The sequence below is a fragment of the Poriferisphaera corsica genome (assembly GCF_007747445.1).
GTDB classification, from domain to species: domain Bacteria; phylum Planctomycetota; class Phycisphaerae; order Phycisphaerales; family Phycisphaeraceae; genus Poriferisphaera; species Poriferisphaera corsica.
In genome coordinates, this window is the sequence record NZ_CP036425.1 from 865,072 (window position 1) to 922,742 (window position 57,671).

At 49.1% G+C, this 57,671-nt stretch carries 48 protein-coding genes (2 of these 48 only partly in view); 26 read left to right on the plus strand and 22 right to left on the minus strand.

Annotation, left to right across the window (positions count from 1 at the left end):
- The 12 genes from KS4_RS03415 to KS4_RS03470 all read left to right on the plus strand — a co-directional run.
- On the plus strand, positions 1-716 hold the 3' portion of the coding sequence (locus KS4_RS03415) for a flagellar hook-basal body protein (RefSeq protein ID WP_145074639.1). 58 nt of this gene lie to the left of the window's left edge; only the last 716 of its 774 coding nucleotides appear in the window; the start codon falls outside the window, past its left edge; it ends in the stop codon at positions 714-716.
- Between the two features lie 68 nt (positions 717-784).
- Positions 785-1,591, plus strand: coding sequence for a flagellar basal-body rod protein FlgG (gene flgG, locus KS4_RS03420; RefSeq protein WP_145074641.1), 807 nt, complete (start codon positions 785-787; stop codon positions 1,589-1,591).
- 238 nt (positions 1,592-1,829) lie between these two features.
- Positions 1,830-2,909, plus strand: a complete 1,080-nt coding sequence (flgA, locus tag KS4_RS03425) for a flagellar basal body P-ring formation chaperone FlgA (protein ID WP_200761528.1) — start codon at positions 1,830-1,832, stop codon at positions 2,907-2,909.
- Complete coding sequence (locus KS4_RS03430; protein WP_145074645.1) at positions 2,906-3,628, plus strand: flagellar basal body L-ring protein FlgH; 723 nt, start codon at positions 2,906-2,908, stop codon at positions 3,626-3,628. Before flgA ends, KS4_RS03430 begins: the two co-directional genes overlap by 4 nt.
- A 16-nt stretch (positions 3,629-3,644) precedes the next feature.
- Positions 3,645-4,754 (plus strand): flagellar basal body P-ring protein FlgI, encoded by a 1,110-nt coding sequence (locus tag KS4_RS03435; RefSeq protein WP_145074647.1) that lies wholly within the window; start codon positions 3,645-3,647, stop codon positions 4,752-4,754.
- A gap of 4 nt (positions 4,755-4,758) precedes the next feature.
- Positions 4,759-5,175, plus strand: a complete 417-nt coding sequence (locus KS4_RS03440) for a hypothetical protein (protein ID WP_145074650.1) — start codon at positions 4,759-4,761, stop codon at positions 5,173-5,175.
- Positions 5,168-5,683, plus strand: coding sequence for a flagellar protein FlgN (locus tag KS4_RS03445; RefSeq protein ID WP_145074653.1), 516 nt, complete (start codon positions 5,168-5,170; stop codon positions 5,681-5,683). The genes KS4_RS03440 and KS4_RS03445 overlap by 8 nt, the downstream gene beginning before the upstream one ends.
- Before the next feature lie 24 nt (positions 5,684-5,707).
- Positions 5,708-7,411, plus strand: coding sequence for a flagellar hook-associated protein FlgK (flgK, locus tag KS4_RS03450; protein ID WP_145074656.1), 1,704 nt, complete (start codon positions 5,708-5,710; stop codon positions 7,409-7,411).
- Positions 7,412-7,448: 37 nt separating this feature from the next.
- Positions 7,449-9,401, plus strand: coding sequence for a flagellin N-terminal helical domain-containing protein (locus tag KS4_RS03455; RefSeq protein WP_145074659.1), 1,953 nt, complete (start codon positions 7,449-7,451; stop codon positions 9,399-9,401).
- 139 nt (positions 9,402-9,540) lie between these two features.
- Positions 9,541-9,987, plus strand: coding sequence for a flagellar assembly protein FliW (gene fliW / locus KS4_RS03460; protein ID WP_200761529.1), 447 nt, complete (start codon positions 9,541-9,543; stop codon positions 9,985-9,987).
- Positions 9,988-10,288: 301 nt separating this feature from the next.
- The gene (gene csrA / locus KS4_RS03465; RefSeq protein ID WP_145074665.1) at positions 10,289-10,558 is read left to right on the plus strand and encodes a carbon storage regulator CsrA; all 270 of its coding nucleotides are present in this window, start codon (positions 10,289-10,291) and stop codon (positions 10,556-10,558) included.
- Positions 10,559-10,716: 158 nt separating this feature from the next.
- Positions 10,717-12,378: a flagellin N-terminal helical domain-containing protein gene (locus KS4_RS03470; protein WP_145074668.1), complete on the plus strand. Its 1,662-nt coding sequence runs from the start codon at positions 10,717-10,719 to the stop codon at positions 12,376-12,378.
- A 147-nt stretch (positions 12,379-12,525) separates the two neighbouring features.
- Here KS4_RS03470 and KS4_RS03475 read toward each other — a convergent pair whose 3' ends face one another.
- The gene (locus tag KS4_RS03475; protein ID WP_145074671.1) at positions 12,526-13,131 is read right to left on the minus strand and encodes an anthranilate synthase component II; all 606 of its coding nucleotides are present in this window, start codon (positions 13,129-13,131) and stop codon (positions 12,526-12,528) included.
- 698 nt (positions 13,132-13,829) lie between these two features.
- Between KS4_RS03475 and KS4_RS18065 the strand changes: the two genes are divergently transcribed.
- The 3 genes from KS4_RS18065 (at position 13,830) to KS4_RS03490 (ending at position 17,740) form a co-directional block, all read left to right on the plus strand.
- On the plus strand, positions 13,830-15,413 hold the full coding sequence (locus KS4_RS18065) for a DUF4955 domain-containing protein (RefSeq protein WP_315851388.1): 1,584 nt from the start codon (positions 13,830-13,832) through the stop codon (positions 15,411-15,413).
- A gap of 460 nt (positions 15,414-15,873) precedes the next feature.
- Positions 15,874-16,587, plus strand: coding sequence for a PEP-CTERM sorting domain-containing protein (locus KS4_RS03485; RefSeq protein ID WP_145074677.1), 714 nt, complete (start codon positions 15,874-15,876; stop codon positions 16,585-16,587).
- Positions 16,588-16,828: 241 nt separating this feature from the next.
- On the plus strand, positions 16,829-17,740 hold the full coding sequence (locus KS4_RS03490; protein WP_145074680.1) for a DUF4886 domain-containing protein: 912 nt from the start codon (positions 16,829-16,831) through the stop codon (positions 17,738-17,740).
- Between the two features lie 9 nt (positions 17,741-17,749).
- Here KS4_RS03490 and KS4_RS03495 read toward each other — a convergent pair whose 3' ends face one another.
- The 8 genes from KS4_RS03495 to KS4_RS03530 form a co-directional block, all read right to left on the minus strand.
- A complete protein-coding gene (locus tag KS4_RS03495; protein WP_145074683.1) occupies positions 17,750-18,562 on the minus strand; it encodes a hypothetical protein in 813 nt (270 codons plus the stop codon).
- Between the two features lie 216 nt (positions 18,563-18,778).
- Entirely contained in the window at positions 18,779-19,537 is a 759-nt protein-coding gene (locus KS4_RS03500; RefSeq protein WP_145074686.1) for a hypothetical protein, read from the minus strand.
- 466 nt (positions 19,538-20,003) lie between these two features.
- Positions 20,004-20,810, minus strand: a complete 807-nt coding sequence (locus KS4_RS03505; RefSeq protein WP_145074689.1) for a helix-turn-helix transcriptional regulator — start codon at positions 20,808-20,810, stop codon at positions 20,004-20,006.
- 30 nt (positions 20,811-20,840) lie between these two features.
- A complete protein-coding gene (locus KS4_RS03510) occupies positions 20,841-21,650 on the minus strand; it encodes a helix-turn-helix transcriptional regulator (RefSeq protein ID WP_145074692.1) in 810 nt (269 codons plus the stop codon).
- Between the two features lie 54 nt (positions 21,651-21,704).
- Positions 21,705-22,271, minus strand: coding sequence for a beta-class carbonic anhydrase (locus KS4_RS03515; protein ID WP_145074695.1), 567 nt, complete (start codon positions 22,269-22,271; stop codon positions 21,705-21,707).
- A gap of 279 nt (positions 22,272-22,550) precedes the next feature.
- Positions 22,551-25,385: a leucine--tRNA ligase gene (leuS, locus tag KS4_RS03520; RefSeq protein WP_145074698.1), complete on the minus strand. Its 2,835-nt coding sequence runs from the start codon at positions 25,383-25,385 to the stop codon at positions 22,551-22,553.
- 162 nt (positions 25,386-25,547) lie between these two features.
- Complete coding sequence (locus KS4_RS03525; protein ID WP_145074701.1) at positions 25,548-26,522, minus strand: FkbM family methyltransferase; 975 nt, start codon at positions 26,520-26,522, stop codon at positions 25,548-25,550.
- A 173-nt stretch (positions 26,523-26,695) separates the two neighbouring features.
- Positions 26,696-27,355 carry an acyloxyacyl hydrolase gene (locus KS4_RS03530; protein WP_145074704.1) on the minus strand — a complete coding sequence of 220 codons (660 nt, stop codon included), beginning with the start codon at positions 27,353-27,355 and terminating at the stop codon, positions 26,696-26,698.
- 474 nt (positions 27,356-27,829) lie between these two features.
- Between KS4_RS03530 and KS4_RS03535 the strand changes: the two genes are divergently transcribed.
- From KS4_RS03535 to KS4_RS03545, 3 genes are all read left to right on the plus strand, one after another.
- Positions 27,830-29,383, plus strand: coding sequence for an oxaloacetate decarboxylase subunit alpha (locus KS4_RS03535; RefSeq protein ID WP_145074707.1), 1,554 nt, complete (start codon positions 27,830-27,832; stop codon positions 29,381-29,383).
- Positions 29,384-29,713: 330 nt separating this feature from the next.
- A complete protein-coding gene (locus KS4_RS03540) occupies positions 29,714-31,213 on the plus strand; it encodes a beta strand repeat-containing protein (protein WP_200761530.1) in 1,500 nt (499 codons plus the stop codon).
- 9 nt (positions 31,214-31,222) lie between these two features.
- Positions 31,223-33,358, plus strand: coding sequence for an autotransporter family protein (locus tag KS4_RS03545; RefSeq protein ID WP_145074713.1), 2,136 nt, complete (start codon positions 31,223-31,225; stop codon positions 33,356-33,358).
- A 59-nt stretch (positions 33,359-33,417) separates the two neighbouring features.
- Here KS4_RS03545 and KS4_RS03550 read toward each other — a convergent pair whose 3' ends face one another.
- From KS4_RS03550 to KS4_RS03565, 4 genes are all read right to left on the minus strand, one after another.
- Positions 33,418-33,912 (minus strand): DinB family protein, encoded by a 495-nt coding sequence (locus KS4_RS03550; RefSeq protein WP_145074716.1) that lies wholly within the window; start codon positions 33,910-33,912, stop codon positions 33,418-33,420.
- A gap of 67 nt (positions 33,913-33,979) precedes the next feature.
- Complete coding sequence (locus tag KS4_RS03555) at positions 33,980-34,423, minus strand: DinB family protein (protein ID WP_200761531.1); 444 nt, start codon at positions 34,421-34,423, stop codon at positions 33,980-33,982.
- 96 nt (positions 34,424-34,519) lie between these two features.
- A complete protein-coding gene (locus KS4_RS03560; protein ID WP_200761532.1) occupies positions 34,520-35,011 on the minus strand; it encodes a DinB family protein in 492 nt (163 codons plus the stop codon).
- Between the two features lie 109 nt (positions 35,012-35,120).
- Positions 35,121-36,545 carry a hypothetical protein gene (locus tag KS4_RS03565; protein WP_145074724.1) on the minus strand — a complete coding sequence of 475 codons (1,425 nt, stop codon included), beginning with the start codon at positions 36,543-36,545 and terminating at the stop codon, positions 35,121-35,123.
- Between the two features lie 467 nt (positions 36,546-37,012).
- Here KS4_RS03565 and KS4_RS03570 point away from each other — a divergent pair, with 467 nt between their 5' ends.
- Complete coding sequence (locus tag KS4_RS03570; RefSeq protein WP_145074727.1) at positions 37,013-38,170, plus strand: carbohydrate kinase family protein; 1,158 nt, start codon at positions 37,013-37,015, stop codon at positions 38,168-38,170.
- 177 nt (positions 38,171-38,347) lie between these two features.
- Here the strand turns inward: KS4_RS03570 and KS4_RS03575 are convergent, their stop codons facing one another.
- Entirely contained in the window at positions 38,348-39,052 is a 705-nt protein-coding gene (locus tag KS4_RS03575) for a DUF4386 domain-containing protein (RefSeq protein WP_145074730.1), read from the minus strand.
- Between the two features lie 997 nt (positions 39,053-40,049).
- On the opposite strand from KS4_RS03575, the gene KS4_RS03580 reads away from it, so the two are divergent.
- Both KS4_RS03580 and dnaB read left to right on the plus strand, forming a co-directional pair.
- On the plus strand, positions 40,050-40,691 hold the full coding sequence (locus KS4_RS03580) for a hypothetical protein (protein ID WP_145074733.1): 642 nt from the start codon (positions 40,050-40,052) through the stop codon (positions 40,689-40,691).
- A gap of 193 nt (positions 40,692-40,884) precedes the next feature.
- Entirely contained in the window at positions 40,885-42,291 is a 1,407-nt protein-coding gene (gene dnaB / locus KS4_RS03585) for a replicative DNA helicase (protein ID WP_200761533.1), read from the plus strand.
- Between the two features lie 410 nt (positions 42,292-42,701).
- Here dnaB and KS4_RS03590 read toward each other — a convergent pair whose 3' ends face one another.
- The 5 genes from KS4_RS03590 to KS4_RS03610 form a co-directional block, all read right to left on the minus strand.
- The gene (locus KS4_RS03590; protein ID WP_145074736.1) at positions 42,702-43,484 is read right to left on the minus strand and encodes a class I SAM-dependent methyltransferase; all 783 of its coding nucleotides are present in this window, start codon (positions 43,482-43,484) and stop codon (positions 42,702-42,704) included.
- Between the two features lie 70 nt (positions 43,485-43,554).
- Positions 43,555-44,607, minus strand: a complete 1,053-nt coding sequence (locus KS4_RS03595) for a metallophosphoesterase family protein (RefSeq protein WP_145074743.1) — start codon at positions 44,605-44,607, stop codon at positions 43,555-43,557.
- Positions 44,608-45,111: 504 nt separating this feature from the next.
- Positions 45,112-46,116: a DUF6607 family protein gene (locus tag KS4_RS03600; protein ID WP_145074746.1), complete on the minus strand. Its 1,005-nt coding sequence runs from the start codon at positions 46,114-46,116 to the stop codon at positions 45,112-45,114.
- A 251-nt stretch (positions 46,117-46,367) separates the two neighbouring features.
- A complete protein-coding gene (locus tag KS4_RS03605) occupies positions 46,368-47,570 on the minus strand; it encodes a radical SAM/SPASM domain-containing protein (protein ID WP_145074749.1) in 1,203 nt (400 codons plus the stop codon).
- Positions 47,571-47,706: 136 nt separating this feature from the next.
- Positions 47,707-49,068, minus strand: a complete 1,362-nt coding sequence (locus KS4_RS03610; protein ID WP_145074752.1) for a TIGR04053 family radical SAM/SPASM domain-containing protein — start codon at positions 49,066-49,068, stop codon at positions 47,707-47,709.
- Between the two features lie 152 nt (positions 49,069-49,220).
- Here KS4_RS03610 and KS4_RS03615 point away from each other — a divergent pair, with 152 nt between their 5' ends.
- Together KS4_RS03615 and KS4_RS03620 are read left to right on the plus strand one after the other, a co-directional pair.
- Complete coding sequence (locus KS4_RS03615; RefSeq protein WP_200761534.1) at positions 49,221-50,342, plus strand: 3'(2'),5'-bisphosphate nucleotidase; 1,122 nt, start codon at positions 49,221-49,223, stop codon at positions 50,340-50,342.
- 102 nt (positions 50,343-50,444) lie between these two features.
- Positions 50,445-51,458, plus strand: coding sequence for a damage-control phosphatase ARMT1 family protein (locus KS4_RS03620; RefSeq protein ID WP_145074755.1), 1,014 nt, complete (start codon positions 50,445-50,447; stop codon positions 51,456-51,458).
- A gap of 173 nt (positions 51,459-51,631) precedes the next feature.
- Here the strand turns inward: KS4_RS03620 and KS4_RS03625 are convergent, their stop codons facing one another.
- Both KS4_RS03625 and KS4_RS03630 read right to left on the minus strand, forming a co-directional pair.
- The gene (locus KS4_RS03625; protein WP_145074758.1) at positions 51,632-52,783 is read right to left on the minus strand and encodes an acyltransferase family protein; all 1,152 of its coding nucleotides are present in this window, start codon (positions 52,781-52,783) and stop codon (positions 51,632-51,634) included.
- A gap of 352 nt (positions 52,784-53,135) precedes the next feature.
- Complete coding sequence (locus tag KS4_RS03630) at positions 53,136-53,351, minus strand: YjfB family protein (RefSeq protein WP_145074760.1); 216 nt, start codon at positions 53,349-53,351, stop codon at positions 53,136-53,138.
- Between the two features lie 197 nt (positions 53,352-53,548).
- On the opposite strand from KS4_RS03630, the gene KS4_RS03635 reads away from it, so the two are divergent.
- From KS4_RS03635 to KS4_RS03645, 3 genes are all read left to right on the plus strand, one after another.
- Entirely contained in the window at positions 53,549-54,676 is a 1,128-nt protein-coding gene (locus KS4_RS03635) for an alpha/beta fold hydrolase (RefSeq protein WP_145074763.1), read from the plus strand.
- A 19-nt stretch (positions 54,677-54,695) separates the two neighbouring features.
- On the plus strand, positions 54,696-55,502 hold the full coding sequence (locus KS4_RS03640) for a MerR family transcriptional regulator (RefSeq protein ID WP_145074766.1): 807 nt from the start codon (positions 54,696-54,698) through the stop codon (positions 55,500-55,502).
- A 158-nt stretch (positions 55,503-55,660) separates the two neighbouring features.
- A complete protein-coding gene (locus KS4_RS03645) occupies positions 55,661-56,743 on the plus strand; it encodes a hypothetical protein (RefSeq protein WP_145074769.1) in 1,083 nt (360 codons plus the stop codon).
- A 66-nt stretch (positions 56,744-56,809) separates the two neighbouring features.
- Here the strand turns inward: KS4_RS03645 and KS4_RS03650 are convergent, their stop codons facing one another.
- Positions 56,810-57,671 carry the 3' portion of a segregation and condensation protein A gene (locus KS4_RS03650; protein ID WP_145074772.1) on the minus strand. The gene runs 566 nt beyond the window's last position, so the window shows 862 of its 1,428 coding nt (coding positions 567-1,428); the start codon falls outside the window, past its right edge; its stop codon occupies positions 56,810-56,812.

The window sequence follows — 57,671 nt, forward strand, 5'->3', positions numbered from 1 at the left end:
ACGTTTATGCCAACAATTTGGCGAACATGAAGACGACAGGCTTCAAGGCTGATCTCGCAGCTTTGATGCAACGTGATCCCGAGTCGGTGGAAGACCAGCTTGGGATGGACGTGTCGAATGATCTTTTAGACAAGCTTGGTGGCGGTGTGCTGGCCGCTCCGATGCAGATTGCATTTAATCAAGGCAAGCTTGAGACAACTGGGCAACGTACAGATGTTGCTTTGCTAGAAGCAGATCAGTTTTTTGCTGTGCAACAACAAAATCGGGATGGTTCCTCGACAATCAGACTTTCGCGCGATGGCAACTTAACGCTCAATAGCGAAGGATATCTGGTTCAGTCGAATGGCCAGAAAATTCTCGATGATGGCGATACGCCAATCTTGCTGCAGCCAGGTTTATTCGAAATTACCAGCACGGGTCTTGTCAGGCAGAACGATGAGACTGTCGCACAGCTCCAAGTTACAACGTTCAAAGATTTAGAGCAGCTCTATAAAGTCGGCCAAAACATGCTTGGTTTTAAGCATGATTTGCGAGAAATGATCGACAATCCATCAGTTAGCCCGGGCCAATTGGAATCTTCATCGGTTGATCCGATTAAAGCCATGATGGACGTGATGGCAGCAAGCAAAGCAGTTACTGGGAATGCAAGAATGATTCAGTATCACGACACATTAATGAATCACGCGGTCAATCGTTTAGGAAAAATATCAGCCTAATCGAGCATTAGGCTTACCAGTCATTGTGTAGATGATTGAGCCTTCGTAAGAGGAAACAGGAGTTTAGGATGGCAATCTCGGCCTTACATTCAGCAGCATCTGGCCTATCTTCGCTATCGACGTCGCTTGATGTGATCTCTAACAACTTGGCGAATATGAATACCGTCGGGTTTAAAGCGTCACGCGTTAATTTCGAAGATTTGCTATACGAGCAAAAAGCTCAGCCGGGTGTTCAGAATGAAGAATCTGGCTTTCGTCCTCACGGGATTCAGGTTGGCCTAGGGACACGGGTAAGTGGTACGAGCATTGAGTTCACTCAAGGTGACCGCATCGAAGACCCCAACCCATACTCAATGGCTATTAATGGTGAAGGCTTCTTCCGTGTTCAGATCCTTAGCGGACTGTCAGAAGATGGCTTTGGCTATACCCGGGCAGGAAATTTTTCTACTAATGCCGACGGCGAACTTGTACTTGGAACCACCAGCGGTCCAAGGTTGGATCCACCAATTAATATTCCAGACGGCACCACTACAACACGCATCAGTGAAACCGGTGGGGTCTATGCGGTGAGCGGCGATGGGACTGAGCAACAGATTGGACAAGTTGAGCTATACAACTTTGCTAACCCATCGGGTCTAACGCAGATTGGTGGGAATATTTATGTTGAGGGTGTCGCTTCGGGACCCAATATTCCCGGAAATCCAGGTGATATTTCATTTGGTCGTATTCAGCATAAGTTCCTTGAATCATCCAACGTGACGCCCACGACTGAGTTAGTAACGCTGATTACAACACAACGTGCTTTTGAAATGAACAGCCAAACAATCAAGGCTGCTGACGAAACACTCAAGGTGATTAGTAACCTTAAGCAATAAATAAAAACAGTTAGTGATGCAGGATGACGCTAACTGAAGCATGAAGCGAATGAGTTCGGCACGGATGCCGAAGAGGATGGATAAAAATCGGCAGCGGAGCTGTCGCCGGAATCCAAGGAAGAGGAGGAGGGGATGAAAGTCGGGGGATCATGGAGGGGGTATCGTGAGTCGTTGACCCACACTGGCAGGATGCACTGCCGGGGAAAAGGATGTCCCCGGCCGATGAAGGATCAGGATGATGAATAGCAAAACATGGATGTTGTTTGCTACGCTCACAGTACTGTTGACAGTCTGCATGCGAACGGATGCGAATACGATCCGTTTACACGATCAGATCACGGTTAATGGGCCAACTGTTGAGTTGCAAGAAATCGCAGAAATTGATGGTGAATACGCCAGCCAATTTGCGGAGTTAACCGTTGGCTCTTTTTCCAATGTGACGCAGTTAAAGATCAGCATGAAAAATGTGCGTGAGTTGCTGACGAGTGAAAAAGCCAACTGGGGCTTGTTATCACTAGTCGGTTTCCAGCAATCAGTCGTTTCTTTGATAGAACCTCTTCCTGAGGTGATCGAAACTCAATCAACCGAACCAATCATTAGTAATTCGGTTGCACGCATGACGATTGATCAACCCATTTCACTAAAATCATTTGTTGTGAAAAAGATTGCAGAGCGTCTGAAACTAGATTCGAATGATCTTAAAATTGAGTTCAAAAGTAGAGATTCCGAGTATCTGTCGCAAAGTGTGTTAGGCAAAACATACGAAGTTTCTTTTAAAGGTCGAAATACACTTGGCCGCGTAACGCTTGCAATAAGACGTTACGAACTATCCCGGGTTATTGAAGAATACTATATCTATCCAAGTATTAGCCGGAAAATTGCAGGTTTAAAAGCTAACCATTCGTTTCGTACGGGTGACATTATTAAGCCTGGATCCGTCCAAATAATTGATAAATGGATTGATAAACAAGAAGGTGAACCTATCCAAAGTATTGATCTCGCAATCGGCCACGCGGTAAAGCGTCCGATTCGTGAGGGATCTTTTATTTATCCAAGAGATATCAAATTACCCGCACTAATTAAACGTAATCAGTTTGTTAGTGTTCGTGCTATTTCTGGCAGGCTTGTTGTCAGAACAACTGCCAAAGCGCTAGAGGATGGTGGACTAAATGACATCATTAATGTTAAGCACATCAAAACCAATGAAACGTACAACATTCTCGTAACAGGTCGCGGTCAAGGCACAGTAATTAAATCTATACCAGCCGTGGAATTGTCAGATCATGTGATGACAACCATTGAGGATACACAGTCATGAATAAAATGATCCTTCTTATCCTACTAAGTGCTTGTGTTTCACTTGATAGAGTCGCAGCCCAGACATCTTCCCTTTATGTCACAGAAGAAGCAGCGTCAAGCATCCGTGTGCCATATCAACGTAATGGGTCGAGCCTTGACCGACGTCTTGCAGTGTCAGTTTCACAAGCAAGCTTTACAGCGGTTCGTTTGCCTGAACTTCGTCAATTCGCAAAACATGATCTGATTCAGATCATTATTCAAGAATCCACATCAAGTGACTTTAAGTCATCAATGGATACCGGTAAGGAAACGACGATTGAAGGTAATGTGACGAATCTACCTAAGTTTCAACTTGCAGACTTACTTGAGCTTCGCATTGATCCCAACGGCGTGACTAATCCGCTGAAAATCGGCGCTGATTATAAGCAAGAGTTTAAGGGTGACGGGGATATCAAAAAGACAGAAACGATTACGGGCAGGATTCAAGCGCGTGTCATCGATGTTAAACCAAACGGAACCCTCGTACTTGAAGCACGCAAATACAATCAGGTAGACGATGAAGTTGTCGAGATCGTCCTGACAGGCACATGTCGTGCTGAAGACGTTTCCTCCATGAACACCATCACCTCAAGTCAGCTTTATGACTTGCATTTGGTTAAGAAGCACTCCGGAGAACTCCGCAAAGCGACTAAGAAGGGCATTCTTACTCGCATAGCAGAGACTATTTTCAACTTTTAAACACTGGGTAATCAATATGAAAAAGATTCATCAACAATTCATTTGTTTCGCAGTGTTTAGCCTCTTTATATTGGCGACACTTCAGCAAGTCAGTGCTGTGCAGATTATGGATATCGCTAGGCCCAAAGGTGCTGAAACCAGTTCCCTAACCGCTTACGGCTTGGTTGTTGGTTTGAATGGAACTGGAGATGGCGGAAAGTTTGATGCGACTAATCGTGCATTAGCACAAACAATCGCCCATCTAACAGATGAAACAGTGACCGCCTCTGAAATGTCATCGTCAAAGAACGTTGCGCTGGTCGCAATCTCAGCTGAAATACCTGCCTCCGGTGTTCGAGAAGGTGATCGTATCGAAGTCAAGGTGAGCGCCGTCGGATCAGCAAAAAGTCTCGAAGGTGGCCGCTTATTCCTCTCGCCAATGATCGGCCCATACCCTAATGCACCAATTTTTGCGATGGCAGAAGGTGCTGTTCAGATTAATGCAAACACGCCAACCAGCGGAGTGATTTATAGAGGGGCACAGCTGACTCGTGATGTGACTACACGCTTCCTCGATGAGTACGGCAACATTACTCTCGTACTTGATGAGCAGCACGCACAACTCAATATTGCTGTGTTGCTCGCTGATCAAATCAATGCAGAACACAATCCAGATGATTTTTCTGGCGACCCAAGAAGAACAAGTCAAATTGCATGGGCTCAGGATGCAAAAAACGTCAAAGTCAACGTCCCACTCGAATACCGTCAGCATGTCGCACAGTTTTTAGCCAAGATCATGTCGACCTATATCCCCAAAGATTTTATGCGTGGACAGGCCGTTGTGTATATCAACATGAAAGAAGAAACAATCGCGGTTGATGGTGCTGTTGAGATATCACCGGTTGGTATTTCAAACAGTGGTTTGGAAATTTCAACGATCACACCAGCCCCAGTCGCCTCACCAATAAATCCAATTGTTGAAAGAAATCGATTCGTTGCAATGAATGCAAAGGAAGATGATAGCCCACAGCTGAATGATCTCATTGATACCTTTAACCAATTAAAGACGCCGATGAAAGATCGAATCAGCATTATCAAAGCCATGCATAAAAGTGGCAATATCCACGCAAAACTCATTATCGAATAAAACCATGAATATCGAATCAATACAAAACTCGAATCTATCTTTGCCACCATCCATGATGGACACGCAAAGAGTATCTCATGAAAAATTTGATTCACTTGCCGCAGAAGCACGTGAAGCTTTGAATAAAAAGCCAAGTGAACTTGAAGCAAAAATTCGCGATGCTTCCGAGCAGCTTGTTTCCAGTTCATTTGTTTTGCCAATCCTGCAACAGATGCAAAATGATCCGTTCCGTAGCGAGCTTTTTCATGGTGGTCAGGCCGAAGATATTTTCTCACAGCAATGGAATACCAAGATCGCTGACGACATGGTTAAACGTGCGAATTTCCCAATGGTCGAAGCGGTATACAACAAGATCATGAATCACGCCAGCAATCAAACCGGTGCAAATACTCAATCGAAAGCGTTAGATATCAATGGATAAATCAATCGATAATCAAATCAACACGCTTGATCTAATCTTGCAAAAACAATTGCAATTACACACCTCATTACTCGATTTGCTCAAGCAAAAACGTAATGCGATCGGTAGCAGTGACCCCTCGCAAATGACAAATATCTGTGAGCTTGAGCAGGAAAAAATACATCTAATCAAGCAGCTGGAAAATAAACGCCAACAGATTGTTATTAACGTAACGAAGCATCTGAATCCACAAGCAACTCTGCCGCTAACAATGCAGGATATCGCGCAGTATATCGGCGGCACCGAAGGTGATCGGCTGCTCATACGACGAAACCAATTACGCCAAAAGATGGAAGATGTACGCCAGCAAGCGTCAATCGCGAAACGCGCAACCGAGTCACTCATGCGTCACATGCAAAGTATTGTGCAAACAATCACAGCCGCCTCATCAGGGACTGCTTCATATGGCGATAGCGGCGTCATGAATAACCGAGGCATGAACATGAGTTCATTGAACTTAACTGCCTAACTCGATATTTACCGGATCGTTATCATGGGTTTAAATACCGCATTACAAATCGGCCGATCAGGATTACTCACCGCTCAAACTGCTTTGGAGTTGACCGGTAATAATCTTGCGAATGCCGCAACGCCCGGCTACCACCGCAATAATGTTGTGCTTTCCGCGGTTGCTTCTCAAAGATTAGGCCCCAACGTTTATCTTGGCCAAGGTGTTCAGCTAGATAGTATCGTTCGTCAGACTGACGAAGCGCTTGAAGCCCGGATTCGTGGTTCAATCTCAGATGGTTCGTATTCTCAGACACGTACTGATTTGCTCAAACAAATCGAATCAATCGAAGGTGAATTTACCACCGTTAATGTCTCCAGTAAGCTAGGCAAATTCTTTGATTCATGGAGTGGTCTTGCGTCCAAACCACAGGATGATGCAAAGCGCACAATCGTTATTTCCGAATCTGAAACGCTAGCTCGCCACATTCAACAGATTGATAGCGAAATCAAGGACCTGCGAGGGCAAACCGATAGCGCCATCAAGCAAAGTGTCGTTTCCGTCAATGATACGCTTGAGCAAATCGGTCAGCTCAATCAACAGATCGCACTCAGTGAACAGGGGACAGGCAATGCTTCTTCTCTCCGTGATCAACGTGACCAATTACTCGCTGAGCTTTCGAAGTACATGGATGTTTCAACCGTCGAAATGCCCAGTGGTAGTGTCGATGTTTATGTTGGCTCAATTCCGATTGTGATGAACGGGCAACCACAGCGCATTGAAGTTGCGTACGACACAATCAATGGTGTTTCAACACCTGTCATCAAAGCTGGCAAAGATAAAGATCCACTCGTGATGAATGGTGGCCAGCTCGGAGCTCTCATTGATTACCGCACCATTGATCTCGAAAAAACAATCGATTCTCTCGATTCACTTGCAAAACAGCTGATTTTTGAGGTCAACAAGCAACACTCCCAATCGCAAGGCCTTTCAGGCTTCACAGATATCACCGGCACTTACACAGTACAGGATTCCTCTGCCGCTCTTAATTCAGTCGCAGCAGGCATGGAATTCACGCCAGAACATGGCAGCTTCAAAATCCATGTCAAGGATAAAAGCACAGGTCAGATGACAACCTCCGTTATCAATATCGATCTTGATGGTATTGGTGGCGACGATACCTCACTTGATTCACTCGTTGCTCAGATCAACAGCGTAGCCGGCATATCCGCTTCAATCTCACCTTCTGGCCAGATCAAACTCAACGCTGATGGCTCAAATCTTGAAATGTCATTCAGTGAGGATTCGAGTGGTGTACTTGCTGCACTCGGGGTGAATACATTCTTCGATGGCTACAACGCCACAACAATCGCTGTAAACGATGTAATCAAAAGTGATTCTTCAAAAATCGCTTCAGGTCGCGGTCATCTTGCTGGTGATAATACAGCCGCTCTGGCGATTGACGCTTTACGCGACGAGCCTATTGATGGTTTTAATGGTACGTCAATCACAGATTTTTGGAACAAGCATGTCCAAGATCTCGCGGTCAATATTTCACAGTCAAACAGTCAAGCGACAGCTGACCAAACCGTTAAAAACAGTCTAGAAGCACAACAGCAATCTATCTCCGGTGTCAATGTTGATGAAGAAACCATCAACCTGATGAAATACCAACAAGCATACCAGGCTTCTGCCCGTTACCTCAGTACCGTTCAGCAGCTTATGGAAACACTGCTCTCACTTGCCTAAGCATGAGTTAGTGAGATTAGAACTTAGGAATACAATCATGAGTGGATACGGCTCAATCGTCGGACGCACAACCATGAATCTCAACTCAAATGCACTGCGATACAATCTCAATCGTACGCAGCTTGAGATGTTCAAAGTCCAGCAGCAACTTCAGACCAACCAAAAATATGCTGCGCCTTCCGATGGTGCAAGCGCAACCTCCGCTATCTTGCAGCTCACACAACAGCTGCAAGCTCGTGAGCAATGGAACCTTAACCTGAACGAAGCCAAAAGCTCGCTTGATACAATCGATAGCTCGCTGAGCGAGATCACAAAAACACTTCTTGAATCCATCAGCATTGGCTCCAGCCAAATCGGTACCGGTTCAACCGAAGATACACGTAAAGATCAGGCCAAAGTGATTGATGAGCAACTCAAGTCAATCCTCACACTTGTTAATCAGCAATATAGCGGCCTTTCACTTTTCGGTGGAAACAATGGCGCCAGCAACGGCGGCAAGGTCTTTGAAGATTTTATGGGTGGCATCCGCTATGTTGGCGGCTCAGATAATCTCCAAACAAACTTCGGTGGCATTAACAAACAAGATTTCACTTCGAATGGGCTTGATGCTTTCGGGGCTCTCTCCTCACGCATTGAATCAAATGTCGACCTCCAGATTAAAGCAACACCTGAGACCCGCCTCGAAGATATTGAAGGCGCTGATCAGCTTGGTATCCGAGACGGCGGCATCCGCGTAAACGTCAACGGTTCCGAAATCTACGTTAATCTTTCTTCTGCCGAAACCATGGGCGATGTCGTCACGCGTGTTAATGATGCGATCAACCTATCTGCTCCTGGTGCGGGTTCACTCGCTGTCACAGACGAAGGTTTCTCACTTTCCGCCACAGCGGGCAACAACATTACCATTTCCGAATCCGGCGGCGGTGCGACCGCTTCGGATCTCGGCATCAAACTGACCGCCACGCCAGGCACCACCGTCAACGGCCCATCCGTAAACCCAAAACTAACTCCTCAAACAGAACTGTCTTCGTTTGGCTCATCCGTCGACTTTGCCAGCGGACTGAAAGTTACGCAAGGCGGTGTCACAAAAACAATCGATTTTAGCAGTGCGCAAACTGTCGAAGATATGATGAATATCGTTGACCAGGCTGAGCTTGGCATCAAGCTTCAAATCAACGAAGCAGGCACGGGCTTCAATCTCATATCTGAGGTCAGCGGCATCCGTCTAACGGTTGGCGAAAACGGCGGCACAACCGCTCATGATCTCGGCATCTCATCGCTAGGCGATCAAACCCGCCTCGACTCCTTCCGTGAAGGGCTTGGCGTTGAGTCAGTCCATGATAAAACAGATTTCCGCGTGACAACTCACGACGGCACGACATTCGAAGTCGATGTTACCGGTGCAAACACCGTCAAAGACGTGATTGATCGCATTAATGATGCCGCCACCACTGCTGGTCTAACGGTTGGTACTGATTTCTCTGTTGGTTATGCCTCAGACGGCACTGGCATCACTTTTTCCGATAACACAACTGGCACGAGTGATTTTCAGATCGAAAATATCAACGAATCACAAGCCGCGGAACATTTGGGGATCGCTAAAAACGCAGGCGCTACAAACAGCTTTACAAGCGACGATAACGCGAAGGTTGTCGTGCAGAATATTTTTACGAATTTAATGGATTTATCTGCAGCTTTGTACAAAAACGATGTCTCTGGCATCACTTTTGCTACAGATAAATTAGAGGATAGAAATAAAGAAGTGATTCTGGCTCGCGCAGCATCAAGCGTGGACGCGAACAGAGTCGCTTTGCAGCTCGAACGGTCGCTTGAACTTGAAACATCGGAAAAATCAATGCTTTCCCTTATTCAAGAGGTCGACACAACTGAGGCAATCACTCAGTTCCAGATGCTGCAAGTACAACTGCAGGCCTCCTTACAACTAGGAGCGCAAAACATGCAGAATAGCCTAATGAATTTCTTGCGCTAGAAGGCGCACATAATGCGCAGCGTTGTGTATCGTACGGCCCGATACCAAACGCAGCAGAAGGCAGGATGCCTTCGACCTCGTTGGAGTAACGAGTGACTATTTCCAGGATGGATGGCCGCTATGAAGGTTAATGATCATGATGATCAATACCTCGCGTTTCGGTGAAATGGAAGTCGATGATTCTCGGGTCATCTCTTTCGAAAAAGGTTTGCTTGGCTTCCCCAAATACAGGCATTACGTCCTGATCGAAGCCGGGCAAGATTCCTACTTCTGGTGGCTTCAGTCCATCGAATTGCCTGAATTGGCTTTCGTCGTCACGGACCCAAGTCTCTTTGTTCCTACTTATCGCGTTCCTCTTCGTGAAGAACAGATGAAGGACATGGGCATGGATTCCGTCGAAGACGCACAAGTCTTTGTGATCGTAAACAAACGCGACAACGTTCTGACCGGTAATCTGCAAGGACCACTCGTTATCAATGTAGGTAGCCGCAATGGTGAGCAACTCGTCCTCAGTGACAGACGCTTCACCACTCGTGTGCCACTCATTGAGATCGGCAATAACCTGCAGAAAGCAGCTTCTGCGTAATCCGACTTGCTGAGCAACTTGCGTGATGAACGATCAAATGCGAATTGTAGCTTCAAGCAAACAATACGCTGAAAATCCTTCACCACACACGATCGACCCACAGGTCAACACGTGTGTAATAACGCAAAACACTCTAAAAACTGTCGTAGCGATTGATGTTGTTTGTTGTAACGAGTAACTCACATTACTCAGGCATTCAAACCGAATAGCCTCAACTTCATCTGTCGCAAATGTGTTAACGGGACCCCGCGCACGGATACGCGCAGGGTAAACAATCGGCCCAAGGAAGGAGCCCGACACCATGCTGGTGCTTTCCCGTCAACGCGACGAAACGATCATGATCGGTGATGAAATCGAAATCACCGTCGTCGATATTCGAGGGGATAAAGTCAGACTCGGTATTAACGCGCCAAGACAAGTTCAAGTACACCGTAAAGAAGTGTATGAGGCAATCAAACGCGAAAACGCCGAAGCCGCACGAGTCCAAGTCGAAGATCTTAACGTCGCTGACAAAAATCTGCGTGGACGAATTAACAAACTCGCCATGCATCGTCATAACAGGAACGGTTAACTTCATACGGAATAGGGTTTAAACCAACCCGCCTTGATCTAAGCATTTGATAGATTTTCATACGTTTCATGGAAGAAGCAGCTCAGATCTTGGAATCCAAAACAGCTTAACGCTGATATCAGGCAGGAGCCTGATCAGACAATCAAGGAGGATTGTCAATGTCCAGAATTAACACAAACGTTTCATCATTAATTGCTCGAAACAATCTCGCTAAAACCAACGGTGAACTCTCGACCAGTTTGCAACGCCTCTCTACAGGCCTCCGCATCAATCGCGGTGCAGACGACCCCGCTGGGCTCATCGTTTCCGAAAGACTCCGCGCTGAAATGTCCGGCGTCACGCAATCGATCGACAACATCGAGCGTGCCTCCAACGTCATCGCCACCGCTGAGTCCTCACTTCAAGAGATCAACACACTTGTTCTCTCGATGAAGAGCCTCGTCCTTGAAGCCGCCAACACGGGTGCCTTCTCCAAAGAGGAAATCGAAGCGAACCAGTTGCAGATCGACTCCGCAATCGAGTCCGTCACACGTATCGCGAACACCACTACTTTTGCAGGTCTTAAACTGCTCAACGGCTCGCTCGACTACATCACCAAAGGTGTTAAAGCAGCCGAGATCACAGACCTCACCGTCCAAGGTGTCAACTTCGGTACAAACAACTCTTTGCCCGTGACCGTCGAAGTACTTCAGTCTGCTCAGCAGGCCAGCATGTACATGACCGTTACCGACTTCGATCATGCAACACCCCCCACCGACCCAACACTCAAAGACGACGTGTCTTTCGAGATTATGGGCAACAACGGCGTCGAAGTCTTCGAATTCGCAGGTGGCACTGCTATCTCCGCGATGGTCTTCGCCATTAATACCAGCAAAGATGCAACAGGCATCACTGCTGAAGCCGGTGTCTCAGGTATTACACTCAATTCAGGTCAGTTCGGCACAGACGCTTTCGTCTCCGTCAGACGGCTTGATGGTGATGCGAACACAACTTTCCAAACACGCACCGCAGCAGACGTTGCAACCGCAGTTCCTACAACCGGCACACTCGTCGGTGGGTTCGACGCAGCAAAAATCGGTACATCCGAAAGAACAAGTAACCCAGATGGTACGGTGACCGTCAGACGCTTCTTTGATGGTGGAACCAACCCCGGCACCGACATGGACTACATCGACACCATCGTCAACGCTGGTGAGCCCATCGAACGTGATGAAGGTGCAGACGTGCTCGCACTCGTCAACGGCAACCTCGCCGTCGGTGATGGCCTCGACGTCTCACTACGCACGCAAGCACTTAACCTTGAGATGTCCCTCGATAAGGATGCAGCTCAGGTGATTGGTAGCCCATACACCTTCGAAATCCTCGGTGGTGGAGCAACCTATCAGATCGGGCCAGACGTTAACTCGCAGCAGCAGGTCGGTTTCGGAATCCAATCCGTTGCCGCATCAAATCTTGGCAACACCAATGTTGGTTTCCTCTCACAGATGAAATCGGGTGGACCCGCTTCGCTCGTCACGGGTTCCGATCCAGTTGACCAGGCACGTAATGCTGATGCGATTCTTGATGCAGCGATCAATGAGATTTCCTCACTTCGCGGCCGCATCGGGGCGTTTGAGAAGAATACGCTCAATGCAACGCTTGCATCGCAACAGGTTGCCCTTGAGAACCTTACAGCATCTGAGTCGCAGATTCGCGATGCAGACTTTGCGGAAGAAACCGCGAAGATGACTCGTGCTCAGGTTCTTCAGCAGGCAGGTCAACAGACTCTGTCGATTGCTAACTCCTCTGCTCAATCTGTTCTTTCACTCTTACAGAGTTAAGTCAGGTAGAAGCAAAGAATTAGAACTAAATTCGTTCATAGACATCCCGCAATCGGATGAAATAAAAGACCCGAAGCTTTAAGCTTCGGGTCTTTTACATTTTGATCTATGGGTGGTTGAATGAGGCTGCGTAGTATTTGTAATCGTTTATTTTGCAGTAGGTTGCGGGTAGCCGAGGAAGTTGGCGATCATGGATGGGCCTTCCTCGGTGAGGAAGGATTCGGGATGGAATTGGACACCTTCGAGAGGGGCAGGGCCGAAGATGCCGGGTTTGGCGCGGAGGCCCATGATTTCGCCTTCATCAGTCCAGGCTGAGATGTCGAATCGCTCTTCATCGAAAGAATCGCGGTTGATGACGAGTGAGTGGTAACGCGTTGCAGTTGAAGGGTTTGCGAGGTTGGCGAAGATGCCTTTATTGTCGTGATGGATGGGAGAGGTTTTGCCATGCATGATGCGGGTGTTGCGTTCGACGATCATGCCGTAGGCCTGGCCGATAGATTGATGGCCTAAACATATGCCCAATAAGGGCTTGCGACCTGCAAAGGTTTTGATGATATCGATCGAGACACCGGCTTCGGTGGGGGTGCACGGGCCAGGCGAGATGATGACGTGATCGGGGTTGAGTTCTAAAGCCTGCTCAGGTGTGATCTTATCGTTGCGATAAACCTGCAGGTCGATGCTTGGATCGAGCTCGCCAATGCGTTGCACGATGTTGTAGGTGAAGCTGTCGTAATTATCGATCATCAGAATCATGGTGTTAGTTTACGTTGAAAATGAGAGTCGTTCTAGGCGGCGCGGCGGGTTTGTGCGCATAAAGGCGCAGTGTGATGCAGTTTTGTGCGCATGAATTCTCGAAACTGATGATTTTCCCTAATCTAAAATGACCAGAAATGGCTAAGAAAACCGAAGATTTCATCAGTTTTGATGCGTTTTAAGTCAATTTTCGAAAGTTAGAATTCAAAGAATAAGGACTTGCAAACGCTCACTCATTTTTGTGCACGCGGAAAGATTTTTTACCGCAAGTTGAGTATGTGAATGGAGAGGTGAGGTGGTGCCAATCAATAGTTCGTGGAGTACGCGATTTGGTTGAGAGATTTTTTTTTGGGGGGGGTGTACAAGTGGTATTGGCATGGTGCGTGTTGATGTGTTGTTGGCTGAGAATGCAGCTCACTGCATTTCGGTGTTGTGTATTGTGATATGGGGTATGAATCATGGAAGACGATCGTTAATATCAATGAGAGTGGAGGCTTGGTGTGTGCTGGTAAGCAAATGGATGATATGTTGAAGAGGTCATCAATTGCAGGGGTTGCGTATTAACCGGATTTGAAATTCGACTTGTGTGTACTTGAGTAGAAGTTGAGGATGGGGATGTGCAGGCTTGCTGTTTATGTCTATTCAAGTGTTATATGTGAGTAGATGGTTGAAGAGTTTGTAAAGAGATGGAGCTGAGTATGTTGCGGATCAATCGATTGTTAATAGTTTGTGCGGTGTTATGTGTTGGGGTGCTTTGCGTTGTTCATGAGTGTCATGGGCAGGGTGCGAGGGGGTGTGAGACTTGGCGGAGGTTTGTGCATGAAATGGAGAGCGGTGAGGAGCCGACGATTCATGATTTTTCGTATGCGGGGTATCGTTATGGCGAAGTTGATTTGCCGCGGGTTGAGGGACCGGTGTTTGATGTACGGGATTATGGGGCGAAGGGTGATGGGAAACATGATGATCGTGAGGCGATTGAGTTAGCTACGAAAGCGGCGAATGAAGCGGGTGGTGGTGTGGTGTATTTGTCGGCGGGGATGTATGCGATCAGTGAGCGGGGGACGGACGCGGGGCCGATGATGTTGAATGTTGCAGGTGGTGTGGTTTTTCGTGGTGATGGTGATGGGGAAGGTGGGACGGTGCTATGGATGAAGGATCGTTTGGATGCGCTGAATCCGAAGCAGATGTGGTCAACGCCTTACTTTTTTCAGGTGAATGGAGTCGCAAAGAGGAAGATTGAAAAACTGACTGAGATTGTGGGTTTCGCTCAAAAGGAATCGCGTCGGGTGAAGGTGGGGGATGTTGGGAAGTTGGCGGTTGGGCAGTGGGTGACGGTTGAATTGAGGGATAAGGCGATTGTGGATGAGGTGTTGTTGCCGTATGAGGTCGAGCCGCAGATGACGGTGCTGCGTAATGAGGGTTTGTTGCTTCGGTTTAATATGCAGATTGTTGGTATTGAGGGAGATGAGGTTGAGTTTGGTTCGCCGTTCCGGATGAGGGTCGATCCGCAATATGGGTGGACGATTCGATCATATCGATATGCTGAGGAAGTGGGTGTTGAGGGGATTAGGTTTAAAGGGAATTGGCAAGAGCAATTTAAGCATCACAAGAATGCGGTGCATGATAGTGGGTGGTCTTATTTGCAGGTGAATCGCGTGGTGAATGGTTGGGTTCGGGATTGTACGTTTGAAGATGTTAGTAATGCTTTGGCGGTTATTCGAAGTGCGAATGTGACGGTGCGTGACGTTGTGATTGAGGGGAATGGTGGACATGCGGCAACACATGTCAGCGACTCTAGCAATTGTATGTTTGTGAATGTTGCGGACAAAGCGGGTCAGTATCATTCGTGTGGTGTTGCGCAACGTGCCTCGGGCAATGTGTTTTATCGATGCCAGTGGGTAAAGGATACGAGTTTTGAATCGCATGCGAACTATCCGATGGCGACATTGTTTGATCGGTGCCAGGGCGGGTTTATGTTGAATCGGATGGGAGGTCATACGTCGAATCAGCCGAACCATATGGGTGGTTTGACGTTTTGGAATTTCAGGGGTGAGGGGGAGCCGTTGCGATTGTTGGAGTTTTGGCGAACGAAGTCTAAGTGGGGGAAGGTGTTGCCGCCGGTGATTGTGGGGTATCACGGGAACCGGACGACGTTTGATCGTAAGCAAGTGTTGGTGTTGGAGTCGCAGGGGAGGCCGGTGTATCCGGAGTCATTGTATGAGGCGCAGTTGGAGCGACGGCTAGGCGAGTTGCCTGAGTGGTTGGTGGGATATGCGAAGTGATGAAGTCGTGACCAAAATGGGTGTAAAAGCTTACATATTATGCGTCACATTAGCGTGAATATGTTAACCTTTGGCTCACTTGGGTTTAGGTACATGATGAGGTTGGACAACAGTATTTGGCATGCGCTGTCATATAAAAAACACGTATATCATAAGTTAAAAATAGTTGACAAGTGATATTCTGAGATTAGTATTTAGTCTTAAAGCTTGTAACGGATTTATTGATTACCTATAGAGCTCCTACGTTTTTTTTTTGGCTTACGAATGTAAGCGTTTACAAATAGGTTTTGGCATCTGTTTAGCCGAGGGGTTTGGCTGAGATACCTGCGTGTTTCTCGGCGGGGTTATCTATACGACTAGATGTGTTTGTGATGTCGTAAAGATCGTTGATTTAACTGAAAACATCTTTCTTTTTGTTCCGGATCTTACATCTTTTTTCAAATTAAACGGAGAGTAGACTATGAGAGGCATATCAACAATTTTATGTGGTGCGGCGATGGGGTTGGCATTTTCAGCGGGTGCGCATGGTACAACATTAATTATTGACTTGGGTGATGATGATGAGGTTGAAAACATCAACTACATGGTTTTTGACAACCAGCAGGTGACCGATGCGGTTGATCTGGATGGAAATGCGACAGGTATTTCGATGAATTTGGCGTCGCCTACAGGTTTTAATGAGATCGGGCCAAACTGGAATGCAGGCACGCAGAATCCCGCTGGCCCGGTTGCGGATTATTTTGATGTGGGCATGACGGAAGACAGTTTGTTTGGTCATTCTGGGCCGTTTCTTGGGGTCGATGCACGTCCATTTGCTGAGTTTGAAATTGCGGGTTTAGATAAGGATGTGACCTATAATTTTACGATGTATGCAGGCCGTGCGGATGGGAATCTGGCGAACAGCCGTGAAACTCTATACACGCTTTCCGGCGCTTCAAGTGTGAATGCACTATTGGAAGTGACGAGCAATGATGATCGGGTTGCGCAGTTGTCAGTGATGCCCGATGCTGATGGCAAGTTGGTGTTGAGAGTAGAGGCTGGCCCGGGTAACAATGTTAGCAATGGCTACTATTATTTGGGTGCGATGGCGATTGAATATGCTGCGATACCTGAGCCTGCGAGCTTGGCGCTTCTGGGATTGGGCGGTTGTGTTGCATTGCTGCGTCGTCGCTAAGCATAAAGGACTTCTTGATTGGTGCGTCTCCCGGGTTGTGAGGTTTGCTCATAGCTCGGGGAACACCGAGTGATACGTGCGCATGGGAGTAACATGAGAGTGTAAGCTGAGTTGAGTGGTCAATACTTAGCGGATTTCGGTTTACTGAGAGCGTTAGGTGCTTGAATGCAGCGTTTGATTAGGCTGCTTCAAGATCCATTTGTAAAACTTTCATGCGCACGTTTATTTTTTGGCGGGTTGATTGAAAGGAAGTATTGTGGGTATTAAACGCATCATTGTCGTGTTGATGGTCGTTGTGATGGGCGGGTTGATTGTTGGGGAGGCGGGGGCGGTTAATGTTTTGTTTTACGGTAATAGTTATACAAGGAAGTATGCGGTTGCGAATGTGTCGTTGCCGGATATGGTGAAGGCGATTGCTGATGCGGCGGGACAGCCGGATGTATTTGTGAAGGATGCAGCGCATAATGGCCGCGATTTTGCCTGGCATTTGTCGAGCAATCAGGCGGTAATCGGCAACACGCTGAGTGCTGGTGAAAATTGGGATTATGTAGTGATGCAGAATTATTCGACGCGGACGCTGACATCGCATTCTGCGGGTGATTTGACGAAGCATCGTCAAAATAGTGTGAAGCTGTATCAGGCGGTTGCGGATCATAGCGGAGATGTTGTGCCGGTGCTGTTTGAGACGTGGTCGCGTGCGCCGGGGAGTCCTGTGATGGATTCCTATGCAGATGGTCGAGCAGGTCAAGATCAGATGCAGGCTGAAATTAAGGCGGGGTATGCATTGGCTGCGGGTGATATTGATATCGCTGCTGATGCGGTGATCGCGAAAATTGCGGGTGTGGGTACGGCGTGGCAGACTGCAGATTTTAGTAATCTTCATCACACGGATCATTCGCATGCGAATCAACGCGGACGTATGTTGTCTGCATTGGTGATGTACTCGACTATTTTTGAGGATGATACGCGAGATTTATTACTGTCTGGAAAGTTAGATACTGCGCTTGGGATGCTTAATCTGAGCTATGCGGATGGTGATGAGTTGACGCTGGTGTCTGATGCGGTTGCGAGCGTGCCGGAACCGGTGACGGGGATGATGCTGGTTGTTGTTGGTGGTGGAATGATGTTGCGTCGGAGGCGTATTGCGGGGTAGGTGGAGGGGTTATTGAACACCTAGAATCCAGCCTTCGAGGAGTGCGATTTCGCGCTCCTCTTTTGTTAATAATGGTGAAAAGAAAGTGGCGAGCTGTTGATTTTGATCTTGTTCTTGTAGCCATTTGACGATGGCGTTGGCGTCCCGCGCGTCAGCTTTTAGATTAGTTTTATATTTGTGCTTGTAGAGAGCGGGGTAGGCCTCGAGAATCACATGTTTTTGTGTTTTGGAAATGTCGAATCCATCGAAGGGCCAGAAGTGGAGGTTTGGGCAGTTGTCGCGGAGTTGATGAAGCCAGGGGATACCTTCATGTGTGGAGAAGGCGACGTTTCGTTGACAATTTTCGTAGTCGAATACGGAGGCGGCAGAGCCTGAACGCTTTTCCGTGATGCGTTTTTCGTTGGGGTGTCCTGCGTGTGAGATGCGGTGTTGTTTGCGGGTTTTGTATTGGGTACGCCGCTCATTTTTATCGGGATTCAAGTCGAGTTGATCTTGCTGCCAAAGGGTGTGGTATTGAGAGAGGAATTCGGGGTATGAGGTGATGAGGTTGCGGCGGAAGTAATCGATGGGGAAAGAGAAGCCGTGGTCGAGGCCAATGACGATGCGGTGAGATGATTTGGTGTTGAGAATATTAGTGAGTGTGCGGGCGAGGTCAGTCCGTGACCAGTTTTTGGCGGTGGTGTTGTTAAAGGGAAAATCGCAGGGGAAGACGGGACTGGGCGCGTTCTTAAGATGCGTGAGGTAGAAAGCGATATTGCTGGGGCGGTCGATGGGTGATGCGGATCCAGAGTAGTCGATGCCGATGTATAGGTTGAAGAGCATTTGGCCTCCAAAATGAAAGGCTGGGAACATTGCCTTGGGCGTAGTTGTGTGGTGATGTGATAGGTTGTATGAGTGATGTGAGTGCGGTGTGTAATGCGTGCAGTTAATATTAAAAGACGGAATAAACTGATTTGTGATTTTAGCGGGGAAATCAGAATAGGTGAAGAAAAACCCGCAATCATGGCGGGTTTTAGCAAAAGAAGTGTTGGCTAAAGATCAGGCTAGGGTGCGAGGTCGGCAGAGGAGTGTGAGTGTGGCGAGAACGAGTAGAGATGCTGATGCGGGCTCAGGGATTGGGGCGCTTTTAATGCGGACAGTAAAATCATCGATTGCTGTAAAGATGAGATGATTAATGCCACTGTCTAGCGTTGTGTTTGTTACAGCGATCCCGAAACCAAATTGCATTTGCCCATTGTTGAAATCAGGGTGAGAATCCAGAAGAATTGAACCGTTTGAAATTTCAGTGAAATTTTCAGCGGTCATTCCACTTCTTGATAAATTTTGAGCGAGATCATCGGTGGTAAATGAATCTATGACGGCTCTAAAAATTTTATTATTCTGATGAATGAATAGGCGGGCAAATGCAACTGTTACGCTCGGTGGATTGTTGACGACAGGAAATACATGGATTTTAGCTGCGAGTGACTGAATCGGATCATGGGTTTGTGGGTCATAGAAGAAGTCTGTGAGAAAAAGAGGTTGCATCACAGCATTGAAATCATTTGGCGCATAGTTCAACTGGAATTGTTGGATTATGAAATTGCCTTGATTTTGTGAAGTAAACCTTGAAGAGGTTACTGAGAAAGAACTGTCGGGTTCTTTTGGGAAGGATGTAATTGTTGGCGACACAATGAAGGACCCGTCTTTAAAATCATTTTCACTAAAAGCAATGTCCGCAGTGAGGTTTGGGACAGAGAAACACATGCACATGACTAATGCTGCGATACTTTTTTTTATCATTCTTAGTGATTTCACGTTATATTTCCTTTGAGGTTCGATCTGTCTATTGGAACGATGATCATAAAATAGTTGAAATAATTAATGGATTAGTATTAACAAAATGAGCATTATGAGGTTGAATTGTGATTCAACTGCGGGCTGATCTGAAAATAAAATTATTGCGCCGCTGTGAAGATGCCAGATCTGATGGGCGTAGCATGACTGTTCATGTCAAGGCATGGTTAGCTATTGACAATTGCATTCATGTGGCTTGAGATTAGTTGGCAATTGTGTTTCTGAATCACGTTAAAAGTGATTCATTATTCCGCTGTAAAAGTTAATCAATAGTAAACGCTACGATGTGCCGCCTGACTCAGCATTAACTTTCGGCGTGAATTATGTCACAAGAGAAGGGAAATACAACATCTCAAATTTGGGAGGGTTGCTGATTAAGGAGACATAAATATCATGTTTTATAGGTTTATATGTGTGATTGCTGTATTTAAGAAGGAAGTTGGTTGCCGTCACCGTGTGTAAAGCGTTTGGTGAGTTCGATGCGGCTGGAAACTTTGAAGTGTTTGTAGATGTGGCGGATGTAGGTGCGGACAGTGTTCTCTGTAAGATTGAGAAGATGGGCGATACGTTTGGGTGTATAGCCTTCAATGATGAGTGTAAAGACAGTTTGTAAGCGAGGTGGAAGTGGAGCGGGTGGGGAGTTTGGCGTTTCAGATAGTTCGAACTGGTGAAGCCAATCGACTTCTGAGATCAGGATGTGATTAATAAGGCAATCACGATCGCTAAATGATGGCTTGGACTTTGAACGATGGATACAACAGCTTGAGAATATAAATTGTTCTGGATTGATGGGATAGATTGAGATGAGCGAGTCTCCAAGATCTGTTCGGTAGAGATGTTTTTTGTATGCATCTGATTGCTCGAAAAGCGATTGTGAAACAAGCTGAGGTCTTCTACGGGTCCAATGTCTGTTTGAAGTGCTATGGTGAATAATTTGCTGGGTGACTTCATCTTTTGGTAATTCGTAATTGATCGCAGCAAATGCAGTAAAGATATCTTCAGGCATGTTGTATAGAACATCGTATGCAATTGGAATATTGTTAGGTTCGAATCGCATGACATTCCAGAGCCAATAGTCGGCGTCAACAAGATCACACAATCCTTGCATCAGCTTTCGTTTTTTAGCTTGAATGCTACCTTGCATCATAGCGATTTTACTGAAAAGCTGAACGATGGCGCGTACATCTTTTTGATGTAAAGAAGGTGATGTTTGGACAGGCGTGATTGGTTTCATAGCTGCTTAGATGTGAGTGCTTTTGGGGGTTCAAAGTGGGAGGTGGTTGCCGTCACCGTGGGTGAAGCGTTTGGTGAGTTCGATGCGGCCGGAAACGTCGTAGTGTTTATAGATTTGCCGTATGTATGTGCGGACGGTGTTTTCGGTGAGATTGAGATTGTGTGCAATACGTTTTGGTGTGAGGCCGTCCATTAGAAGCGCAAAAACGGTTTGTAAACGGGGTGGAAGTTGTGCGTGTTGTGGGTCTTCGGTATTGAGTAGATCAAGATTATGAAGCCAATCGATTTCAGAAGTGATGATGTGGTAAATGAGGCATTCACGATCAGTGAAACAGGGTTTAGAAGTGGTTCGATGGATACTGCCACCGGAGACGAGCATGGGGTCGCTCTGAATTGGGTAGATGGAAATGATCGAATCGCCGATATTGGTTTGTGATAGGTATTTCGTACAAAGCTCAGTTGTCTTGAAAATTTCAGGAGGGACAAGATGAGTGCGTTTGCGAGTCCAGTGTTTGCCGGTAGCTGTGTGCGCAGCTATTTGCTGATTGATCTCGCTATTGGGCAGTTCATAGTTGCCTGCGACAAAAGCGGTAAATATGTCTTCGGGCATGTTGTGGATGCATGAGTAAGCATGAGGTGTTTGATTAACTTCAAAGCTCATCACATTCCAAATCCAGTAGTCTGCATCGACAATATTGCAGAGACCTTTCATAAGTGCTTGTTTTTTGTCGCTAATGTTGCCGGCCATAGTGGCAATTTGACTGAGTAGGCGCACAATTGTACGAACGTCCTGATGATGGAGTTGGTCAACGATTGGCGGGGGGGATGTGTTTACAGGCATGTGAGTGATTGTAAACAAAAATGTGGGAGAGATGAAGGGATCGGGGGTTAGCGTTTAGGAGGTTAGCTCACGGAGCTTGCCGGTGTTGACATCGAAAATGAAGCCGCGGATGTTGGTGGCTTTGGTGAGGTATGGATGGGCTTTAAGTTTGGCGAGTTGTGTGCGGATATTTTTGCGGATGTTAGGGAATGCGTGAAACTTGGCAGGTACGCATGGTGCACACTTGTAGTCGTCTGCGAGTTGGGTTTTGAATTTGTCTTCGTTGAACTTGGAGAGAGCGCAATCAGTGTGCCCGATGATGAGGATGTTTTGAACTTCTCGGGTTTCGACGGCAAGGATAAGGGATCTGATGACGTCTTCGGTGACGATGTTGCCGGCATTTCGGATGACGTATGCTTGGCCGTTTTGGAGGCCGAGCGCTTCTTCGATGGGGATTCGGCAATCCATGCAGGTGACAATTGCGGTATTGAGTGGGGGTGTGATTGCTTCTGACGGGGGGATGTTGTGCCGAGAATTTGCGTATGCACGGTTGTTTGCAAGTAGCTGATCAATTGGAGAAAGGACTCGCGGGGTTGATGTGCGAGAATTTTTGACGGGCTTATGCAACAGCTGGCGTGTCATGGCTATATTTTACTGGCGCATGAGTTACGAAACAATTTTGTGGATCATTGTATGGAAGAAATCCACGTTTAATCAGATTGAGGCAGGTTTTGATCCTCGTTTTGAAAATATAAAGAGTCTTTATATTTTGAGGATTTCGGATCGGGTAGTGGTTTGATGTGGAAAATGGGTGGGCGAGTTTTGAGATTTATATCGAAAGCAGGGAGTAAAAAAGCTCAGGTTTTAGGCCTGAGCTTTTGTATACGTTGGCGTGAAAGTGGTTAACACTTCCGGTGGGGATTAGTTGGCGACGATGTTGATGAGGCGTTTGGAGATGACGATGACTTTGCGGATGGTCTTGCCGGCGATGTGTTCGGCGACGTTTTCATCAGCTTTGGCGGCTTCTTCGATAGCTGCGTTGTCAGCGTCTGCGGGGATTGTGATTTTCGCACGGAGCTTACCGTTGACCTGTACGGGCATTTGGATGGTGTCTTCGACAAGCATCGCTTCGTCGTAGGTGGGCCAATCGGCTTTGATAACAGAGTCGGTGTTGCCGAGTTTCTGCCAAAGTTCTTCACTGATATGCGGTGCGAATGGTGCGAGCATGCGGACGATGGCGTCCGCGGCTTCGCGTGGCGTACGGTCGAGTTTGACCAGTTCGTTGTTGAGTTGAATCATGGCAGCGATGGCGACGTTGAAGGCCATACCTTCCATGGAGTCGGTGACGCGTTTGATTGTTTTGTGGATCAGTTTTTTGAGATCTTCGGAGGCAGGATCGTCGGTGATGAGGCATTCGCCGGTTTCTTCGTTGAAGAAGTTACGCCATAGACGCTGGAGGAAACGGTGGACGCCGACGATATCGCGGGTGTTCCAAGGCTTGGATTGATCGAGTGGGCCGAGATACATTTCGTAGAGACGGAGTGTGTCGCAGCCATATTGTTCACACATTTCATCGGGGGCAACAGAGTTCTTGAGCGATTTGCCCATCTTGCCGTATTCGCGATTGACTTCTTCGTTGTTGTGGAAGTACTTGTCGTCTTTTTCGATGACTTCTTCAGCGGGGACATACATGCCACGCTGATCGGTGTATGCGTAGGCTTGGATGTAACCTTGGTTGAAGAGGCGGCCGAAAGGTTCGGGGGTTGAGACGTGGCCGAGGTCGAAGAGGACTTTGTGCCAGAAGCGAGAGTAGAGCAAATGGAGGACGGCGTGTTCAACGCCGCCGACGTAGATGTCGGCGCCGCCGCAAGCTGCTTGACCCGGCTTGCCTTGTGATTGCATCCAGTATTGTTCGATTTCTTCGCTACAGAAACGGTCTTCGTTGTTTGGGTCGAGGTAGCGGAGGTAGTACCAGCATGAGCCGGCCCATTGCGGCATGGTGTTGAATTCACGTTGCCATTTTTGACCATCAAGCTCGACAAACTTCCATGCGTCAGAAGCGTTGCCAAGTGGTGGGCGAGGTGGCGCGTTGGGATCGTCAGATGAGACCGGCTTAAAGTCGTCCATGTGTGGATGTTCGACCGGGAGCATTTCTTCGGGTAATGCGCGGATTTCGCCGGCGTTTGATTCTTCCGCACCGTGAAGGATGGGGAACGGTTCACCCCAGTATCGTTGCCGTGAGAAGAGCCAATCTCGGAGCTTGTAGTTGGTCGTGCCTGAACCGAGTTGACGTTGTTCGAGCCATTGAATGATGGTGTGCTTGGCTTCTTTGACTTCGAGGCCGTTGAGTGTGATTTCTTCGTTTTCAGAATTCAAGCCCACGCCATTGCCGGTCCATGCGGCATCGGCAATGTCATGATCTTCAGGTGAAGAAATGACTTCGATAATGGGCAGCTCGAATTTTTTCGCGAATTCGTAGTCTCGTTCATCATGAGCCGGGACAGCCATGATGGCGCCTGTGCCGTAACCCATCATGACGTAGTCAGCGATCCACACCGGAATCTTTTGGTCATTGACTGGGTTCAGTGCATATGAACCGGTAAAGACGCCAGTTTTTTCTTTGGTGTCGTTTTGACGATCGATGTCGGTTTTTGAGGCAGCTTCTTTTTTATAGGCTTCTACAGCTGTTTTTTGTTCGTCTGTTGCTAAGCGATCAACAAGTGGATGCTCTGGCGCGAGAACCATGTAGGTTGCGCCAAAGAGTGTGTCGGGGCGAGTTGTGAAGACCGTGATTTCTTCGTCAGCTTCTTCTGCTGTGCCGTAAGCGAGCGGGAAGTGGACTTCCGCGCCTTCGGATTTACCAATCCAGTTACGCTGTAGGAGTTTGACGGGCTCGGGCCAATCGACCATATCTAAGTCATTGATAAGGCGTTCACAGTATGCTGTAATGCGGAGCATCCACTGCTTGAGTGGGCGTTTGTAAACGGGATGGTTGCCACGGTCTGACTTACCATCGTTGGTGACTTCTTCGTTGGCGAGCACAGTTCCCAGTGCAGGGCACCAGTTGACGGGCACTTCATCGAGGAACGCGAGGCGATATTCAGCAAGCAGGTTTTGCTGTTGCTCGGCATCAAGTTCGTACCATTTGCGTGTGCCGATCGGATCGCCGCCGATAGCTGCCATGCCACCTTGCATGCCGACGGGGACGAGGTTGCCGTCAAGATCGACTTCGAGTTCGCCTGACTCGAGCTTGCCGATCAGATGAGAGATCGGGCGGGCTTTGCCGGTGGATTCATCGAAATATGAGTTGAAGAGCTGAAGAAAGATCCACTGAGTCCATTTGTAGAATGCAACGTCAGTCGTGGCGACGGAGCGATCCGTGTCATGTCCAAGGCCGAGGATTTTGAGCTGGCGACGGATGTTGTCGATGTTTTTTTCGGTGGTTTCACGCGGATGTACGCCGGTTTCGACAGCGTATTGCTCAGCGGGCAAACCAAAGGCATCAAAGCCCATCGTGTGAAGGACATTGTGTCCGGTGGCACGCTTATACCGGGCGACGATATCGGTGGCGATGTAGCCGAGGGGGTGGCCGACGTGAAGGCCAACACCTGAGGGGTATGGGAACATATCGAGGGCGTAGAACTTCGGCTTTGAAGCGTCGAAATCAGATTCGCCAGGGTTTGGCATTTTGTAGGTCTGGTTCTCTGCCCAGGTCTGCTGCCAACGTGATTCAATGTCGATAAAGTCGTATTTCATGGTGTAACGCCAGTGTGAAACAGGTTGTGGGGCAGGGTGCTCCGAAGAACGCTTGCCGTTGGGTGCCTATGAATAAGACTGCATTTTACTAAATAGTAGGGTATGCTGCCTGTTGGCGCGATCAGGCGCAGATTTGCTGTAATTGTGAGTTGAAAACGCAGGTCAGGCCGCAGCAAGCATAGGGGCGGGGCAATGAATGTGCTCCGCAATACGGCTTCGGCTCTGGTGGTCCTCCGCATGAATCCAGCAGACGTCATTCGTCACATCGCTTGAATATTCTGAAGTGGGCGAAAGCCGTAATTCGATCGGCTGCCAGCGTTTGTTGTGTGTACTGATGATGTGTGCTTGGTAGCCAAGATTCGACAGCAAATCAAAAAGCTCAGCCGCGGAACTGCCCGCTCGCTTGAGACAGCAAGGATTCATTTCAGTGATCAACACCGGGCGATCATGAGTCAACGTGTCGGTGAATCCTCTTAGAGCTTGAGTTTCGTGTCCTTCAATATCCATCTTGATCAATTTGATTGGCTTGTGTTGATCAGTCAGAGATTGAATAAATTCATCACCGCGGATGGTTGCAATTTGTTCGGACTGCGTGAAGGTTTGCTGATCCTGTTCTGAGAGCTCGCTAAGTGTGCTATAGCCCGCATGTGAAGGGACGATCTTCAGCTCGGCTTCACCTGTTGCATTGCTGAAAGCTAGCGCGTGCAATTGTACATTTTCGATCCGATTTTTATGGAGTTGCCTCTGAATGCGCGAGCAGCAGTCGGAGTTAGGTTCGATCGCATAGACGCGTCCGTTGGGGCCGACGAGGTGAGATGATAGCAACGTCAGCATGCCAACATTTGCTCCCACATCAATCATGTGATCACCGGGTTGGATTAGTTTTTTCAGTACTAATTGAACGCCAGCTTCATAGAACTGTCCATGAAAATAGGTATAGCGATCCATCCAGTCGCTGAGATGGCATTCCATAAGATAGCCATGATGCTTGCCTTTAACCCAACGGGTGGGCGCATTTTGCCAGAGGTGTTGCTTTGCGTTGCCGTTGCCCACGACATATTTGAAAAGGCGATCAGAGCCCGGACAATCATTCCGGGTGAATGGCGTGACGAGTGATGCAAGAAATGGCAGCAGCATATGAGCCTCATGGATTGTTGTGTTTCACGACAAAGCAGGCCTAAATACGGGCCTTTCAATCCATACAATCGGTGTAATCGGACTCGATCTTGCTTGAGATTGCAAAAACAAGCATAGAAATGTCGAAAATTTCGTGTACTAATCGTGCAAATGGGGGTTGGATGATGACATTTTTAGAAATTCAACATCAGGCCCAGATACAGCTGTGCGCCATCGAGGCCGTCATTGACATCCGAGGTGCCTGCATTTGAGATGTGAATATAACGAGCGCCGCCCATGATTCTGAGGTTGTCTGTTGTGGGGACTTTAACGGTCCCGCCGAATCCGACGAGGAGCCGAAAGTCGTGATGTGAATCAGATGGAAAGTCGGTGTCAGCAAGTTGAAACCCCGCTCCGCCATCGAAGTAGACGGAGAAGGTGTCGTTGTTATCAATACCAAAGAAGTGCCAGCGAAAGAGCAGATCGAATCCGCCGACAACGCCCGTACCTTCGTAGGGCGTGAAATTATTTTTCACATAGCCAACAAGCGGTTCGAAATTGATCGAGAGACCATCAACGAAGTAGTAGCCAAAGCCAAAATGTCCGGTGTACTCGAAGCCGTGATCTGGATCACCAACGATCGCCGAACCATAAAACTGTGCCGTCCAGGATCCTTCTGCGAACGGGTCGTCAGAACGGTCTCCGTTATCGGCCGGCTTGGCCAGAGCACGTATATAATCCATGCTGAATGGTTTGGTTTCTTGGTTATCGTCCAACCGGAATGATTGAGCATGAACTCCAGAACTAACCAACAACACCGCAAAACAGATGAAAGCGTGTACAAGCTGTGACATTGAAAATAATCTCCAAAGGCACAAATACTAAGCAAGCGAAAATTATTTCACATACCGCATTGTGATGTTCAGTTCTATCGGGCAAATTGTGAAATCAGAATGAGTAAATCATGGGGTGATCACATCAGACTAATTGGTCCACAATTTCCGCGATTATCTGGATTATGCTCCTGTAAAATAAAAATGCAATAGCGGGCGGGAGGGGTTGCTGATTGTGCAAAATCAGGGCACAATAAACATAGTCATTGGCGGCGTGAAAACCTCGATGAAAAAGCTTTTTTTAGCGGTTTTCTTATGTAAATGCCTCGTTTTATCGGGGTGTTTGAACCGATTACACATATATCCAAGATGAAGTGATGACGTGATGGGGACTGTGGGTTGATCACTTTAGCGGGCTTACTGCATACGATGTTGATGTGGTGGCACGTTGATAGTTCTCTGAAATCTCGTTGAAGAACGACTGGAAATTAAGCAATGACAGATGCGAGCATCAAGCAAGAAGGCAAGAAAATTAACCTCATCGACACCTCCATGCGTGACGGGCACCAAAGTCTTTTGGCCACACGTATGAGCACAGAGCAGATCATGCGCGTGCTGCCCCTCGTCGCGCCGATGGGTTATTCAATTCTAGAACTATGGGGCGGAGCCACACTCGACTCCGCGTTACGCTTTACTGGTGACAATCCTTTTGATCGGCTCGAGCAGATGCGCGAAGTCTGTGACGAAGTCGAAAACAAGACCGGCCAGCACATCCAGATCCGTTCACTCTGTCGTGGCCAAAACCTCTTTGGTTACAACCCATATCCCGATAACGTTGTCTGCGAGTTTCTTAAAGAAGCCGTCCGTTCCGGCTCCGACCGTATGCGATGTTTCGACGCACTCAACGATCATCGCAATCTCATCACCGCCATCATGGCCACCAAAACGTTCGACGGTCACGCCGAAGCCGCCATGTCCTACACCGTCTCGCCTGTTCACGACAATGAGCACTTCATTAACTTCGCTCGCCGCTGTATGGATGCCGGTGCCGACTCGCTTGCCATCAAAGATATGGCTGGCCTTCTCCATCCTTCTGATTCTTTCGCACTTGTCGAAGGTCTCAAATCAGAATTTCCGAACACAGAACTTTCGCTTCACTCACACTGCACCTGTGGCCTCGCTATCGCCTCCTACGTCGCAGCTATGATTGCCGGTGTCGATAACCTCGACACAGCCTATGGCCCAATGGCAGGCGGAACCTCACAGCCACCCACCGAGCTTATCGGTTTCTTCGCCAAAGAACTCGGCCTCGAACTTAATGCAGATCTCTCAAATGCACCAGAGATCGACGCCGAGCTTCGCCAGATCCGTAAGGAACTCGAAAAAGTCGACAAAGATCCTGCCCACTTCGGTAACCCTTGGCCAGCCCAGCCGACCGAAGAGATGCGTGCCAAGATCAAGCAAGCCATTGATCATCTCCGCAAGAAGGACCATGATTCCTGCGATAAAGCGATCGAAATCATCGAAGAAATCATGGTCGCGCAAGGATATCCTGCCTCCGATCGTAAACAACTCGAATCACAAATCCCCGGTGGCATGTATTCCAATCTTTACAACCAACTTAAAGAGCAAGGCAAACTTGATCTGCTCGATAAGATCCTCGAAGAAGTTCCCAAAGTTCGTAAGGCCGCCGGCTATCTTCCGCTTGTCACGCCAACCTCACAGATCGTTGGCACCCAAGCTACATTCAACATCATGCAAGGCAAGCCATACGCGTTCGTCAGTGAACCATTCCGCGATGTCATGATGGGCAAGTACGGCAAGCTTCCTGGCCCCGTCGATCCCGATGTCCTCGAAATTGTTTCTCGTGGAGAGAAACCGCAATCCGGCCGCCCCGCCGATTTTGTTGAAGATATCGACCTTGAAAAAATCTATTCACAAGATAGTGATCATCTCATCCAGTCGCAACGGGATCTGCTCCTCATGATCCTCTTCCCGATGCCAGCCAAGCAGTTTCTTTCAAAAGAACGTGAAGCAGCCGGCGCATAAATAAGTCGATCTCAATTAAACCAAATCAAGCCTCGCAGATAGCGGGGTTTTTTTATTCGATAAAACCAGAAGTCCAATAATAACGCTCGCGAAATCTACCAAAAAGATCCACATAAATGACACCGAATCACAAACTCATCATTTATAGGCCCCGGCAATAACAAACGTCGATATAACAATATCTATAAGAAGGTTGCGGTTGTATTTTTGTCCCTTCTTATTAACACCATTGTTAGGTTGTATTCATCTCACAACTCATCTCAGATGTGTAGCTAGCAGTTACTCAGTTCATAGCTTGATATTGCGTCTGTTATATAGGTTATGATCGCGATGCCCATTCTCATACTACTTATCGCCTTTTTTATGACGGGAGCTCTGACCGCTCAAACATTTACCTTCAACGCTCCTGATGGTGACAATGTCTGGACAACCGACTCTAATTGGTCAGGGGGTTCCGCTCCCGGCACAAATGTTGGTGGTGCTCTTTTCATAACGGCTGGTAACGTGACCGGCGGAAGTCCGGCCATCCCAATCACAGGCATTAATCTCGATTACACAAACATCTCACAGCTCGTTTTTACCGCTGCAGGCGTCACCAACAACTACGACCTACAAGGTACAGGTAGCTTTACATTCAACGGTGATGCTGAAATCATCAATCAAAAAACTTTCACAAACACAATCAGCATCGATATCGTCGGGACCGGCGATAGCTTAAGCATCGAATCCGAAGAAGCAAGTATCGAACTCGCAGGTAACATTGATCTTAATGATACTGGCGGCGTTAACTTGAATTTTGAAACCGACTCAACAATCCTAGAGAGTAGTGGGATAATCTCCGGCACAGGTGGCTCCGTAACAATCAATACTTCTACAGAATCAGGACGTGGTGTGAATCTCTTTGGAGCCAATACCTACACCGGTGGCACAACACTCGGTGGTAATGTCAATATCGACAACAACGCTTCCTTCGGCACCGGCGCAATCTCTGTTATTGATGACTCAAACCTTTCTAATCTCGCGGGTGCAACACTCACGTTAGATAATAATATTAATATCACGCTAGGAAGTACCTTAACTTACAATGATGATGATAACCTTGTTCTTGATGGTGTTATCTCAGGTACCAGCACTTTCGCAAAAGGTGGTTCTTCCACACTCACCATCAACGGTACCAACACCATCTCCGGCAATTTCAACTTCTCGGGCGGTACCGTCATTGCTGGCAACGACGCCGCCTTCGGCACCGCCGATGTAAATATCACTAGCAACACCACGCTCCAATCGGATGACGACGCACGTGCTTTAGCAAATGACTTCGAAATCTCAAGCGGAGCCACCATGACCTACAGCGGCACTAACAGTCTAGTTAGCTCTGGCATCATCTCAGGATCTGGAGGAATCACACGCAGCAGTTCAGGTAATCTAACCCTCACTGGCAATAACACATTTACAGGGGGGATCAATAATGCACAAGGTACATTAATTGTTGGCAATAACAATGCTCTGGGAACAGGTACGCTCACGATATCAGGTGACTCAGAACTTCAATCTAATGACAGTGATATTGACCTCGCAAACAGTATTACCGTCAACACAAGTCAAACACTTACTGTGAGTGGTACTAGTAATATTGAACTTTCCGGTGTGATTTCTGGCGATGGTGGTTTAACTAAAACAGGTTCACATGTTCTAATGCTTAGCGCTACGAACACCTATACAGGCGATACTGTTCTAAATGATGGTTCAATTTCTTTCGGTGCAGATGATGTTTTTGGCACGGGTGATGTGTCTGTTACAGGCACTACTATTTTTACAAATCCAAACTGAATTAGTGAAATGTCAATCAGTAACGATATATCCATTGACAATGGAGTTGTACTTCGTGCTCAAATTCGTGGTGATTTAACGCTTTCTGGTGTAATAAGCGGAGCAGGTAATTTAAATATCAATGGGCTTATAGATTCAGATACAGTTACATTGACTGGCAATAACACCTTAACCGGAAACGTCATTCTATTCGACGGTATATTAATTGCAGGCCATGACAATGCGATTGGCACTGGGAATTTGCAAGTTACTGGTAATGCTTCATTACAATCTAATGACGATTCACGAACACTTAGCAACAATGTCACAATTACGAATAGTGATACACTAACCATTAGTGGAAGCAACAACCTCACCTTAAGCGGCGTCCTCTCAGGTGCAGGTAGCTTAACAAAAAGTGGTACTAATACGCTCACACTTTCAGGCATAAATACATACACCGGTCTCACGACTGTCTCCGCCGGCACACTTCTAAACTCCGGCACCATTGCAGGCAGTGTCACCGTCGGTTCAGGTGCAACACTTTCCGGCAGCGGAACAATCTCTACCAATCTCATAAACTCCGGCACTCTCTCACCCGGCACATCGCCCGGCACTCTCACCGTCGGCGGCGATCTCACACTCAACTCCGCTGGCACATATAACATGGAAATAGCTGATACCGGAATCGCTGGCACCGACTACGATCTCATCGACGTCACCGGCGCAGCAACCATCGCTGGCGCACTCAACGTCATTGTTTTCGATACATACACACCAACCCTTGGTGACACATTCACCGTCATCGAAACCGACGGCGGTGCTACCGGCACATTCACCACTATCACCGACAATCTTCCTGCAATGTTCTCTATAGAACAATCAATATCAGGCAACGACTTGGAAATTGAAATCGTTGCGCAACCACTAGGCCAAGCCGTCACCGCGCGTAACCTCGTCTTCGCCGCAGAAGCATTCGAGCGTATCCGAAATTCCTCACCCACTGGCGATTTAGCAACGGTCATTGATCAACTAGAAACACTTCAACAGCGCCCACTCGAAATCGCTTTCGAACAAATTGTTCCCAACTACCTCGTCACACAATCCCAAGCCACATTCCGCGGCATCGACGTTCAGAACAACAATATCAACGGTCGTCTCAATGAACTCCGTTACGGACTCCCCAATAATATCTCAAACAATCTCAGCATACAGCAGCCGCAAACCCATTCCGATCCTGAACGTGAGTTAGATATCGCCGCTCAAGCCAATCGACAAATCTTGCAGCAAGCGCAAGAAATCAACCGCTTCTCCGGATCAGGCTCCGACATCTGGGGTGCATGGATTTCAGGCTACGGTACCTTTGGCAACTTTGATGCAGCGCTTAGTCAAGCCGGTTACGCATTCGATACCGGTGGCGCCACACTTGGCTTCGACTATCGCATCCTCGACACACTCGCCGCTGGCGCTTTTGCTGGCTACGCAAACACCGGCACAACCGTCGATGGTGGACAAGGCTCAAACTACACCAACACTGTCAACACCGGCATCTACATGACATGGTTCAACGAAGAAGGTTTCTACACCTCTGGCCTCGTCGGTGGCGGCGTCTCCTTCTATGAAAACAACCGCCGTATCGTTTTCGGCAACATCGATCGCGTTGCCGAATCCTCTGCCACAGGTTTCTATGTCCAAGCTCTTGCAACCGGCGGCTATGAGTTCACATCCGGCAACTGGGGCTTCGGCCCACAACTCGCCCTTCAATACGTCAATCTTCAAATCGGATCGCACTCCGAATCCGGTGCCGATTCACTCAACCTCGATGTCGGCGCCTTCCAAGGCAACTCCTTCGTCACACGTTTGGGCTTTCGCGTCAATTACACCTACGAAACCGAAGACCTCCTCCTTGTCCCAGAAGTCGTTGGCTTCTGGCAACACGAATACCTCTCCAACTTCCAAGTTGTCAACGTCGGCGTCCCCGCCGGTAATCAATCCTTCGCATACACAGGCATCGGCCCCTCTCGCGACTCCGGCCTTCTCGGCGTTAACCTCATCGGCATCAGTCACGACATGCCGCTCACATTCGACGTCCAGTACAACGTCGAGTTTACGCCCAATCAGTTTCTCGTGAACAACTTCTTTGTAGGTATTCGAGTCACCTTCTAATCGACAATATAAAAAGCCAGCACATCATAAGCCAGCTTTCATGCACTCATTCATACTAATCACATAATCGGCACAGAGATCCCTGCCGCTTTCCGCCATCCCGTCAGCTGACCAAAATGTGTTTCTTCATGTCCCGACATAACATGCATGATCAAATGGCCATACGTCGGGAAAAACGAACGCAACTCTTCAATCGGCATTTCGCTCATCATTTTTTCATCAGATGTCGCTTGTACGGTCGCAAGTAATGATTGATGAGTTCGCAGATAATCCTCTAATAGCTGCTTTTTCGAAGGATATTTCCCCGGTTCATGGCTCGGTTTCGTTCCATAATCAAACAACGCCTTGTATCTCGCAGGTAAGAGCGATTCTCCTCTCAATAAACCAACCGCCATATCCGCAGTGACTGCCAAGTGTCCCAGCGTCCAAGCCGGATGGTTCACCTGCTTACCGGGTTGTTCCGTGAACCGTTCGCTCGGTATCGTATCTATTAATGCAAGTACAAACCGTTCACACATTTTGAATTCATCAATCAATAATTGTTTGTAACTCATATCATCCCTTTTGAAACAGATTAATGCCTAACTGATGGTTAGTTTAGGGTTATCAATTCAATTCAGCTTAGCAATCAGCGGCCGCACGCCATTGTACGAGTTGGCCATAATGCACACCTTCATGCCATGACACGATGTGAGATAGTAGGTGCCCATGAGTCGGAAATTTAGGCTTTGCTTCCTCGATTTCAACGAGCTTCGTGATCTCAGTATCTGACAAATCTCGAATCATCTCGCAAACGGATTGATGCACACGCTGATAATCAGAGACAAGCTGATGCAATGAAGGGTAGATTGAACTGTTGTGAACGGGTGTTGATCCGGTATCAAATAATGTCACATATTCTCGTGATGTTACACGCTCGTGTCCCAATATACCCCGTAGCATATCACCAGCATTTGCTAAATGCCCCACCGTCCAGATCGGATGATTTACAATACCACCAGCCGGCTCTGCCAAGCGATCCTTTGGCAGTGTTTCTACCAATGCAATGAATACACGCTCATTCAACTGATACTCGTCTATGAGATGCGATCTGAAATCAAGCACATTCTTCCTAACTTAGATACGTACTACAAGATAAATGTGAGTCATCATGATGACCACTTACTCACTCGCCAGCCCCGCGACTCTTCGCCATGTGCTCAACTGTCCCAGATGATACCCCTCATGCCCCGCCAGAACATGCACAAGAAACATGCCGTACGTCGGGAATCGTGAAATCAATCGTTCAACATCCATCTTTTTTGTAAACACCTCCGGTAACGCATCCTCCAATGCTCCAATTAATAATCGATGCATCTCCAAATACCCCTCCACTAACTCCGTTTTCTCTGGGTACATTGAGGCATCCGCAATCGGCTCACTCCCCACCTTAAACTTCGCGATCTCTTCCTCACTGCACACCGATTTCCCACCCGTCAGTAACCCATACACCGTGTTTTCTGACACACGTAAATGCCCCAAAATCCACGCCGGATGATTCCGTATCCCCATCGGTTGCTCGGTGAACCTTTCCGCTGGGATCGTATCAATCAGTCCCATCGCAAGCCGTTCGTTTAACTGTAATTCTTCAATCAATTGTTTTGTACTGATCATATCTCGCATCCTTTTATTGTCATATTTTGTGACCATGGTAAAGCATAGCTCGCATGTCTAACATGATCCTCTTAGGATTTATTGCATCACTTCCATCTCATCCCATCATTCACGCACCCACCAGAACCGCCCGCTTCATCAACCGCCACTGCATCCAAACCGCCGCGCATAATACAGTCAACCACATCACCATCGTCGACCAAACATAAAATAAATGATTCAGCTCCAAGCCCGCCTTCCAACTCACCCAAATCAATCCCATCGCTATAGGCAGCCACAATACCCCGATCAAATAAACCCATGACACATAACATCCGCAAATAAAACTCAGGTACACCGTATTTCGCCCCAATTTGTTCCGCCCGAGCCCCCATACCCCCATCGCAACCGCGTACGTAACCAGCAGTACCCCCACGATGGGCATTAAGCCATTTAATAACAACCATATCGCCATTCCCCCATCTACTGCATACAGCCAGTCGCCAAAGACGAAACCCCACACATGCTCCTGCGTGACTGCATATCCTCGGTCATCCACGATCCTCGGCCCTAGCTCCATCACCCAATGCAACCCACACAGCAATCCCACTAACCCACTCGTCATGACTGCCCGCCACAGCAACATTTTTACCCGTCTTGCCGATTGGGGATCATATAATCGCGTCCTATCTATCAACCGATTAGGCGATCTCCAGCTCATTTTTACCCCTTCCCAATACCGAACCTGTTTCGGCGTCATCATCTCTCGCTCATGCGCCGCTCCACATTCCGGACAGCCCACAATCTTCGGAAAATCATAAAGCAGATACCCGCACCCATTGCACTGCTTGGGCCATAGTGTTCTCACGCCAACGCCCGTCTTCCCATCCCACCATCGCGCATCATAACTCACAACCCGAAATAGCATTACCAGCCCCCATACCCAAGCCATCACCACAAACCATCCGCTAATCGTATCTGTCTCCCGTAAATACCACGGGTACGCCGTCATCGCATCCCCCGCACTTGTCGCCGCCTCCCAATACGCATTTTTTATAGCCTCTAACCATAGATTAGGTACGCATCCCAGAATCCACACCCCCAAGAACCCCGGCCCCGCCAAACACAACCGTTCAAACGTCATCCATACGCTTGTCCCATATCGCACCACTTCACCTCTTAAAGGAGCGATCAAAACTGATAGTCCAAATAAAAGCCCCCCCAAGATCGAAATCGATACCAACCAGCCAATCATGAGTACGAGAAGTATCTTGAGCTTATCACTCATCTGACCGTTGAATAGAACTTCAAACTCACTCGAATACCCAACCCCATTTTCCCATAATCCGAACACCAAGTTGCTCAGAAACAGCGCAGCGATACTCACCAACAATCCAAACACCCCCATCCTCCACCCTTGCCCTTCATACCGCTTCGCCATCGCTACCGGCCTCACCCACACCTGTAATAGATACCCCAGCAACTTCGCAAAACCGCCAGCATCCCCCCGTTTCGCCGCGATGCTCTCCAAACTTGCCGCCTTAATCTCAGTCATATCACCAGTTTACACACTCCCCCCTCACCTGTAACGCCCTATCTCCCATACCCGACTTCCTCTCCTGCCTCGCCTCAACGTGGACCATGTAACAGTTCGCAACAAACCATCACAAATGACCCACTTAACCCTTTCCAGTCCGGTTATTTGCATCCCACCTCTCCCCCCTGTAACCTGTTTTTCTACCGTGTTTGGCAGGGTACTGGGGTCGTTGACTACCTGCTATTTTTTATTGCGTCTTGCGCCATGACTCACTGGGCTCGCCCAGCAAAATGAATTGCCAGCCATCTACAATCGCATTGGCGATCTCTCAGGCAACGCATGAGTAGCTCCGTAAGACGCATCAGTGTGTTCTTCCCGTCTCAGATTCGGGATTTTTTGCGTTCAGCTTCCATCAGCAAGCACCGTCTATATATAGATCCCATCGCTTGCCCGCATACGCTGAACCGTGGTATGGAGTATCAGTCATGAACGAGCGTACACAAATCGCACGCGCAACCGCCGAAGGCCTCCGCGCCTTTTCCCCCAACATCGATCAAACCCCTGTCATGCTCGGCTTCGACGGCTTCGTCGATTCCATCATCGACGTTGTCGATCAACGCATCACCGCCGACAACTACACACCCATGCCCACCATCGATACCTACGGCAAGCGCATCTCTGCCGCCGCAGGTAAATCAGCTAACTTCGAACTCGTCGTCAAACTCCGCAAACTCGGCGGCAACGGGCCCATCATGGCCAACGCCATGTCACGATCAGGCTTCAACGTCACCTACGTCGGCGCTCTAGGCTATCCAACCATGGACCCCGTCTTCCACGAACTCGCCGAGCGTGCCGAAGTTCACTCCATCTCAGAGCCTGGCTTCACCGATGCACTCGAATTCGAAGACGGCAAGCTCATGATCGGCAAACTCCAATACCTCAACGCCATCGATGTGCAAACTCTCCGCAACGCCATTTCCGACGATAAATTCTTCGACATCGTCAACCGTTCCGTCCTCATCGGCATGATCAATTGGACCATGTGCGCTCAAATTCACAAAGTCTGGCAATACATGCTCGACGAGGTCTACCCCAAATGCGAAGCCACCGTCAACGGCCGCAAACGCATGATCTTCATCGACCTCACAGACCCCGCAAAACGACCCGCCGAAGATCTCCGCGACGCACTTTGCATCTGCTCCGACCTCACTAAATACACCGATCTAACCCTCGGCCTCAACCTCGCAGAAGCCATTCAAGTCTCCGAAGTCCTCAACCTGAACGTCCCCGGCGATCCTCTCGACACCGTCATTGAACGCGCCGCCGCCATCCGCGAAGCCATGAACATTGCCGGCGTCGTCGTCCATCCCCGCCAGGGTGCAGGCGCAGCCATCCTTGAAGACGGCCAAGTCAAAACCGCCTACTTCAAAGGCCCATTCGTTGCCAACCCCAAACTCTCAACCGGAGCAGGCGACAACTTCAACGCCGGTTACTGTCTCGGTATGCTCGCCGGTCTCACCCTCGAACAGCGTCTCTGTTGCGGCACAGGCACCTCCGGCTTCTACGTTCGCAACGCCAAGTCGCCAACCCTCAAAGACCTCTCCGATTTCTGTAACAACCTCCCAGAACCCGAAGGCGCATAATAAGCACCCACGCAACTATTATAAAAGCAAAAAAATAGGCCAAGGCTCAGCATAACGCTGAGCTTTTTTTGTCCTTGCAATGGGTATAGATAAAACTTCGCCTCTAGGCAAAATGATAGTTTTTGTTTTGACTCAATAATATGAGCCCGAAGACCACGCTGTTAACAACAGCCAGCTTTAATCGCGAGTGACTTCATATTCTAAATTCTGGTCTTTTAATGGCCAACACAATCCCTTTGTAAGTAACCATATTGCGAATACGATTTCTTGTAACACAACAGGTATTGTCATCATGCCATAACCAATAGAAACAACATCCAATAGCTGGAATAACAATAAAAAACTTGCAACTAGAAGTAGTGTATTCCCAGCGATCCCCCAGACTGACAACCATCTTGGGATTTGTTTTCCCATAAAAAATAGAGCGTATAAAATCAAACCCCCTAATCCTGTTGCTACCATGACTCCTAAGTGATTGATCAAATCCCGTAATAGTTTTAACATCTCACCAATCGTCTCATAAAGCACGATGTTTGAACCTGAATCAGATGTGTATTTTTGACTGATAAGAATGAATGCAGGCAGTAATATCAGGCCCACCAACTGGAATGCTCCCGCTACAAATCGAAAACCAACGAAGCCAATAGATAGTGGCCGACTAAAATCTCGAAGCACCGGATAGATGACAAGCGAGAATCCAATATAGATCGGAACTAACAAGAATTGAAATAACGCTCCGCTTAGAACTTGATTTTTGTTGGGATAGACTTCTTTGAGATAACTTTCCCCTTCAACCGAGGGCACGATGCTCAAAATGCCAGCAATCATGCCAAGGATAATGAGTGTTCCAGCAATTCGTGAAATGTGTTTGATTGAGGTCATTAAATCTACGGCCTTGCGATGGATTTTAAGCTCTTTTTTATGAACGAAATCATAAGGTTCTTACGCGAATGATATTGCGATTTTAACAGGATCACATCCCAGCGATCATATGCTTCTTTCGTATCTGCTGACCCAAAGACAGTTCGTCGTATCCAGCAGCCAAAATCATCCGGAAATACGCCATTCAGCAAAACGGTATGCAGCTGAGGAGCGGTGGTGTTGTTTTCTGGGTAACGACAACGTGAGTGAAGACCTTCTCATCCGAAGGCCACTGCCGGTAGCCGCCCGATTTCTGTCGCCAGTGGATTACTTATTAAAATAGATGCGATCCATATCACATCGTTCATATCTGAAACTCAAAGAATCGAAATTACATAGATTATGTTAGAAACACATGAGTAAAGAGAGTGGCTCGAACGAGTTTTTGGTGTTCTATATATGGTTCGATTTTGCCGCCATTGAAAATATAGTCAAAAATAATCTCGCCACATATCGTTTTGTAAAAATGTTTTCCCTAGCATGACAGAATTTCTCATACATATTCTGCGCGACAATGCGGTATGGCCCAATACTCAGTTTTAAATATAGTACAAGCGAATCATAATTGATCTAACTAACGGTTAGATTGTCGTTAGTCGTTAGAATTTCTGAATATAAAACGTTATTTCATATGCGGCACTAAAAAATAAAATCAACCATAGCGAATAGATAGCGATGATAAACAGATAAGCCTTGTTTTTAAGGGGTTTAGTCATTTGCTTGAACAACTAATGTAATTCCCTATATTCCGCGATATTCTCGCGATTGCGCTCGCATTTGCTTTTAGATGATGTATATTAATCACAGTTATTTTTGACGAGGAGAGTAGGGGGAGGGTCGATATTCCCTTCTGTATCTTCTCAATTTAATAATACTTGTAACTTTTATAACCCAAGTAGTTTGGGACTGCTTTTGATTTGATCAGGGTCTCAATCAAAATGCTATGGGAGACGCATCTATGGGACGAACAACAAAAATTATTAAAACTAGCGTGCTGGCTTCAGCCTTAATTGCAGGCCCCGCAATGGCTGCCAGCTATACTTACTCGAAAGGTGATTGGGCGCCCCCCGGTTCTGAGAACCCACCTTTCAGTGTCTCCAACACATGGAATGTCGATAATTCCGTCACCAGTGCAGGCACAATCGAAGTCTGGTTCTTTGGCGATCTGGACAACATCGACGAGAACGTGCAGATCCAGTTCGAAAGTTTTGACCTCGGAACTCTCCTTGACGGCAACATTGGCAATGACGTGTTTAATGCTGGTGCTGCTGGAGATCCGTTTTACGACGGATCAGTATCGAACCTTCAGTACGGTACGTTCAATAATCTTGGAGCGAACGTGACCGACACTGGTACACAGCAAGTACAGATCCATTATGGCAAAGTATCGGTTTCGAAGGATGTGATCGATGCCCTCGTTGCAGACGGCATGGTCTCCTTCAGTCTGAACTTCACCGGCGACGTTGAAAACCTCATGCCACCCGCTCCAGTCGACGACTGGCTGCAGGTCAAGCTGACCTACGTCCCAACGCCTGCTGCCGCATCCATGGGCCTGGCCGCCCTCGCAGCACTCGCTTTCCGCAGAAAGCGCGACAAATAAGCTGATCATGCGTCACGTCATCGTGACCACCAATAATGAGATTCGCAGGCATCGCTTCAGGCGGTGTCTGTTTTTTTGTCAATATTTTGCTGCAAATATCTCGAGAAGCACCCGAAAATGTTGATACTCTGTCAACAAGCCCGCGACAGATAAACCTGATTGTCAGTCTCACCGAAACCGCTAAATTGGGGTGATGGAAGACGGCAAGCCACACTACAAGAAACGAGATGAACGCAAGATCGATATGAAAGGGCTTTTTGATAAATTGCCCCCCCACGCACCGGAGGCTGAATCCGCGGTGCTGGGCTCCATGATCCTCGATTGGCGTGTCTGCGGCGATGTTCTGCAGATCCTTAAAGGCTCGACCGACTTCTATAAAGCAGCTCATGCTGCCATCTATGACGTGCTTGTCGAACTCTATGATAAGACGCAATCCATTGATATGGTTCAGCTCAATCAGCGTCTGGTTGATAAGCAGCAGCTTGAGCAGGTTGGCGGGTTGGACTACCTGATGGAGTTGGCTGAGTCGGTTCCATCCGCGACCAATGCTGCCTTTTACGCCCGTATTGTCCGTGATAAAGCCAAGCTTCGTGGCCTGATTGAAGCTTCAGGCAAAATCCTCCACGATGCTTATAACGCTGATATCCCCGTCTCTGAAATGCTCGACAAGGCGGAAAGCTCGATCTTCGAGATCGCGGAAGATAAGGAGTCCAGCGATGAAGCAGATTTAACTTCATTGCTTCAAGAAACATACGCGATGCTCGAAAACTCTGATGGCCGAGATATGGGCGGCGTCATGACCGGGTACTTCGAGCTTGATGAGATGACCAACGGCCTGCAGCCGGGTGAAATGATCATTGTCGCGGCTCGTCCGTCGATGGGTAAAACGGCTTTTGCTCTGAATGTCTGTGAAAATATCGCAGCGACCAACAAAGTACCATGTGCGGTGTTTAGTTTGGAGATGGGCAAGCAGCAGCTTGCTCAGCGTTTGCTCTGTTCACGATCCGGGGTCGATTCACATCGTCTGCGTCGTAACATGCTGTCGCAGGACGATTTCGGTAAGTTAGTCATGGCGGTGGGTGAACTTTCGGATGCGCCACTATACATCGATGATACACCGGGCCTAACGCTGATGGCTCTGCGTGCAAAGGCTAGGCGGATGGCTTCACGCCACGATATCAAACTGATCATGATCGACTATATGCAGCTTATGACCGCGCCCGGGGCTGAGTCACGTCAGCAGGAAGTTTCGAATATCTCACGTGGTATTAAGGCTTTAGCGCGTGAACTGCATGTGCCTGTGATTTGTCTTTCGCAGCTTAACCGTGGTTCGGAAGGTCGTGAGGGACATAAGCCGCGTATGAGTGACTTGCGTGAATCGGGTTCGATCGAGCAGGATGCGGACGTTGTGGCGATGCTTCACCGTGAAGACTATTACCACCGTGGCGAGGAAGATTATCAGATGACCAACATGGCGGAGTTGATTATCGCGAAGCAGCGTAACGGGCCATGTGGTGTTGTGAAGCTGCACTTTGACGGCGGTACGACGCGGTTTAACAACCTGGCATATGCTGCGGCTGAAGGTGGCGGCGGATTCTAATCGACGGTTAGAAGGCTGCTCGTTTTGTTTTTATTGAGGGGGGGAGAAAAATTGTTGAAGAAAGTTTTGGCGTGAGCTAACCAATGATTAGACCTTTGTGTTTGTGTGCGCATTTCTATTGAGTAGACTGTGAGAATAGGGGTTAAGTGTGCGCACAAATGCGGTGTTATCCACAGAGAACGGCGCGTTTTGGCGCACAAAAAAGAAAATTTGATGGTTTTCCTGTATTCGAAATGGTTGGGAATTGAACAGAAATGGCCAGGAAATGTTCGGTTTGGGTGAGAAATGAATAGAAATCGCTAAGAAATCATCAGCGCGAATTAGGCCCAAAGCGCGTTTGTGCGCTTTTGTCATTAGGTGTGATATTTAGACTTTTTGGCATGGCTTTTGCATACGCGGTTTGGATGTTGCTATGTTTTTGAAAGCATGAAATGGCGGCTGAAGGAAGTGGTGGGTTGATGGGATTGGGTGAGTTTGAGGCCAAGCGGTGCGATGAGTGTTTGGAGGTCTTGATCATCGTAGAGGTAATGGATCTGAATGGGTAAGTTTTGGCTGGCTGGTTTTTGGGGGGTGATTGGGGTGGTTGGAGTTGTTTGGGGGAGTGGGGTGAAGGTATGTTTGAATTGGAGGGTTTGGGTGTCGGGGTTGTATTGACCGCGATAGGTGAATTGGCCGGTGGAAAGGGTGTGGGCTCGGGTGATGTCGAGTTCTCGTTTTGGGGTGATGGCGTGCTTGTCCCACATTTCGATGTAGATGTGGCCAAGTCTATTCAAACGCTGTATGCAGAGTTTTAGGAGGGTGGCAAGTTCATCGGGTGGGAAGAGGCTAAAAGTGTAATCAAGAGAATAGATGAGGTCGGCGGATTGGCTGCTGGAGACGAGATGATCTCGGAAATCCCTTTGTATGTAGGGAATTGGTGGATTGGTGGCGTGTTGTTTGGCGACAGTTAATGCGGCTTTTGAGAGGTCGATGCCTTGGATGTTGTGGTAGTTGCGATGGTGGAGTTCACGGAGGTGACGGCCTGTGCCGCAGCCGAGATCCCAGAGGATGTGGTGAGGTTGGATGTTTGTTGCGTTGATGAGGGCCGTGATGTCTTGTTGGGTGGCATCCTTTGATTCCGCGTTGGGAAAGAGAGAGAACCATGTGTCGAAGGTATGGGCGAGGTTCGAGGGGGAAGTGGTTGATGTACACATATTGCTGCCGGATGTTGGGGGTAAAGAAAAAGGCGATCAGATGATCGCCTCTATTCGATGGTTAGTTGTTTTATTTGGTTGCTTCGGGTTCGGTGTCGGGGTCTTGTGAGTCGAAGCGGTGGAGGGTGATGTTCTCGTATTGGAGTTTGTCGGGCAATGATTTGTCTTCAAAGATGGTTGAGTTGGATTTGAGGGCGAAGACGTTGGTGATTTTTTTATCGACGATATCGACGACGATGAGGGATTGTTTTTGAGGTTCGGTTGTGCCGATGAGTTTGCGTGGGCCGTTGCCGCAGGCGTTGAGGGAGATGAGATTGAGGCCTTTTTTACGGGCTTTATAGTAGGCGTGATGATGGCCGGTGAAGAAGACGGAGACGTTATTGTCGGCGAAGAGTTTGGTGATGCGTGCGGCATCATCGGGGGTCATACATTGGGTTTCGCGGCCGTGAGCGATGGGGTAGGGGGGGACGTGTGCGGTTACGAAGACGTGGTCGAAGTTATTGGCGTTGGCGAGCGCTTCCTCGATGAAGGCCCATTGCTGTGAGTCGAGTGGTTCCATGGTGGTGATGTTGAGAGAGAGGAAGAGGATGTTGTTGACACTATGCGCGTAATAGGTGGGGAAGTCGTTGAGCCAACCGACGAAGTTCAGGGGCGGTTTGTTGTTGGGGTCTTGCCAACGTGCGCGGAAGACATCGCAGTCGATTTTGAAGGCGGGGTATCCTGAAGCGTCGTGGTTGCCGGGGGTTGGCGCGAAGGGGATGGCGGCGCGTTTGAGTGGGAGATAGACGGCGTTATCGAAGCCTTGCCACATGGAGTTGAGGATGTCTTGACCGAAGCCGCGTTTCTGTGCGGCGATGAGGTCGCCAGCGGAGATGACGAGATCGGGTTTGATGTGCTGGGTGGTGAGTCGGATGAGGTCGCGTACGTCTTTACGATAGGTGGTTTCGCCGTAGGATGAGTTGGCGTCGGAGAGGACGATAAAGCGTGTTGCGTTTTCGCCTTTGGGTTTGACGGGGATTTGATCGGGGCTGAATGGGAGGCGGTCGGCGGCGGCATTGAGTGTGGTGGTGAGGGTGAGGAGTAAGAGAGCCAACAGGGCGGGGATGTACGATAGCGATTTCATGGGCAAAAACTCCGGTAGGGGGCGAGATGCTATTGTAACATTTCAATGATTGGATTGAAGGGGGATGTGGTGGAGTGATAAAAGTTGGGTTTGAGGGTTGTAAGAGGGTTTAGATTGCCTTGTGTAGATATTCACGTGTTGACCAGTGGGTCGTTACGTTATGAATGCTTATTTACGTGAACCTACTGCCGATGATGCTTCTGCTTATACGGCAAATAATGATGCAAACTGCTCTAGAATGCGTGCCAAGTGAGGATGATTGCGGTTTTGAGGGCGAGGCCGAGGTAAACGGTTTCGCCAACGTATTTGTCCCTAAAGCAATCACGATAAAACTAGCGGGCGGGGCAGGTGAGGTTTGGGGGCATTTGTGTTGGTGGGATATATGTGTTGGGATGACACCCTGCCACCGGCGGTAGCGGGCTTGATGAGGGTAAGGGATTTAGGTGTGCACAAAAAAACCCGCCGAGGGCGGGTTGGGGTTGTTTAGTCTAATAGACGATTAGGTTAGTTGGAATTTGTAAAGGTGAGTGGTGTGATGGCGGCGTGGATGAGTTCGTTGGCTTGGTCTTTGTGGGATTGGGTATATGAGTTTGATTTGTGGATGTCGTTGGCGATTTTGAGCATTTCGCTGGCGACGGATTTGTTGTCTACTTTTTTGGTGATCTTGTAGGTTCTGGGTTGTTTGAGTTTGTTATGCCATGCGTTACGAACGTCAGCCCAGAATGCTTTGGTGTTATCCCAGTAGAGGCGACCGGGGGTGAAGTCGGTTTGGTTGGTGCGTGTGTAGGTGTTGATGCCGATTTCGTGTGAGATGACTTCGAGTGGCTGGCCGGTGTCATCAAGGACGAGTTTCTGGTTGTCTTGCTCGTGGACCCAGCCATCAGGTGTGATGGTGTGGCGGTTCTTGGCGAGGAGAACGTCATAGTCGCTACGGTTTGAGTATTCGCGTCGAGGGAGGGTTCGCCAAGTGTCTTGGGATTGCCAACTGGATTGGTTGCCGAGATGTGTCCACTGGCCGAGGGCTTCGTAGCGAGGAGAGTCGTCGACTTGATAGACGGCTTGGCTCCATTGGCCTTTTGATTCGTTGTCGTAGATTTCAGAGGTTTGGAAATTACGGTAGCCGATGTAGGTGGTGAGTTTGGTGTCCTGGTATTGCCAATCTTGGCGCCAATGTTTGGTGATGATGGGTTGATCGCTGTCTTCGAAGTACATGACGAGGATGTGTTGGAGTGAGATGAATGAGCTGGTGTCTTCGACGACAAAGACGTATTCGGTGGCTTTTGAGGTGTAGGGTTCTTCGAGTTGGTAATCGGGGATGCGACTGAGGGTTTCGTGGAATTTGAATGAGACATCGAATTCGCCGGCCATGGCGAGGATCGCTTGGCGGTCGAGTTGGAATTTGGATTGAGTTGATGGTGGAGAGGAGGGGGAAGTGTTGGTGGGTGTTGAGGTTGCGCAGCCGACAAGCAGGGCGAGCAGGCAAAGGGGGATGATTGATTTGTAAAACACAGGCGTATCCTTCCGGATTATGTTGGGGGCGCTGTAGGCGAGGTTATTATATGAAATTGAGAATCAATATCAAATGCAAAGAAAGGGTGAATGCTTTCTATGGAGATTGATGGATCGGGGAAGGATTGGGGATGAAGAGTTTGCGAGCTGTAAGCTTGCAGCTATTTGAGTTGTGGGTTGTGTGGCATGAAAAAACTGCGAGCTGGGGTGCTCGCAGTTGGGTGTGGTTTGGGTTGGTGTCTATTGGATGGTTAGGTTGCGGGTGTGAGTTCTGTGTCGTTGAGGTAGCAGGAGGGGTCCATGCCGAGCCAGTTTTCGGTGGCGGCTTCGGCGCGGGTGCGGAGGTTGCCGTTGCAGATGTCGAGGAACTGACAAGAGCGGCATCTATCGGGGAGATAGTCTTTGCGATCGCGGAGTCGGGCGAGACGTTCGTCGTTGGCTGAGGCCCAGATTTCGGAGAATTTTTGATCTCGGATGTTGCCACAGTTGTAGTGCCATGAGAACTGGTCGTAGTGAACGAAGCCCATGGGGTCGATGGATGAGATGTTTGAGCCGGAGCGGTTGCCGCCGGTGCCTCGGAGTTGTTGCCAAACGTCTTCGGCTTTTTGCGGATTTTGTTTTTGTAGTTGCAGGATTGCGTAGGCGGGGTCGGTGTGGTTGCCGACGGTGAGTACTTCGAGGGGTGAGCCAGATTGGTGGAGTTTGATGGTGCGGTCGAAGATCATGTCGACGACGTCGCGGGTTTGTTGGGAGGTGAGGTCGACTTTTTGCATTTTGCCGCCGCGGCCTGAGTAGGCGAGGTGGTAGACGCAGAGGCGGTCGATGTGGTATTCGTGGCAGAGATCGATGATGTCGTCGAGTTGGTGATAGTTGAGTGCGTGAACGGTGAAGCGAGCGCCGACTTTGATGCCGACGTCTTTGCAGCGTTTGATGGCGGCGAGCGTTTGGTCGAAAGCGCCTTTCATGCCGCGGAGTTTGTCGTGGTTATCGCGGAGTCCGTCGATGGAGATGCCGACGTATTTGATACCGATGTCGGCGAGTTTGTGAGCGGTGGGTTGGTCGATGAGTAGGCCGTTGGTTGAGAGGGTGCATTGGATGCCGAGTGATTTGGCGTATTTGATGAGGTCGAGTGTGTCGGGCCGGACGAGGGGCTCGCCGCCTGAGAAGAGGACGGCGGGGACTTGGAATTCGGCGAGGTCGTCGAGGAGTGCGATGCCTTCCTCGTGTGAGAGTTCGTTGGGGGCAGGGTTTGCGTCTGCGGATGCGTAGCAGTGGACGCATCGGAGGTTGCAGGCGCGGGTGACGGCCCAGACCACAACGGGGCGTGGGGCATCGGGGAGGATGTTGTAGGTTTTGCCGGCGGGGTGTTGTCCGCGGTCACGTTTGGTGTGGCCATAGCGGAGGTCTTCGTTGCCGGCGGCGTGGTCGGCGAGGATATTGGATACGCTGAACATGGTTAAGGTTTTCTCCTGCAGGCGAACAGGGGTAAGAGAGTTTGGGGTTTAAGGGAGGTGAGGTGATGAGTAGATCCCACATGCAGAGCATGTGGGCTTGAAGATGTTAGCTGGTTTTGATCAGGCTAACTGATGATTAGATGTCGGATGCGGCTGCTTGTTGGCAGGTGCATGCGTGCTCGTTGTTGAGCAGGTCGATGTTGGTTGTGTTTGATGTGGTGATGTGGTTATCGAGTGTGTATTTGCCGAGGTTTTTCTGGCGGTTGATGTGTTGCGCGAAGGTTGGTGGGATGTAGCCGCAATCGGGTTCGGGCGCGAGCATGTCGCCGGTGAGGGCTTTGGCGCGGGCGCGTGATCCGCCGCAGACGCAGCGGTAGTTGCAGTAGCCGCATTTACCTTTGAGGATTTCGGGTCGGCGAAGTTTTTTGAATGTGTCGCTGTTTTGGTAGATATCGACGACGGACTGTTGGCGTGAGTTGCCGCAGTCGACGGGGAGGAAACCGGAGGGGTAGACGTCACCGATGTGTGAGACGAACATGATGCCTTTGCCGTCGTTGAGTCCGAGTGGCGCTTTGGAGGTTGAGCGTGGGTTGCCGTTTTGTGTGGGGATGGGTGAGGTGTTGCCGTTGGATTCGCGGTGGGGTCGGGCGACATCTTCGGCGGAGCCTTTGCCTTTGACGGGCATGGCGGCGAGGATTTCCTGTTGTTGCAGGAGGTAGCGGCGGTAGAAGGGTGCTTCGGTGGTTTTGATGGGGAAGGGGCGGCGTTGTGATTCGCGGAAGAGGGCTGCGAAAGAGTCTTTGTATTGCGGTGGGTCGATTTTGAGGTCGTTGATACCGCGGCCAACTGGGACGAGGTAGAAGACTGACCAGAGGTCGATATTGAGTGGTTCGAGGATGTCGGCCATGTCGGAGATTTGATCGACGTTGGCTTTGGTGATGGTGGTGTTGACTTGTGTTTCGAGGCCTAGTTTTTTAGCGACTTTGAGCATGTCGACGGCGTGTGTGAATGTGCCGGGGATGCCGCGTTGTTCGTCGTGTGTTGCGGCGTCTTTGCCGTCGATGGAGAGGCCGAGACGGGAGATGCCGGCTTTTTGTAGTTTCTTGAGTGAGGCGACGTTGAGTAGTGGTGTTGCTGAAGGGACGAATGAGACGTCGAGGCCAGCGGATTCGGTTGCGTAGGCGATGAGTTCGAAGATGTCGGGTCGTTTGAGTGGGTCGCCGCCGGTGATGACGAGGATGGGCTTTTTGGGGAATGTGGCGAGCTGATCGATGAGTGCTTTGGAGTCATCGGTGGAGAGTTCGTTGGGATGGGATTGAGGTTGGGCACATGCGCGGCAGTGCTTGCAGACGAGGTCGCAGGCGCGGGTCGCTTCGTAGAAGACGAGTAGAGGTGAGTGTTTGGTGTCTTCGATTTGGTATGTCCAGGCAGAACGCATTGGTTTGCTCCAAATAATGTGGATGTAGCCTGTGACGATGACGGAGAACAGGCGGGTCATACGTCAGGGGATATTCGGATCATTTTATAGTTCTCTGGCTGTTGATGCACGTTTGGGGGTAAAGAAATGGGTGGAAATTTGCGGTGATGTAAGGTGTTTGGGATATGAGGGTTGTGAGGTGATGGGTGAGAGGGATGGTGGGAGTGGGGGGGATGCTGCGAGGCGGGGGAGATGTCGCTATGATTGGGCGATGTGAGGGGGCATTTGAGGGGGTGTATATACAGGAAGAGCATGAAAGGCGCGAAGGCGTGAAGGGATCTGCGATGAGTTTGACGATGGATATGAGTCATGAGTTTGAGGTGGCGGTAACTGCGGTGCAGGCGGCGAAAAGTGTGTGCAGGCAGGTGCAGAGGGATTTGGTGGATGGCCATGCGATGGACAAGCAGGACAAGAGCCCGGTGACGGTGGCGGATTATGCGTCGCAGGCGCTGATTTGCGGGGTGATGGGTGAGTCGTTTGAGGGGATTGCGATTGTGGGTGAGGAGGATGCGGAGGATTTGCGGAAAGAAGAAAATGCGGGGATTCGGGGGATGGTGGTGGAGCAGGTGAATGGGATGCTGGAGGAGGGTGTGAGTGAGGCGGATGTGCTGCGGTGGATTGATTTTGGGAACGCTGAGCCGAGCGAGCATGAGCGGTATTGGACGCTTGATCCGATTGATGGGACGAAGGGGTTTTTGAGAAAGCAGCAGTACGCGATCGCGCTGGGTCAGATTTTCAAGGGTGAGGTGGTGATGGGGATTTTGGGTTGTCCTAATATGGATATTTTAGATGAGGATGCGGCGAAGCCGAGTGGATTGCTGATTACGGCGATCAGGGGGCAGGGGGCGTGTATGGTCGCGATGGATCAGCAGGTGGGTGATGCGGTACCGCTGCGGGTGAGTGAGGTGAGTGAGTTGAAGGATGCGCGGTTGTGCGAGTCGGTGGAGTCGGGTCATAGTGATCAGTCGACGAGTGGTGAGATTGCAAAGCGGCTTGGGATTGTGAAGGAGCCGTACCGGATTGATAGCCAGTGTAAGTATGCGGCGATTGCGCGAGGTGATGCGGAGGTGTATTTACGGTTGCCAACGCGTAAAGACTATGAGGAGAAGATCTGGGATCACGCGGCGGGGATGATTGCGGTGGAAGAAGCGGGGGGCGTTGTGACAGATATTTATGGGAAGAAGTTGGACTTTGGGAAGGGTAAAACATTGAGTGCGAATCGTGGGATTGTCGCGACCAACGGTAGGTTCCATAACGAAGTGGTGAAGGTGGTGGGTGAGGTATTGGGTTTATAACCTAAGCATTGATTAAAATAAAATTTGTAGCAGCTTGTGTGTAATGCATGAGCTGTTTTTTAAATTGATATTAAAGCCTAACGTGTTGTTAGAGGTTTGATTATGCGTACGTATTTGGATTGTATTCCTTGTTTTGTGAAACAGGCGTTGGGTGCGGCGCGGCAGGTGACGGATGATGAGGTGTTGATTGAGCGGGTGATGAAGCGGGTGTGTCTGGCGGCAAGTGAGCTGAGTATGACGGAATCTTCGCCGGTGATGGGTCAGAAGATTCATCGGATTATCCGTGAGGAGACTGGGTGTGGGGATCCGTATGCAGAGATCAAAAAGCTGTCGAATGAGATGGCGATGCGGATGGTGGATGGAGCGAAGGCAGAGATTGAGGCTGCAAAACAGGTAGGAAACGAGGTTAGTGGGTTTGAGGTGGCAGTGCGGTATGCGATTGCGGGGAACTCGATGGACTTTGCGATTTATTTGGAATGGGATGAGAAGCGGCTGAATGATTCGCTGGCGGTGTTGAGGGAAAAGGTGATTGATAAGCAGGCGGTGGCGGATCTTTGGGAAGCGATCGGGAAGGCGGAGAAGATTTTAGTTTTGGCGGATAACGCAGGTGAGATTGTGTTTGATCGGTTGCTGATGGAGACGTTGCCAGCTAAGGTTTTGCCGCGGATTACTTATGCTGTGAAGGGGAGTGCGGTGATTAATGATGCACTGCGAGAAGATGCGGATGAGGTGGGTGTGAGTGATTTGGTTACGGTGATTGATAATGGGACCGATGCGCCGGGGACGGTTTTGGAGCAGTGTTCGGATGAGTTTATGAAGGCGTACCATGAGGCGGATGTGGTGATCTCGAAAGGGCAGGCGAACTATGAGACGCTTAGAGCGTCTTGCGAAATGACTTGCTCGTTGAGCAATGGGTCGTTACGTAAAAAACGCATCTCACATGAGCCTGCTTCCGATTGTTTCACAGGACATATGACACGTAATGATGCAACTTGCTCTAGTGGTTGTGATCGCGAGGTGTATTTCTTGCTACAGGTGAAGTGCCCGATCATTGGGAAGTATGTTGATCAGGGTAAAGAGGTGGGGGATTGGGTTGTGCAGCGGTATCGGCCGTGATGGGGGAGGGTGTTGTAGGCATTTAGGTGTTGGTTGTAAGACACCCCATGACCGGCGGTCATGGGCTTGAATAAAATGGGTTGATTAGACTAACTTATGGATAGAAAGCGAGTCGTGAGAGCGGCTCGCTTTTTTTGTAGGAGAGGTGGGGTGTTGGTATGAAAGAATGAAAGCTATTTCGGGGGGGGGATTCTGGTGAAGTGTTTTTTGAGTTTTAGGAGGGGGGATTCGATGAGTTTGAAGCTGAGGGTTGCGGCGATGATGGTGAGGAGGGTGCCGAGAAGGAAGTCGAAATAGGCTTGATTTTCAGGGGAAATGTGAGGGGTGAGGAGTTGGCGTTGGAGGGCGAGTACCCACATGTGGTAGAGGTACATGCCGTAAGAAATGAGGCCGATGTGGGTGATGGGTTTGAGGTTGAGTAGGGTGTGTGCGAAGTGTTTGGGGTTGAGAATGATGGCGGCGAGGATGAGGGAGAAGTTGAGTTGAATGAGGAGGCGGGGTAGGCCGAGGATGTTGGCGGGAGTGAAGTGGATGAGGAGGATGAGGGTGAGTACGAGGCAGGGGAGGGCGGCGATGTGAGCGAGTGGTTTGTAGAGTTTGTTGAAGGTTGGTTTGTGGTGAAGGAGGTAGGCGAGCCCAACACCGAGAAGGATGGGGGTGAAGGTGGACTGCATGATTTCCAACGATTGGAGATGGGCGGCGAGGTCGGGACTGAAGAAGGGGTAAATAAGTTGGAAATTGATGGCTTGAGAGAGGCAGAGGGCGAAAGCGTAGAAAAGGAAGCGGATGGTGGGTTTGGCGAATCGTTCGACGAGGGGCCAAAAGAGGTAGAACTGTTCTTCGGTGGCGAGTGACCAGAGGGGGGCGAGGTTGAGTGCGTGGGTATCTGACCAGTTAGAGGTATAGGTGAGATAGAGTGGGAGTTGTTGGAAGAAGGTGGTTTGGTGGTGAGGAGAGGAGAAGCCGAGGGCGAAAAGGAGGGTGAGGGCGATGAGGGAGAGGTAGTAGATGGGGAAGATGCGAAGGGATCGGCGTGCGTAGAAGGCGCGGAGAGAGATGGATTGGTGGATGGCGCGTTCTCGGATGAGGAGTGTGGTGATGAGGAAGCCGCTGAGGATGAAGAAGAGATCGACGCCGAGGAAGCCGCGGGTGAGGAGTTGGGCGTTGAGAAATTCGGGTCGGAATGCGTGATGCCAAAGGACGGTGAGTATGGCGAAGCAGCGCAGGCCGTCGAGTGAGGTGAAGTGGCGGCGAGTGAGGAATTGCTGATGGGGTGTCAGTGGTGGTGGTGCGAGTGTTGTGGATGTGGCGGTGGCTGTTGGCAAGGCGTACTCCGGCTTATGAGATGATGCTGTTTGTGATGCGGCATTGCGGTCGGGTACTGATTGCGTTTAAGCGTGTTTGGTGCCAATACAGGTTGCATTGACTGGTAGGTTGTTGTGTTGAGAATGCTTTCAAGGTGGGCTGCTGCGGTTTGTGGTTTTGGGGAGCACTGAATGTATGATGCTATTCGATTTTGTGTGGGTGTAGATTAATGGAGGGGGCGGCATAAAGAAAGCGTAAACGGTGAGGTTTACGCTTCTGGACGTTGGTGGTTTTTGTCTGTTATCAATTTATCGGACGCATGGATTGATGCGACCCGATTAATGTCTATTTCATGAATAGCTATGGGGGGGGTTAGCCTCGGACGTCGATCATGGTGCCCTTGTGCGGCTCAGCGGCAATACGCTGGGCTGATTGTGCAGATTGGGCGGTATCGCTGATCATGTTGATGATCATGTCGCCTTGCGTGCGGGCAGTGTCGAGTGCTTTTTTTGCCACAGCGGTGTCGATCTGTTGACGGACTTCGACCTGCTGCATTGCGCTAAATTGTGCGGTTAATCCATTGACCATATAGGGGTCATCGGCGAAAAATGCCTGAGGACTTGAAAGGTGAAGGGAATTATAGGTCTGAGATGGGACATTTGTTGCGATTTTGTGGTCTAGGTTGACGAGGAGAGTTGTTTATCGGACGTGTGGTTGGCTGGCAGGTTTCTTTGGGTGATCTGAGGGAGAGGGGTTGACTCTCCTGTTAGGGGAGGGCGTAGGCTATGTATCGAAAGGTCGAGCTTATGCAGATGAATAGAAAGAAGTGGGTTATTAAATTTGGGGTGATGTTGATTGGGATGGTGATGTTGCTGGGTGTGGGAGGGTTTTGGTATGTGAGCTGGCTGATGAAGCAGCCAATGTATGAAGTGGGGGATGCGCGAGATGAACGTCTGTTGAGGGGGCCGTTGCGTCCGCCGATTCAGACGGGTGAAGCGGGGGTTTGGTTGGTTGAGCCGGATGTTAAGTTGGCGTTTGATGTGTATGGTGAAGGTGAGGATGTGTTGGTGGTGCATGGGGGGCCGGGGATGCCGTATGGGAAGTTGTGGGACGGGCTTGAAGCGTTAACGGATCGGTACCGGTTTTATTTTTATGATCAGCGTGGGGCGGGACGATCAACGCGATTGTTCGATCGGTTTGAAGGAAACTATTACGAGAATATGGTGCGATTGGAGCAGGGATTGGGGCTGGGGGCGCAGGTCGCGGATATTGAGCGGGCGCGGCAGATTTTGGGGCAAGAGCAGATCACGGTGATTGGTCATTCATATGGCGGGTTTGTGGCGATGCTTTATGCGGCGGAGTTTCCGGAACATGTGAAGAAGTTGGTTTTGGTTGCGCCTGCGGATGTGTTATTGCCTTGGGATGAGAAAGAGGGGGATGATTTGTTTGAGGGGACACGTGAGAAGTTGAGTGAAGGGGATCGGGTCGTGTTTGATAGGTTGATGTCGGAATACTTTAATTTTGCGGGTATTTTTGAGCGATCGGATGAGGAATTGGCTACGATTCATGTTGGTGTAGGTAAGTATCTGCTTAAGGGACTGGGGGCGGATCATGTTGAGATGAATGATGCAGTGAAGAGTGGTGGGTGGTCGGTGTTTGCTGTCTATTTCAGTCAGGGGCAGGCTGGTGATTATCGTGAAGCGCTGGAGCAGGTGAAGGCGCGGACGCTGATCGTGCATGGGGCGGATGATGTGATGGCTCGCCGGGGTAGTGAGCATTACCGCGAGATTGAAGGGAGTGAGTTTGTGGTTATTTCGGGTGAGAAAGATGGAGGGACGGCGGGGCATTTTGTTTATGATGAACAGGCAAAGAAATTTGGGGAGGTTGTTGGCGCGTTTTTGGATGAAGAGTAGGTCATGTTGGAGCAGATAGATGTTCAGTATTGGTGAATTCTCAAAGGTTAGTGGATTATCGGTGAAGGCGCTTCGTTTTTATCACGAGAAGGGTGTGCTTGTGCCTGCACGTGTGGAAGGGGTGACGGGGTACCGGTTTTATGATTGGGAGAATGTTGAGCAGGCTAGAGTGGTCGTTATGCTGCGCGGTTTGGAGTTTTCGATTGAGGAGATCAAGGGGATTTTAAAGGAGTGTGAAGGAGAGGGGGATCTATTAGAGCGACTGGAGAAGAGAAAGTCGGCGGTGAAGGCGAAGATAAAATCGCAGCGTGATGTGTTGGCTGCATTGGATCAGGTGATCAATTTTGAGAAAGCGAGTTTGAAGATGAAAGCTGAAGGTCTGCATGAGATTGAAGAGCGTGTGGTGGATGGGATGTTGGTGGGAGGCGTGCGGATGAAGGGGCGGTATGAGGAGATGGGGAAAGTATTTGGGAAGTTGGGGCGCGGATTGAATCGGCATATTGGTGGGAATGCGATGTGTTTGTATTACGATGGTGTTTATAAGGAGGAGGGAGCGGATTTTGAGCCGATATTCCCTGTGAAGAAGGCGGTGAAGGTTGAGGGGATTGATGTACGTGAGTTATACGGGGGGCGAGCGATTTGTTTGAAGCATGTTGGGCCTTACGACAAGATTGGGGATGTGTATGGCTATCTGTTTGAGTATGCAAAAGAGAAGGGGTATGAGGTGGTATTGCCGACGCGTGAAGTTTATTTGAAAGGGCCGGGCATGATTTTTAAGGGGAATCCGGAGAAGTATGTTACAGAAGTTCAGATGTTGATTGCGTGATGCTTAGCCTAATCGAAAGATAGGTTTTAATAACCGAGGGAGTTGCCTGAAGAGGTTGGGGGTGGTGATGATCAACTGGGGTGCTGATTAAGCTGATAAATTGAGATGGAGTTGCGGCAGAATATTTTGTGATCAGCTTAAGTGATGGGAAATTCAAGATGCATATGTCAGTGGGGAACTATGTTGCGTTGGTTTGGGTTGTATTTTTGAGTTGGGGTGTTGTTGGCTGTGTGGCTGGCGGTGGCGGCGAGATGGATGATGAGGATGTGAAGAAGGATGAGCAGCGATCTGATGATGAGGTATCGCAACAGGATGAGGATGGCGATGATATTACGATGAGTGAGTTTGATGCGGAGGAGGAGCGTGGTGTGGGGCGTGATAATGCAGGCGAGGAAGCAGAGTCGGATTGGAATGCGCAGATGGCTGTGGATGACGGTGAGATGGAGGAAAGCGGTGAAGCTGTGATGGTCAGGGAGACAGATGAACAGCGAGCGAAGCGCGAGGCATGGGGGAATGAGAATACGAAGCAGATGAAGAAGATGAAGGGGTTTGGTCAGTTGGAGTATGGGAAATTGAGAGGCCAAATTCAGGGCGGTGAGTATGAGTCACCGGATCGTGTGTTTAAGGTGAGAGAGCCGATGCTGGTTGGGCCGAATGAGTCGGTGCTGGATTATTACAATGAAGATTTGGGGATGTGGGTTGTGAAGTTTTCGGATTATGATGGGCGTTTTTATACGGTGATGTGGGGGATGCCGGAGGGTCTGAATTTGGATGATCGGCTTAGCCATGAGGATCAGGCATGGGCGGTACATGCGTGGTTTGTGAAGCAAGCGGATGAGGAAGATGATGGGGAAGTGAAGGTATTGGATGCATATTATGATGCGATGATTGCGAATGGTGGCGTGGTGTCGTTGGATTATTGGGAGAAACGGAGTGCGGTGCTGCGATCTTGGGAAGAGGATCATCCGGATCGGGCAGGTGAGAAGGTTAAGAAGTATGAGCGTTTGGATCGGTATTTTGGAGCGTTTACGACGGTGTATCGAGGCAGAGTCGTGAGGTTAGAGGTGGATGATCGTGCGAATATGTTTGAAGAGGATCACGCGAAGCTCGGCGGCGAGCAGGGGCTGTGGACGAAAGAACGCCGGGTATATTTGATGAATGAGATTTTGGATTGGTCGAAATCTTTGAAGTTGAATCCGGGGGCGTTGGAGTTGGAAACGGTTGAATCGCAACCAAGGTAGCAATGAATAGAAATGCAGTGGTTCACGAAGCACGTCGTAGGGGGCGTGCTTTGTTATATAAAGATGTTATTGTTGCTCTTCATTATTATCTAACTGTTGCTTAGATTTATCAGCGGCGTCTTGTTCGTCATTACGCTGGCGGTGGGCTTGAAGTTTGCGCTCGATTTCATCGAGTTGAGCGTCCTGGTCTTCGGGGAGGAATTCCTCTTCATCCTCGCTGAGCCATCCTCCCTCTGTTTCATGGTCATCTTCTGGGGATTCATCGTCTTGGGTTGCATCGCCATTGGGATCGGCTGCAGGATTATGTCCTGTAGTTTGGGCGTTTTTAGCTGCGAAGGGGTTGGCGCGTTTTGATTCTTTGTAGACAGGAGGAGGGAAACCATAGCGGAGGTACTGCTCGCGTTCCCATTGGCGGAGATCGCGTTTCCATGCGGCTGCGTTGAATTTTTCGCCTGTTTCTTCGGCTTTTTGCTTGGCTTCTGCGGTGCGTCGCATTTTTTCACGGCGCATGTGATGTTGGAAACCAAGGAGGTCGGGCCAACCGTATTCGAGTTCGCCTGTTTCGGGGTTTTTCCATTTTTCTGAGGCATCGATGTCTTCGAGTGATTTGTTTTGATCCTCGACGGGGATGGGAACGAGTTCGATGTCGTCTTTAGCGGCGTTTTGTCGGATGGTAACGCGGTTGTTTCGTGCGAGTTCGAGTGTGGCGAGGAATAGGCCGATCATTTCGGAACGGTTGGTGCGGCCTGTGAAGATTTGTTGGAGGGACATGGGGCCGTCGGATGCGAGGAGGTCGTAGATGTCGTCGGCATGGACGGAGATGGGTGTGTCGTCGTAGGTGACTTCGTGGAAGTTTTTACGTCCGATGGAGTCGAGGAGGCGGCCGAAGGCGCGGCAGAGGTCGAGGACATTGATGTCGGCGAGGTCG

Bases quoted from the DNA above. Each gene is read 5' to 3' on its own strand.
- KS4_RS03605 (WP_145074749.1), bottom strand. From the start codon at position 47,570: ATGTTCAGCGTATCCAATATCCTCGCCGACCACGCCGCCGGCAACGAA.
- KS4_RS03530 (WP_145074704.1), bottom strand. From the start codon at position 27,355: ATGTCACAGCTTGTACACGCTTTCATCTGTTTTGCGGTGTTGTTGGTT.
- leuS (WP_145074698.1), bottom strand. From the start codon at position 25,385: ATGAAATACGACTTTATCGACATTGAATCACGTTGGCAGCAGACCTGG.
- KS4_RS03580 (WP_145074733.1), top strand. From the start codon at position 40,050: ATGGGACGAACAACAAAAATTATTAAAACTAGCGTGCTGGCTTCAGCC.
- KS4_RS03435 (WP_145074647.1), top strand. From the start codon at position 3,645: ATGAAAAAGATTCATCAACAATTCATTTGTTTCGCAGTGTTTAGCCTC.
- flgK (WP_145074656.1), top strand. From the start codon at position 5,708: ATGGGTTTAAATACCGCATTACAAATCGGCCGATCAGGATTACTCACC.
- KS4_RS03475 (WP_145074671.1), bottom strand. From the start codon at position 13,131: ATGATTCTGATGATCGATAATTACGACAGCTTCACCTACAACATCGTG.
- flgG (WP_145074641.1), top strand. From the start codon at position 785: ATGGCAATCTCGGCCTTACATTCAGCAGCATCTGGCCTATCTTCGCTA.
- KS4_RS03610 (WP_145074752.1), bottom strand. From the start codon at position 49,068: ATGACCCGCCTGTTCTCCGTCATCGTCACAGGCTACATCCACATTATT.
- KS4_RS03615 (WP_200761534.1), top strand. From the start codon at position 49,221: ATGCTGCGAGGCGGGGGAGATGTCGCTATGATTGGGCGATGTGAGGGG.
- KS4_RS03570 (WP_145074727.1), top strand. From the start codon at position 37,013: ATGAACGAGCGTACACAAATCGCACGCGCAACCGCCGAAGGCCTCCGC.
- KS4_RS03620 (WP_145074755.1), top strand. From the start codon at position 50,445: ATGCGTACGTATTTGGATTGTATTCCTTGTTTTGTGAAACAGGCGTTG.
- KS4_RS03590 (WP_145074736.1), bottom strand. From the start codon at position 43,484: ATGTGTACATCAACCACTTCCCCCTCGAACCTCGCCCATACCTTCGAC.
- KS4_RS03535 (WP_145074707.1), top strand. From the start codon at position 27,830: ATGACAGATGCGAGCATCAAGCAAGAAGGCAAGAAAATTAACCTCATC.
- KS4_RS03495 (WP_145074683.1), bottom strand. From the start codon at position 18,562: ATGCTCTTCAACCTATACATCGGCATCGACTACTCTGGATCCGCATCA.
- KS4_RS03470 (WP_145074668.1), top strand. From the start codon at position 10,717: ATGTCCAGAATTAACACAAACGTTTCATCATTAATTGCTCGAAACAAT.
- KS4_RS03455 (WP_145074659.1), top strand. From the start codon at position 7,449: ATGAGTGGATACGGCTCAATCGTCGGACGCACAACCATGAATCTCAAC.
- KS4_RS03595 (WP_145074743.1), bottom strand. From the start codon at position 44,607: ATGAAATCGCTATCGTACATCCCCGCCCTGTTGGCTCTCTTACTCCTC.
- KS4_RS03635 (WP_145074763.1), top strand. From the start codon at position 53,549: ATGTATCGAAAGGTCGAGCTTATGCAGATGAATAGAAAGAAGTGGGTT.
- KS4_RS03485 (WP_145074677.1), top strand. From the start codon at position 15,874: ATGAGAGGCATATCAACAATTTTATGTGGTGCGGCGATGGGGTTGGCA.
- KS4_RS03505 (WP_145074689.1), bottom strand. From the start codon at position 20,810: ATGAAACCAATCACGCCTGTCCAAACATCACCTTCTTTACATCAAAAA.
- KS4_RS03510 (WP_145074692.1), bottom strand. From the start codon at position 21,650: ATGCCTGTAAACACATCCCCCCCGCCAATCGTTGACCAACTCCATCAT.
- KS4_RS03630 (WP_145074760.1), bottom strand. From the start codon at position 53,351: ATGGTCAATGGATTAACCGCACAATTTAGCGCAATGCAGCAGGTCGAA.
- KS4_RS03440 (WP_145074650.1), top strand. From the start codon at position 4,759: ATGAATATCGAATCAATACAAAACTCGAATCTATCTTTGCCACCATCC.
- KS4_RS03430 (WP_145074645.1), top strand. From the start codon at position 2,906: ATGAATAAAATGATCCTTCTTATCCTACTAAGTGCTTGTGTTTCACTT.
- flgA (WP_200761528.1), top strand. From the start codon at position 1,830: ATGAATAGCAAAACATGGATGTTGTTTGCTACGCTCACAGTACTGTTG.
- KS4_RS03645 (WP_145074769.1), top strand. From the start codon at position 55,661: ATGCATATGTCAGTGGGGAACTATGTTGCGTTGGTTTGGGTTGTATTT.
- KS4_RS03575 (WP_145074730.1), bottom strand. From the start codon at position 39,052: ATGACCTCAATCAAACACATTTCACGAATTGCTGGAACACTCATTATC.
- KS4_RS03525 (WP_145074701.1), bottom strand. From the start codon at position 26,522: ATGCTGCTGCCATTTCTTGCATCACTCGTCACGCCATTCACCCGGAAT.
- KS4_RS03565 (WP_145074724.1), bottom strand. From the start codon at position 36,545: ATGACTGAGATTAAGGCGGCAAGTTTGGAGAGCATCGCGGCGAAACGG.
- KS4_RS03545 (WP_145074713.1), top strand. From the start codon at position 31,223: ATGTCAATCAGTAACGATATATCCATTGACAATGGAGTTGTACTTCGT.
- fliW (WP_200761529.1), top strand. From the start codon at position 9,541: ATGATCAATACCTCGCGTTTCGGTGAAATGGAAGTCGATGATTCTCGG.
- KS4_RS03550 (WP_145074716.1), bottom strand. From the start codon at position 33,912: ATGAGTTACAAACAATTATTGATTGATGAATTCAAAATGTGTGAACGG.
- KS4_RS18065 (WP_315851388.1), top strand. From the start codon at position 13,830: ATGTTGCGGATCAATCGATTGTTAATAGTTTGTGCGGTGTTATGTGTT.
- dnaB (WP_200761533.1), top strand. From the start codon at position 40,885: ATGGAAGACGGCAAGCCACACTACAAGAAACGAGATGAACGCAAGATC.
- KS4_RS03515 (WP_145074695.1), bottom strand. From the start codon at position 22,271: ATGACACGCCAGCTGTTGCATAAGCCCGTCAAAAATTCTCGCACATCA.
- KS4_RS03445 (WP_145074653.1), top strand. From the start codon at position 5,168: ATGGATAAATCAATCGATAATCAAATCAACACGCTTGATCTAATCTTG.
- KS4_RS03640 (WP_145074766.1), top strand. From the start codon at position 54,696: ATGTTCAGTATTGGTGAATTCTCAAAGGTTAGTGGATTATCGGTGAAG.
- csrA (WP_145074665.1), top strand. From the start codon at position 10,289: ATGCTGGTGCTTTCCCGTCAACGCGACGAAACGATCATGATCGGTGAT.
- KS4_RS03540 (WP_200761530.1), top strand. From the start codon at position 29,714: ATGCCCATTCTCATACTACTTATCGCCTTTTTTATGACGGGAGCTCTG.
- KS4_RS03560 (WP_200761532.1), bottom strand. From the start codon at position 35,011: ATGATCAGTACAAAACAATTGATTGAAGAATTACAGTTAAACGAACGG.